The sequence below is a fragment of the Citrobacter freundii complex sp. 2024EL-00216 genome (assembly GCF_043945515.1).
Lineage (GTDB): Bacteria > Pseudomonadota > Gammaproteobacteria > Enterobacterales > Enterobacteriaceae > Citrobacter > Citrobacter portucalensis.
Window position 1 is genome coordinate 230,686 of sequence record NZ_JBIMRA010000004.1, and the last position, 57,671, is coordinate 288,356.

Here is a 57,671-nt window from a genome sequence, read left to right on the forward strand (position 1 = left end):
GCTTTCAGGATTTCGTCCTGCGCCGCTTGCGCACAACCTACCGCCCACCTGTCCAGCACCACCATCTCTTCCGGTTTCACCATGTCTTTAACCGGATCGAACCCGTTCAGGTTCGCCAGCAGGAAGCGCGCGGTGTTACGGATACGACGATAGCTGTCGGCAGCACGTTTCAGAATTTCGTCAGAAACGGCCATTTCACCGGTATAGTCGGTTGAAGCCACCCACAGACGCAGAATATCCGCGCCCAGTTTGTTCATCACATCCTGCGGAGAAACGGTGTTACCGATAGACTTGGACATCTTACGGCCCTGACCATCAACGGTGAAACCGTGAGTCAGTACCTGGCGATAAGGTGCTTTGCCTTTCATGGCGGTGGAGATCATCAGAGATGACATGAACCAGCCACGGTGCTGGTCAGAGCCTTCCAGATACATATCTGCCGCATGGCCTGCAAACTCAGGACGTACGTCCACGACGGAGGAGTGGGTTGAACCAGAGTCGAACCACACGTCCAGCGTATCCGGGACTTTGACATACTGGTCAGCTTCGTCACCGAGGATATCTTTCGGATCGAGATCCCACCACGCCTGGATGCCGTCAACTTCAACGCGTTTAGCCACTTCTTCCATCAGTTCGATAGCGCGCGGATGCAGCTCTTCGGTGTCTTTGTGAACAAACAGAGACATCGGCACACCCCACGTACGCTGACGGGAGATACACCAGTCAGGACGGTTGGCAACCATTGATTCAATACGCGCCTGGCCCCAGTCCGGGATCCACTGCACGCCTTTGATCTCTTTCAGGGACTGCGCGCGCAGGCCTTTCTGATCCATGCTGACGAACCACTGCGGCGTCGCACGGAAGATGATCGGTGACTTGTGACGCCAGCAGCATGGGTAGCTGTGCTGCATCTTCTCAACGTGCAGCAGCGCACCTTTTTCGCTCAGCAGCGCAACGATTTTGTCGTTGGCTTTAAAGACGTTCACGCCGTCCAGATCCGGATAAGTACCCGCCAGGTATGCGCCGTCCGGGCCAACCGGGTTAGCGATTTCCAGACCGTATTTCTGGCTGATGACGTAGTCATCCGGACCGTGACCGCCAGCGGTATGAACCGCACCGGTACCCGCATCCAGCGTAACGTGATCGCCAAGGATAGCCGGCACATCAAAGCCCATAAACGGATGGGTAAAGCGCAGCAGTTCCAGCTCAGCGCCTTTAACGGTGCCGAGAATGGTGTATTCAGCCGCGCCAATACGCTGCATAACGCTTTCAACCAGATCTTTCGCCAGAATCACAGCCTGGCCGTCAATCTGCACCAGCGCATAGTCAAAATCAGGTGCCAGAGAGATTGCGCGGTTCGCCGGTAACGTCCACGGGGTAGTGGTCCAGATAACCAGAGAGATCGGGCCGTTGACGTCAGAAACGCCAAATTTCGCTTTCACCGCATCCTGATCGGCGGCGTGGAACGCCACGTCGATGGACGGGGAGGTTTTGTCATAATACTCAACTTCCGCTTCCGCCAGCGCGGAACGGCAGTCAACGCACCAGTGCACCGGCTTCGCACCTTTGTGCAGGTGACCGTTACCGATGATTTTACCCAGCGCACGAATGATGTTGGCTTCGGTTTTGAAGTCCATGGTCAGGTACGGATGCGACCAGTCGCCCAGTACGCCAAGACGGATAAAGTCTTTACGCTGACCGTCAACCTGGGTCGCTGCGTATTCGCGGCACTTGGCACGGAACTCAGCGGCGGTAAACTTCTCGCCCGGTTTGCCGTATTCCTGCTCTACTTTCAGCTCGATCGGCAGACCGTGGCAGTCCCAGCCCGGAACGTAAGGCGAGTCATAACCCGTGAGTCCTTTGGACTTCACGATAATGTCTTTCAGAATCTTGTTAACCGAGTGACCAATATGAATGCTGCCATTCGCATAAGGAGGGCCATCATGCAGAATGAAGGTTTTTTTGCCTTTTTTGGCCGCACGAATGATGCCGTACAGGTCATCATCAGTCCAACGCGCCAGCATTCCCGGTTCGCGCTTGGCGAGATCGCCGCGCATCGGGAACCCTGTTTCCGGCAAATTCAGGGTTGATTTATAGTCACTCATCAGATTCTCGGTTCCGTATTTAAAACTCGTATAGGCATTAAGCCGGTTTTGTTAGCCCAAAAAATTCACGGGCAGTCAACTCATCACGCGCAATCTGCGCTTTTAGTTCATCCAGCGAGGCAAATCGCTGTTCGCTGCGTATTTTTTTACGCAGTACTACATCTATATGGCGACCATACAGGTCCATTACAACGTCCAATAGATGCACTTCCAACTGTTGGCGTACGCCTGCTACCGTCGGGCGGGTGCCGATGTTGGCGACGCCGGGCAACGGTTTATCGCCCAGTCCCATCACTTCAACCGCATAAACCCCTTTCACCGGAGAAACCTGGCGACGCAGCGGTAAGTTTGCTGTCGGAAAACCGATGGTGCGCCCTAATTCATCACCGTGAACGACACGTCCTGAGATAGTAAAAGGATGCCCAAGCAGGCTTTCGGCCAGTTGCAGGTTATCTTCTGCCAGCGCCTGACGTACCGCGGTGCTGCTAATGCGCACACCGCCTTCGCAGAAGGTTTGGGTGCTGGTGATATCAAAACCATACTCAGCGCCCGCTTCCTGTAATAACAAGAAATCGCCCGCACGGCTAGCGCCAAAGCGGAAATCATCACCAACGGCAAGAAATTGTACACCAAGGCGCTTAACCAGCAGATCGCTGATGAAGGTCTGCGCTGTTAATGCCGCAAAGCGCCTGTCAAAACGCACGCACAGCACGTAGTCCACGCCGCATTCCGCCAGATAACGCAGTTTTTCGCGCAGGCGAGTGAGGCGCGCAGGTGACTTGTCGGTCGCAAACAGCTCCAGCGGCTGCGGCTCGAAAATCATCACCATCACCGGTAAATTGCGTTTGCGCCCTTCTTCCCGTAAACCCTGCAGCAACGCACGGTGGCCACGGTGCACGCCGTCGAAATTACCAATAGTCAGCACACACCCATGCGGGGCCTGACTGAGATTATGTATGCCTCGTATCAGCTTCATGTCTGGCTCAAAACAGTGAAAATCGTGAAAGTATACCCTGTACCGCGGTCAACGTTAACCGGCGATTGTTTCTACGAAACAGAAAGAGGATTGTTTTCATTGTTATGAAACAAATTGCAGACCTTCACGGGCACGCCAATGCAATTTTTCTCGTGGAAAAGCTGTATTCACGCCACGCAAGCTGGTAGAATCCTGCGCCATCACTACGCAACGAGTGCTGCAATTTAAACGGCGCTTATTTGCACAAATCCATTGACAAAAGAAGGCTAAAAGGGCATATTCCTCGGCCTTTGAATTGTCCATATAGAACACATTTGGGAGTTGGACCTTGGCTAATATCAAATCAGCTAAGAAGCGCGCCGTTCAGTCTGAAAAGGCCCGCAAGCACAACGCTAGCCGTCGCTCTATGATGCGTACTTTCATCAAGAAAGTATACGCAGCTATCGAAGCTGGCGACAAAGCTACTGCACTGAAAGCATTTAACGAAATGCAACCAATCGTGGACCGTCAGGCTGCTAAAGGTCTGATCCACAAAAACAAAGCTGCACGTCATAAAGCAAACCTGACTGCACAGATCAACAAACTGGCTTAATCGCCTGCTTGTTGTCGCTTTGTGAAAAAACCCGCGCAAGCGGGTTTTTTTATGCCTGCTATCTGACGTTTTTCTCTTTAGCCACTGATGTTGTTCTCGCTCGTTCACACTCTTCCTGACCAGCCTGTTTTTTCAGCTATTCCTTCCTCAGTCGCGTCGCGTAATACTTGAAAGTTATTTTCTTTCACTGTTTTCCTTTTTTTATTTCATTATTAAAAAAACTGTGACCACCTTAGCAAATAGAAACATCGTTCATTCAAAAACGAATAAACGCAATCCTGATGTAAGATTTGATAATTGATTGCTTCGGTAGGGTTAACTACTTTTCATGTACACCTTACTCACTCATTTTAATCTGAGGTTAAATTCAGTAACGACATAAAAAATAATATTTAAAACTTGCTTGGAAAGTAGAAGATGTTTTTCTGGGCGTATCGTTCCAGTATCGGAGTTATTATTATGAGTTCTGTTATTGAGGATACCCAGTCATGCGGGTCAACATCATTATCTTTACTACAGCGTATTAGCTACGGCTCTTTGGATGTGGCGGGTAATCTGCTGTATTGTTTCGGTTCAACTTACATTTTATATTTCTACACAGACGTTGCAGGTATTAGCCTCGCCGTAGCAGGCGTCATCCTGCTGCTGGCGCGTATTGTCGATGGCATAGACGCCCCTATATGGGGGATCATCATCGATAAAACGCGTTCGCGTTACGGTAAATGCCGCCCCTGGTTTTTATGGTTGCCATTACCTTTTGCCGTATTCAGCGCCCTGTCATTTTGGTCTCCTGATATCAGTATGACCGGAAAAGCTATCTATGCAGCAATATCTTATATGATTGCCAGCATTCTATTTACCGGACTTAATACACCGCTCAGTGCAATATTACCCCTGATGACCTTATCTCCTAAGGAAAGACTAGTTTTAAATTCCTGGAGAATGACCGGTGGGCAAATTGGGGTTTTATTAATGAATGCGACCGCACTGCCGTTAGTTGCTTTTTTAGGTAACGGAAATGATCATGCGGGTTTTATTTATACGGCGATTATATTTTCCGTAATATCCTGTTCGTTAACGCTTTTCGCCTTTAAAAATATCCGAGAAATGAATACGGATAAAATTCAACAAGAACCTAAATTGCCGATGAAAAAGAGTTTTGCGGCAATGAAAGGCAACTGGCCATGGATCCTGATGGTGCTGGCAAACCTGATCTTCTGGATTGCCCTACAACAACGCTCCACAACGATTGTCTACTATCTGACCTACAACCTCGACCGCAAAGATCTGGTTCCGCTGATTAACAGCCTGGCGACAATTCAGATCCTGTTTATCATCGCTATCCCCTTCTTTAGCAAATACCTGGCTAAAACGTGGATATGGGTAGGCGGTCTGCTGGTCGCCACGCTTGGCGGCATCATGATGTGGCTGGCAGCGGACAACATTCCTTTTCTCATCGCCGCCTGGGTACTCGGCAATATCGGCAGCGGTATCGCCTGCTCAATGCCGTTTGCCATGCTGGGCTTCGCCGTCGATTTCGGTGCCTGGAAGACGGGTATTAAGGCCACCGGCATTCTTATCGCCTTCGGCAGCACCTTCTGCATCAAGATGGGTAGTGGCCTCGGTACCGCTTTCGCTGCCTGGATCATGAACAGTTTTGGCTATGTCCCCAACCATGCCCAGAGCGCTGCGGGTCTGGAGGGAATTACCTGGGCCTTTATCTGGGCACCCGCCCTACTCTTCGCGCTCGCAGCGATCCCACTACTTTTCTTTCGTAAATACGAAGCGATGGAAGAGAAGATTCGCCACGATCTGGAAACCATCAACTAAAAACGATCTTTACCTTCACCCTCGAAATATGGGAGGCACCACCATGCCATTTATGCAACATGACCCGCGTCGCCTGGTCTGGCAGCAAAACGATCGCTATTTATGGATTGAACCCTGGGGCGAGAACAGCCTGCGCGTACGCAGTGGCCGTCATCTGCCGGTAATGAGAAATGAAGACTGGGCATTGACTGAGCCAGTCGCAGAAAGCCACTGCCACATTGATTATGAGCACCACCAGGCGACGCTGACCAACGGCAAAATTATCGCTATCGTCAATCAAAAAGGACAAGTTACCTTTTACCGCCATCCACACAAACCTCTGTTGCAGGAGTTCTGGCGCCTGCGGGGCGAAATTGGCGAGGATGAATCTTCTCACGGCCAGTACGTCAGCGCACTCAACCTTGAAGGGCGCGAATTCCGACCTATTCAGGGTGGGAAATATTCACTTAAAGCCCGCTTCGAAGCCACCGAAGGGGAAAAAATTTATGGTATGGGGCAGTATCAACAGGCTAACCTGGATCTCAAAGGATGCGTTCTTGAGCTGGCGCAACGTAACTCCCAGGCCTCAGTACCGTTTATGCTCTCCAGTCTGGGCTACGGATTTTTATGGAACAACCCGGCAGTCGGGCGCGTAACCTTTGCCCACAACGTTACCGAATGGGAAGCACAGGTCAGCGAACAGCTGGACTACTGGATCACGGCTGGCGATACCCCAGCAGAAATTAGCCGGGCATATGCGCTGGCTACCGGCACACCGCCGATGATGCCGGACTACGCCATGGGCTTCTGGCAGTGCAAACTCCGCTATCGTACGCAGGCAGAGCTGCTGGAGGTTGCCCGCGAATATAAGCGCCGCAATCTGCCTATCTCGGTGATCGTTATCGACTTCTTTCACTGGCCGAATCAGGGTGACTGGATGTTCGATGCACGAGACTGGCCCGATCCTGATGCCATGATTGCCGAGCTGAAATCGCTGGGAATCGAGCTGATGGTCTCCGTCTGGCCGACGGTGGATAACCGCACTGAAAGCTATCGGGAGATGCGCGAAAACGGCTGGCTGGTACAAACGGAACGTGGCTTGCCGATCAATATGGATTTCCTCGGCAACACCACTTTCTTTGATGCTACCCATCCGGGTGCGCGGGACTACGTCTGGGGCAAAGCCAAACGCAACTATTATGATAAAGGCGTGAAGCTATTCTGGTTAGACGAAGCCGAACCTGAGTTCAGCGTTTATGACTATGACAACTATCGCTACCATGCCGGGCCGGTACTGGAAGTGGGCAATATCTACCCGCGAATGTACGCCAAAACCTTTTTTGATGGCATGAAAGCCGATGGTGAAGATAAGGTTATCAACCTGCTACGTTGCGCCTGGGCCGGCAGTCAAAAGTACGGCGCACTGGTCTGGTCAGGTGATATTCACTCCTCGTTTAGATCGCTACGCAACCAGTTTGCCGCCGGACTCAATATGGGAATCGCGGGTATCCCGTGGTGGACGACGGATATCGGTGGTTTTCATGGCGGTAATATTCACGACCCACATTTCCATGAACTGCTGATCCGCTGGTTCCAGTGGGGCGTATTTAGCCCGGTGATGCGTCTGCACGGCAACCGCGATCCGCAGATTTTACCGGAACAACCGTACCGGGATGGTATCGCCCAGTGTCCTACCGGTGCACCGAACGAAGTCTGGAGCTACGGTGAGGACGTGTGCGACGTACTGACGGGTTGCCTGGCGTTGCGAGAGAAACTGAAGCCCTATATCAAAGCGCTGATGGAGGAAACCCATAAGCACAATACGCCAGTGATGCGCCCCCTGTTTTTTGATTTCCCCGAACAGGAAACAAGTTGGGCAATCACTGACCAGTACTGTTTTGGTCCTGACCTGCTGATTGCCCCCCTAATGCATGAAGGTATGCGCGAACGTGATATCTGGCTACCTGAAGGGGAAACATGGACGGATCTTACGACCGGCGAGAGTTATTCGGGAGGGCAAACGTTGCACTATGCCGCGCCATTGAACAGAATTCCGGTATTTATCCGCGAAGGTGGGCAGTATCGTAGCTTATTGAGGCTATAGCATGAAACCGGCTGCGGGTGAGTACCGCAGCCGGAAGTATTACGGTAAGTATGTCTACTGTGGCTTGAACAATGCCGAGTAGTCCGCATTGCAAATACGCTGCACCGCCGGATGCTGGATCATTCTTTCCGCAAATATGGCGTGATACTCTTCCATCACATTTTCTACGCGTCCAATTTCAACAATAGAATCATCAGCATAGAAATTGTGCGAATACAGAGTAGGTGCAACAAAAATAGCATTATGCGTTGCCCCAAACGCTTTCATCAGCGCAGCGTCATCAAATTCGCCGAGGATTTCGACATTCAATCCTTGTGAGTTGATCCAGTTCAGCAGCTTACGTCCGAGCATCGAACGACGTCCAGGGATCAGCAACCGACGTTCCTCAAGGCAGGCCGGGAATGGTTTTTCAGGCAGCGGTTTGGTGCACCAAAAACTCACGCTGCACTCGCCTATCCGCACTGAGAACAACCCTTCCTGCTGCGTAGAATCAATCGGACAGTCGGAGATAATCATATCCAGCTTATGCTGGCTGAGTTGATCCAACAGCATCTCGTGCGTTGACTCAAAACAACGCAGATGGATTTGTTCATCTTCAACCACAGCGGCATCCAGTACGCTGCTGACCAACTGCTTCGATAGCGCATCCGCCACGCCGACATCGAACAGCAAATTAGACTCTTTGCGGTAGTTCACGATATCCAGCATTTCCTGGCTTAAGGTGAACATCTTATCCGCGTAACGAAAAACCAATTCGCCTAACTCACTGGGCTCCAGCCCACGCCCCTTCCGCTTAAACAATTTTCCCTGTAAGCGTTCCTCAAGCGCTTTAATCTGCCCGGTAATGGTCTGCGGTGTCAGATAAAGCGCTTCTGCTGCACCAACCACTGACCCTTCTTTATAGACATGCCAAAAGTAGTACAGATGGTTGTAATTTATATGAGACATACTCTCTCCCTGAAAATTGTCACGAAAGGGTTATCCCGTCAGGCTGATGCGTTCAACCGGGCACGTAACCAGCAGTAACCTATCACTGCCGACAACAAGGAGCCGATCAGGATCCCCAGTTTTGCCCAGTTAATCAGCTCAGGATCGACGTTGCCAAACGCCAGGCTGGCAATAAAAATCGACATCGTAAAGCCAATACCGCAAAGAATACCGACCGCCATAATCTGCTGGAAATTCGTTCCTTCCGGCAATTGCGCCACCTTGAGGCGTAACGCCAGCCAGCAAAACAGACTGATACCCAACGGCTTACCGATCAACAAACCTGCAATGATCCCCAGCGGTAATATCGAGGTCAGTCCATCAATAGTGACGCCCTGCAGTGAAACGCCCGCGTTGGCGAAAGCAAACAGTGGCAGGATCAGGTATGCCACCCATGGATGCAGAACATGCTCCAGTCGCTTCGCCGGTGAACGCCCGTGTTTTTCCTTCAATGGAATGAAGAAGCCCACGATCACGCCCGCCAGCGTTGCATGCACGCCAGACTTCAGTACGGCAGTCCACAGCACTACGCCGACCAGAATATAAATACCGGTGCGTCTCACTCCGCACAGATTCAATCCTGCCAAAACAAGGATTGCGCACGCGGCAACGCCCAGCGACAGCAGCGAGAGGTCGCTGGTATAGAACAGTGCGATGATTACGATAGCGCCGAGGTCATCAATAATCGCCAGCGCCATCAGGAAGATTTTCAACGCCAGTGGTACACGACTGCCCAACAACGCCAGCACACCTAACGCAAAAGCAATATCCGTTGCCGCCGGGATCGCCCACCCTTCACGGGTGATGGGATCGGCATAGTTGAATGCCAGGTACAGCAGCGCCGGGACAATCATGCCCCCGATAGCAGCAATGATCGGGAACGCCGCCTGACGCAGACTGGCCAGCGAACCTTGCATTAACTCGCGCTTTACTTCCAGACCAATCAACAGGAAGAACACCGCCATCAACGCGTCGTTGATCCACAACAGCATATTTTTGTTGATCTCAAGCGCGCCAACCCGCAGTTGAACGGGCGTTTCCAAAAAGGCGTGGTACCATCCACTGGTAACCCCGATATTTGCCATCAGCATAGCGACCACGGCTGCGATGATCAGAATGATGCCCCCCGAGGCGTCACTACTAAAAAAACGATGCAGATGTTTCACTTTTATTCTCTCTATTGGGTGAATACTTCGTAAATACTATCTTACACCCTCAAAAAGCTCGTTAAAATTAGATTATTCATGATGGATAAATCGGTTTTTACGATCTATACAGAGTAAGTCGATAAAGATTTTCCGAGCGGAAAACAGAAATAAAAAAGCCTGAGACTTTTCAGTCCCAGGCTTTTTATTCGAGATAAAACTGCGAATTAGCGAGTCAGATCGTCAAAGAACTTCTTCACACCGTCGAAGAAACTTTTGGAGCGCGGACTGTTTTGTTCGCCGGTCGGGCCGCCAAAGCTGTCCTGCAGATCTTTGAGCAGTTGCTTCTGCTTGTCGTTCAGGCCCACTGGGGTTTCAACCACCACGCGGCACAGCAGGTCGCCCTGAGCGCCACCGCGTACAGACTTGACGCCCTTTCCACGCATGCGGAAAAGTTTGCCAGTTTGCGTTTCGCCCGGAATTTTTAGCTTCACGCGACCGTCCAGCGTTGGGACTTCAATCTCGCCGCCCAGCGCAGCCATCGCAAAGTTAATCGGTACTTCGCAGTACAGGTTATTGCCTTCACGTTCGAAAATTGGGTGCTGTTTTACCTGCACCTGAACGTACAAATCACCTGCTGGCGCACCATGTTCACCGGCTTCACCTTCGCCCGCTAAACGAATGCGGTCGCCGGTATCAACCCCTGCCGGGATCTTAACGGACAGCGTTTTGCTTTTCTCAACGCGACCATGACCGTGGCATTTGTTGCACGGATCTTTGATCAGCGTACCGCGGCCCTGGCAGTGTGGACAGGTCTGCTGTACGGCAAAAAAGCCCTGACGCATCTGTACCTGACCAGAACCGTGACAGGTTGGACAGGTCTGTGGCTGAGTACCTGCCTTCGCACCGCTACCGTGGCAGACGTCACACTCTTCCAAAGTCGGAATACGGATCTCTTTGGTGACGCCACGCACGGCTTCTTCCAGAGTGAGATCCATGTTGTAACGTAAATCAGCACCACGTGAGGCGCGCTGACGACCACGACCGCCGCCAAAGATATCGCCAAACACGTCACCAAAGATATCGCTGAAGTCAGCCCCGCCGCCAAAACCGCCGCCGCCGCCCATGCCGCCTTGCTCAAACGCAGCATGACCGTACTGATCGTAAGCCGCACGTTTTTGCGCATCGGTCAGGATTTCGTACGCTTCTTTGATCTCTTTAAACTTGGCTTCGGCCTCTTTATCACCCTGGTTGCGGTCCGGGTGAAATTTCATGGCCAGGCGCTTGTAGGCCTTTTTGATTTCACGCTCTTCCGCTGATTTGGAAACGCCTAAAATCTCGTAATAGTCTTGCTTAGCCATCTCTTTTTATCTGCCCCTAACATGCGTGCACGGGCGGAGAGGAAACCTCTTCGCCCGTGCCAGTAATTACCCGTTCAAAGGGCGATTATTTTTTGTCTTTCACTTCTTCAAACTCGGCATCGACAACGTCGTCATCTTTCGCGTTGTTTGCAGAAGCATCAGCGCCTGCTGCACCAGCCTGCTGCTGTGCGTGCTGCTGCTGAGCGATTTCCATCAGTTTCTGGGAAACCTGTGCCAGCGCCTGCATTTTCGCTTCGATATCCGCTTTGTCTTCGCCTTTCAGAGAAGTTTCCAGCGCTGTCAGTGCAGACTCGATGGCAGTTTTGTCGTCAGCTGGCAGTTTGTCGCCTGCTTCTTCAACCTGCTTACGAGTGCTGTGCAGCAGATGGTCACCCTGGTTACGAGTCTGAACCAGCTCTTCAAACTTACGGTCAGATTCTGCGTTCGCTTCTGCTTCGCGAACCATTTTCTGAATTTCTTCTTCGTTCAGACCAGAAGAAGCCTTGATGGTGATCTTCTGCTCTTTACCGCTGTTTTTGTCTTTCGCGGAAACGTGCAGGATACCGTCGGCATCGATGTCAAAAGTAACTTCGATCTGCGGCATACCGCGCGGAGCCGGGCTGATACCATCCAGGTTAAACTGACCCAGATCTTTGTTATCAGCGGCGCGTTTACGTTCACCCTGCAGCACGTGGATAGTTACCGCAGACTGGTTGTCTTCAGCGGTAGAGAACACCTGGCTGTGCTTGGTCGGGATAGTGGTGTTTTTCGCGATCAGTGGAGTCATCACGCCACCCATGGTTTCGATACCCAGAGACAGCGGGGTAACGTCCAGCAGCAGCACGTCTTTCACATCACCGGTCAATACACCACCCTGAACGGCAGCACCGATTGCCACTGCTTCGTCCGGGTTAACGTCTTTACGCGGCTCTTTACCGAAGAACTCAGCAACTTTCTTCTGTACCATCGGCATACGAGTCTGACCACCGACCAGGATAACGTCCTGAACGTCGGAAACAGACAGACCAGCATCCTGCAGAGCAACTTTCAGCGGCTCGATAGAACGGTTAACCAGGTCTTCAACCAGGCTTTCCAGTTTCGCACGGGTCACTTTGATGTTCATGTGTTTCGGACCAGTCGCGTCTGCAGTAATGTACGGCAGGTTCACGTCGGTCTGCTGAGCGGAAGACAGTTCGATCTTCGCTTTCTCAGCGGCTTCTTTAAGACGCTGCATCGCCAGCGGGTCATTACGCAGATCGATACCCTGATCTTTCTTAAATTCGTCAACCAGGTAGTTGATCATACGGCTGTCAAAGTCTTCACCACCCAGGTGGGTATCACCGTTGGTTGCCAGAACTTCGAAGGTTTTTTCGCCGTCAACTTCGTCGATTTCGATAATAGAGATATCGAAAGTACCACCACCGAGGTCATAAACCGCGATAGTACGGTTGCCGACTTCTTTATCCAGACCGTAAGCCAGTGCCGCTGCGGTCGGTTCGTTGATGATACGTTTTACTTCCAGACCTGCGATACGGCCAGCATCTTTGGTTGCCTGACGCTGAGCATCGTTGAAGTATGCAGGTACGGTGATAACCGCTTCAGTTACCGGTTCGCCCAGGTAATCTTCAGCCGTTTTCTTCATTTTTTTCAGCACTTCAGCAGAAATCTGCGGCGGTGCCATTTTCTGACCTTTTACGTCAATCCATGCATCACCGTTGTCAGCACCGATGATTTTGTACGGCATGATGGCTTCATCACGCTGTACTTCTTCGTCCTGGAAGCGGCGGCCAATCAGGCGTTTAATCGCAAACAGGGTGTTTTGCGGGTTTGTCACTGCCTGACGTTTAGCCGGCTGACCAACCAGAGTTTCACCATCCTGGGTATAAGCAATGATAGAAGGCGTGGTGCGATCGCCCTCGGCGTTCTCCAGCACACGTGCAGTAGTGCCATCCATAATCGCTACACAAGAGTTGGTAGTACCCAGGTCGATACCAATAATTTTACCCATCTAAACGTCTCCACTAAAAATTCGGTCATCATGTGGTTGTGAATCTGTAATAAGGGCGAAACGTGCGGTTTCAACTACCCTGAATCGTTTTTTTTCAGACTCACCACTGCGGTTGTCTACAAGATGGGGTCGTAACCCACGTCATCAAGGGGGGCATGAAAATTTTTTTTAGCACAGTGGCGATAAAATTAAGGTAAAAAGGCAGAAAGGCAAAAAAACGAATAGTTTCCAATCAAAATCAATTCACAAAACAAATCAAAACCAGCACGGTCATTCATGTGAAAATTGTAATAAAAAGAAAAGATTACGACCATGAAACGGTTTCCCGTCGGCGGTAAGATGGTCTGATGTCACACCCTTTTACAGCCGTCAAAGAGAAATTCCATGAAATCCGCGTTAACCCTTTCCACCAGCCTGCTTATGGGCCTGCTGCTGAGCAGCGCCGCGCACGCTAACGATCATAAAGTTCTGGGTATGATTGCGATGCCCCGCAATGCAACCAACGACCTTACGCTGAGAATTCCCGTTTGCCGGGTGGTGAAGCGCATTCAGCTCACCGCCGATCGCGGCGATATTAAACTTAACGGCGCATCCGTCTACTTCAAAGCAGTACGCACTTCCAGCCAAAGCCTGAACGTCCCGTCATCCATTAAAGAGGGACAAACGACCAACTGGATCACTATTAATAGCGATAATGACAATAAACGTTGCGTGTCTAAAATCACCTTCTCAGGCCAGTCAGTAAACTCCTCTGACATGGCAACGCTGAAAGTTATTGGCGACGACTAATTCCGCACATTTTGATTCAGAAGCCATAGAAAACATGCGGGGCCGACACGCGGTTGATGCGAAAGCCTTTGAACTAGAATAACCACTGCCGCGCCCATGACGCAGCGCCATCTGGCGATGGGTATTTCTCACCAGATCGTCCACCAAATCCCTCAGATCCCGGCGGTACTTCAAATCGTCTGTCTTAGCAAAATGATCAACCACGCGTAAGCGTGATGCCCATCACAGGGAAAATAATTCATTTTCCCTTCGTTAGATCATAGACAGTGCCCTCTCCCCTGATTATCATGCCGCGCCCCGAAGACAGTGATCGTTATTTGGGGAAACTATTTCACCATTCAATCAATGATGATTTTGAGGAATTATGGGCAACACTAAGTTGGCTAATCCGGCACCGCTGGGCCTGATGGGCTTTGGCATGACCACCATTCTGCTTAACCTGCACAACGCGGGTTTCTTCGCCTTTGACGTTATTATTCTGGCGATGGGCATTTTCTACGGCGGTATCGCGCAAATATTTGCCGGTCTGCTGGAATATAAAAAAGGCAACACCTTCGGTTTAACCGCCTTTACCTCCTACGGTTCGTTCTGGCTGACGCTGGTTGCAATCCTGATCATGCCGAAAATGGGCCTGGCGGATGCAACCAATGGTCAGTTCCTGGGCGTATACCTGGGTCTGTGGGGCGTGTTTACACTGTTCATGTTCTTCGGCACGCTGAAAGCTAACCGCGCGTTGCAGTTTGTCTTCCTGAGCCTGACAGTGCTGTTCGCACTGCTGGCGGTCGGCAACATTGCAGGTAACGAAGCGATCATTCACGTTGCTGGCAGGATTGGCTTAGTGTGTGGCGCAAGCGCCATTTACCTGGCGATGGGTGAAGTGCTGAACGAACAGTTTGGCCGTACCATCCTGCCGATCGGTGAAGCGCACTAATCTGACGCTATCCCCCCGAACGGGGGGATATTCCTTACAAGCGCTGTAACTCTCCCTGCACGCTCGTATCGCGATGATAAATATCCTGTCGCAGCCAAATCCCCAGACCTAATCCCACCAGCGATAACGCCAGCACATACCAGGCCGGAGCCATTGGCGACACGCTCATTAACATCGTCACGGCGATTGGCGTCAGACCACCAAAAATGGCGTACGACACGTTGTAAGAAAAGGAGATTCCGGTAAAGCGGACCTCCGCCGGAAACGCCCGCACCATCACATAAGGCACAGCCCCCACCACGCCAACGCACAACCCTACCAGCCCGTATAGCAAGAACAAGTGCTGAGGATGGCTGCCGGTCAGATGATAGAAAAACCAGCTTGAACAGGCCAGCAGCAGGCTGCCGACAATAAAGGTTTTGCTGGCGCCGACCCGGTCGACAATAAACCCGGCCAGCAGACAGCCGACGCACAGCATAATGGTCGCGACACTGTTGGCTTGTAACGTCAACGCCGGTGCAAAACCATACTGCTTCTGCAACCAGACTGGCGACATCAGGATCACCACCACAATCCCGGCCGATAACAGCCAGGTCAGCAGCATGGAAATGACCACCGCTTTTTTATGTTTGCTCACCACCGACTTCACCGGTAGCTCTTGCGCCAGCGCTTTACGCTGCTGCATTTCGAGGAAGATGGGCGTTTCCTGCAACCAGCGACGCAGGTACATCGCCACCAGCCCAAACACGCCACCCAACAAGAACGGGATACGCCAGCCATAGTCATGCACAGCCTGTTGCGTCAGGCTGGTATTCACCAGCGTCGCAACCACCGATCCCAGCAGAATCCCCACCGTCAGCCCGGCGGTCAGCGTGCCACAGGCAATGCCGATGCGGCGCTCCGGTACGTGCTCTGCCACGAACACCCACGCGCCGGGCACTTCTCCGCCGATGGCAGCGCCTTGCAAAATACGCATCAGCAGTAACAGCAGCGGCGCGAGGATCCCCATTGAGGCGTAGGTAGGCAAAAGACCAATCGCCAGCGTCGGTATCGCCATCAGCAAAATGCTCAGGGTGAACATTTTCTTGCGCCCGACCAGATCGCCAAAGTGCGCCATGATGATGCCACCCAGTGGACGCGCCAGATATCCGGCGGCAAAAATGCCGAAGGTTTGCACCTGACGTAGCCATTCAGGAATGTCTGCCGGGAAGAAGAGTTCGCCAACAACAGCGGCAAAGAAGACGAAGATAATGAAATCATAAAACTCAAGCGCACCGCCGAGGGCAGCAAGCGTAAGAGTTTTATAATCCTGGCGATTCAGCGGTCGAGTGTGTTGTGACATAGCAAACCATGAGTCAGTGGAGTTATTGAATCTGTCTGTCGATATATGTAAAGCAAAAATTACTATATCGTAAACAATTCAATACTCCACTGTCATTGGCACTTATGTCACGATCGGGCTACTTTCAGGCGTTTGTATCGCGGATTGCGCTTTTAGGACGAAAAGATGCTACAACAGCCGGTGCAGTTTCCACATACGGCCCATCCAGCAACTGTATACAATACGGTACACTTGCAAAAATACCCGGCACGATAACCTTACCGTCGGCATCTTTCACGCCTTCCAGCGTTTCTTTGATCGATTTCGGCTGCCCTGGCAGATTCAGAATCAACGCCTGTTTGCGAATCACACCAACCTGGCGGGAGAGAATAGCCGTTGGCACAAAGTGCAGGCTTATCTGGCGCATCTGCTCGCCAAAGCCCGGCATCTGGCGGTCGGCTACGGCCAGCGTGGCATCAGGCGTTACATCGCGGCGGGCCGGACCCGTTCCGCCGGTAGTCAGCACCAGATGACAGCTCATTTCATCCACCAGCTCACATAAGGTCTGTTCGATGATCGCCTGTTCATCCGGGATCAGTCGCGTTTGCAGCTCAAAAGGGGTGGTAAGGGCAGATGCCAGCCACTCTTCAAGGGCCGGGATACCTTTATCCTGGTAAACGCCGCTGGAAGCACGGTCAGAAATGGAAACCAGGCCAATGCGTAAAGTATTCATGATTATTCCGTTTAAACAGTCTCGTTAAACAGAATGATACACTGCGAAGGGAAGGACAGACAGGTTTCAGAAGAGGTAGCGTGACCCATATCAGGGCCACGCATTAATGATTACAGCAGATCGCCGATCATTTTTTCCAGTTTACCCTGGTCTACAGCAAACTTACGGATACCGTCCGCCAGTTTGTCTACAGCCATCGGATCCTGGTTGTGCTGCCACAGGAACTCAGCTTCGGTGATGCGTGCAGGACGCGCTTTCACTTCACCAGAGAAGGACAGTTTACGTTCGATAGTGCCTTCGCTTTCCGCCAGTTCTTTCAGCAGTGCCGGAGCAATAGTCAGACGATCGCAGCCTGCCAGCTCAATGATTTCGCCGACGTTACGGAAGCTCGCACCCATCACCACGGTTTCGTAACCGTGCTGTTTGTAGTACTCATAGATTTCCGTTACGGAAACCACACCCGGATCTTCTGCCGGTGCATACTCTTTCTTGTCAGTGTTGGCTTTGTACCAGTCCAGAATACGACCAACAAACGGAGAAATCAGGTATACGCCAGCTTCTGCACATGCGCGCGCCTGCGCGAAGGAGAACAACAGAGTCAGGTTACAGTTGATACCTTCTTTTTCCAGCTGCTCAGCGGCACGGATGCCCTGCCAGGTTGAAGCCAGTTTGATCAGAATGCGATCGTTGCTGATGCCAGCATCGTTGTACATTTTGATCAGACGTTTTGCTTTCGCGATGGACGCGTCGGTGTCGTAGGACAGACGAGCGTCAACTTCAGTAGAAATACGACCCGGAACCAGTTTCAGGATCTCCAGACCGATATTTACTGCCAGTTTGTCGGTCGCGTCGACGATCTGCTGTGCGCGGTCGTTGCTCTGCTGCTTAGCCCAGGCTACAGCGTCATCAATCAGCTTGCGGTATTCTGGGATCTGCGCTGCGTTAAGAATGAGAGAAGGGTTAGTTGTGGCATCCTGAGGCTGATACAGCTTCATTGCCGCGATGTCTCCGGTGTCGGCCACTACTGTGGTGAACTGACGAAGGGAGGTCAATTTGTCCGTCATGATAGCGATTCTCTTTAAACAGCTTGTTAGGGGGATGTAACCGATCTTCCCTGATGATAGCACGACGCACTCTCAGCGCAACCGCCTGGATTGTCCGACCCGCCGCTCAGCCCTGATTACGCATCTCACAGCTCGTGATGCGCAATTAAGGATATACCTATTGTTATGGTAAACTCCCGCAATCAATCACCTTATAAGGTATATACTGGTCGATAATTGGTAGCGCTTACACGGGATTATTCGCGCTTACCGGCATCAACAAGAGGGATGTTAATGCCTGATTTTTTCTCATTTATTAATGAAATACTCTGGGGATCGGTGATGATCTACCTCCTGCTTGGCGCAGGATGTTGGTTCACCTGGCGTACAGGGTTTGTGCAGTTCCGCTATATTCGCCAGTTTGGCAAAAGTCTTAAAAACAGCATCAGCCCGCAGCCGGGCGGTTTAACTTCTTTTCAGGCTCTGTGCACCAGTCTTGCCGCGCGCGTCGGTAGCGGAAATCTGGCGGGTGTGGCGTTGGCGATCGCCGCCGGCGGCGCGGGAGCCATTTTCTGGATGTGGGTCTCGGCGGTCATTGGTATGGCAACCTCATTCGCCGAATGTTCCCTTGCCCAGCTGTATAAAGAGCGCGACAGCAAGGGACAGTTTCGCGGCGGTCCTGCATGGTATATGGCCCGTGGATTGGGCATGCGCTGGATGGGCGTGCTGTTTGCCATCTTTTTACTCATTGCCTATGGCCTGATTTTTAACAGCGTGCAGGCAAACTCAGTCTCTCGTGCGTTGACCTTTGCTTTTGACATTCCTCCCCTCTTCTCCGGTATCGCACTGGCGATAGTGTCATTACTGGTCATTGTCGGCGGCATTAAAGGCGTTGCCCGCCTGATGCAATGGTTTGTTCCGATGATGGCGCTGCTGTGGATCGGTTGTAGCCTCGTCATCTGCCTTTGGCATTTCGGACAGCTCCCCGGCATTATCATGACCATCATAAAAAGCGCCTTTGGCTGGCAGGAAGCCGCGGCCGGTGCAGCCGGGTATACGCTAAGCCAGGCCATTGCCAGCGGTTTTCAGCGCGGTATGTTCTCTAATGAAGCCGGAATGGGCTCAACTCCGAACGCAGCCGCCTCGGCAGCATCCTGGCCGCCACACCCTGCAGCACAAGGCATTGTGCAAATGATTGGTGTATTGGGCGATACGCTAATTCTTTGTACGGCCAGCGCAATGATCATTTTACTGGCGGGTAATGGCACCACTTATGTGCCAATGGAAGGCATCCAGTTGCTGCAACGAGCCATGGTCTCGCTGACGGGTGAATGGGGGGCCGGATTCGTTGCCTTAATAGTGATTCTGTTTGCCTTTAGCTCTATCGTCGCCAACTACATTTATGCGGAAAACAACCTCATATTCCTGAAACTGGACAACATCCGGGTTATCTGGCTATTACGAATCGCCACCGTTTGCACCGTCATTGGTGGTACGTTAATCAGTTTTCCGCTGGTCTGGCAACTTGCCGACATCATCATGGCCTGTATGGCCATTACTAACCTGACGGCGATTCTGCTGCTTTCTCCGGTTGTCCATACCATCGCCAGCGATTATCTGCGCCAGCGAAAACTCGGGGTGCGCCCGGAATTCGATCCGCGCCGTTATCCTGATATCAGACAACAGCTTGCGCCCGATAGCTGGGATGAAACGCCGCGCGAATAGCGCGGCAATCGCAACCATCGATCAATTCAGTCGTTTTTTTTGCTAAAGTCGCAGTAAATTTCCTGCAAGGACTGGATATGCTGATTCTGATTTCACCTGCAAAAACGCTCGACTACCAAAGCCCGCTGGCAACGACACGTCATACGCTGCCCGAGTTGCTGGATCACTCTCAGCAGCTTATTCACGTGGCACGCCAGCTCTCTGCACCGCAGATTGGCAAGCTGATGGGGATTAGCGACAAGCTGGCGGATCTGAACGCCACCCGTTTCCATGACTGGCAGCCTGACTTCACGCCGGACAATGCACGTCAGGCCATTCTGGCGTTTAAAGGCGACGTCTATACAGGGTTGCAGGCTGAAACCTTCAGCGAGGCGGATTTCGACTTCGCTCAACAGCATTTACGGATGCTGTCCGGGTTGTACGGCGTTTTGCGTCCGCTGGATTTGATGCAGCCATACCGTCTGGAGATGGGCATTCGTCTGGCCAATGCGAAGGGTAAAGATCTCTACCAGTTCTGGGGAGATACCATCACCGATAAACTTAACGAAGCGCTGGAAGCGCAAGGCGACAGCGTGGTGATCAACCTCGCCTCGGATGAGTATTTTAAATCCGTGAAGCCGAAAAAACTCAACGCTGAGCTTATCAAACCGGTCTTCCTCGACGAGAAGAACGGTAAGTTTAAAGTCATCAGCTTCTATGCCAAAAAAGCGCGCGGCCTGATGAGTCGCTACATTATTGAGAACCGCTTAACGCAACCGGAGCAGCTGACCGCATTTAACAGCGAAGGCTACTTCTTTGATGAAGAAGCATCAGGAAACGGCGAACTGGTGTTTAAACGCCACGAGCAATAGTAAAAAGGCCGGATGACGGCTAACGCCTTATCCGGCCTACAGGTTTTGTCGGCCCGCTATGCAAAGCGCCAGCGGGCACAACCGTTAACCGCGGGTCATCATCAGCTTGCGCAGTTCAGCAAAATCAGCTGGCAGGTGATGAGAAAGCAGCGGCAGGTCCGCACGTTCCGCCAGTTCTTTTGGCAACGCCAGCGTCAGGTCAAGAATCTCTTCAACGCTTTCTTTAAACTTCGCCGGATGCGCAGTACCAAGGAACAGGCCGTACTCGCCAGGATTCAGTTGGTCACGCAGCGCTCGGTAAGCCACCGCCGCATGCGGTTCTGAGGTGTAGCCTATCTCATGTAACTCACGCATCGTGTCCTGAGTCGTCGCATCGTCAACAGCGGCATAACCCAGCTCATTCAGACGCCAGATTTTACGGCGGAACAGTTCTTCCACGCGCGGCCAGTTGTTCGGCTGGCTGACATCCATCGCATTCGACAACGTTGCCTGGGTCGCTTTCGGCGCCCACTCACCTTCTGCAAGGAAACGCGGAACCGTATCGTTAACGTTCGTCGCCGCGATAAAACGCTTCACCGGCAAGCCCAGTGATTTCGCCAGCAATCCGGCAGTCAGATCGCCAAAGTTACCGCTGGGAACGGAAATCACCAGTTGATTACGCGCCTCTTGCGGCAGTTGGGCCACAGCCTCAAAGTAGTAACAGATTTGCGCCAACAGACGGCTGATGTTAATTGAGTTAGCCGAGTTCAGTCCCAGAGCCACCTTCAGCTCTTCGTCATCAAACGCCTGTTTCACCAGCACCTGGCAGGCATCAAAATCGCCATCAATCGCCACAGTTTCAATGTTACCGCCCAGCGTACAGAACAGTTTTTCCTGTAATGGGCTGATCTTGCCGTTCGGATAGAGGATCACCACGCGCACATTTTTCAGGCCATAAAAGGCATGCGCAACCGCCGCCCCGGTGTCTCCGGAAGTCGCCGTCAGAATCGTTACCGGTTTGTCGCCACTGATGTGCGTCAGCATCTGCGCCATAAAGCGCCCGCCAAAGTCTTTAAATGCAAGCGTAGGGCCGTGGAACAGTTCCAGACAGCCGACATCCGCGGCAACCTGGGCAACCGGAGCCGGAAAGGCAAATGCCGCACGCACGCGCTCTTCCAGAATTTCCTGAGGGATCTCATCACCAATAAATGCGGACAGGATCTTCGCGCTGCGGCTAACGAAGTCCTGGTTCAGCATCTCATCCACTTCTGTCAGATTGAATTCCGGTAGATCGTGCGGAAAAAACAATCCCTGATTCTTGCCTAGTCCTTGCGTAACAGCCTGTGCAAAGCTGACCTGTTCGTTGTGATCTTTCAGATTATACAGTTTCATTGATTATCCCAGTACCCGTGCGCCCGCCGTGTCCAGCCGGCAAATATGAACAAAGCCTTCCTGATTTTGCAGGTAATTTTTACCCAGCCAATCTGCTACGCGCTGTGCCGTATCCGGCTTATCGCACAAAGCGAACAGCGTCGGCCCAGACCCAGATATACCGCTGGCCAGTGCGCCAATTTCTGCGACCGCCTGACGCGCCTGGCTAAAGCCTGGCAGCAAGCGGGTACGATACGGCTCAGCAATGACATCTTTCATCAGCTTCGCGGCCAGAAGAGGCTGACGGGAATAGCAGGCATGGATGAATCCCGCCAGATGCCGCCCGTGAGCGATACAGTCCTGACGGCGATACTGCGCTGGGAGAATCGCCCGCGCTTCAGCCGTCGACACTTTAATCCCTGGATACGCCAGTACCCACAGCCACTCATCAAAGCCTGGCACCTGCTGGCTAATAATGCCGTTTTCTTCAATCATTAACTGCATACCGCCCAAAAAGCACGGAGCGACGTTATCGTAATGAATGCTGCCGGAGATACGCCCTTCAAGTTCGCCCATTATCGCTAACAGGCGCGTATCGTTGAGCGGCTTACCGCAATGTTCGTTCATAGCGACTAACGCCGCCACGACGGAACAGGCGCTGGAGCCTAACCCGGAGCCAATCGGCATATTTTTTTCCAGCGTCATCGCCACCGGAACGGTTTTACCCAGCTCCTGGCAGAATCGCTCCCAACACTGGTAGACAATATTTTCACGTGGCTCGGACGGCAGTTTGTTGGCAAAGCGCCCAAGGTTGTTCAGGCTGAACTGGTCAGCCGCCTCAACGGACACCACATCACCCAACAGCGAACCGTCCACCGGAGTTACCGCCGCACCGAGTACATCAAACCCGACGCTCATATTGGCACTGGAAGCCGGGGCATAAACTCTCACCATGTCAGACTCCTAACTTCCATGAAAGGGTGCGTAGCAGGTCGGCAAAGACGCCCGCCGCCGTCACATCGTTACCCGCGCCATATCCGCGCAGAACCAACGGTAACGGCTGATAATAGTGGCTATAGAACGCCAGCGCGTTTTCACCGTTTTTCACTTTAAACAGCGGATCGTTGCCGTCTACTGCATCAATTTTCACGCGACAAACACCGTCCTCTTCGATATTGCCAACATAGCGCAATACTTTTCCCTCATCACAGGCTTTCGCCACGCGCGCGGCAAAGACGTCATCCAGCTGCGACAATTTCGCCATAAACGCGGAAACATCACCGGAGTCATCAAACTCTTTTGGCAGGACCGGCTCAATGACAATGTCAGAAAGCTCCAGCTCACGACCAGTTTCACGGGCCAGGATCAGCAGCTTACGCGCCACGTCCGTACCGGAAAGATCGTCACGCGGATCGGGTTCGGTATAGCCCATCTCACGCGCCAGGGTGGTGGCCTGCGAGAAGCTCATGCCTTCATCCAGCTTGCCGAAAATAAACGACAGTGAGCCAGAAAGGATGCCTGAAAAACGTTGCAGTTCATCACCTGCGCTGAGCAGATTTTGCAGGTTTTCAATAACCGGCAAGCCCGCGCCCACGTTGGTGTCGTACAGGAATTTACGACGAGACTTCGCGGCGGCAAAACGCAGCTGATGATAGTAATCCATCGACGACGTGTTGGCCTTTTTGTTCGGCGTAACCACGTGGAAGCCTTCACGCAAGAAGTCGGCATATTGATCCGCTACTGCCTGGCTTGACGTACAGTCGACAATCACCGGATTGAGCAGATGGTATTCTTTCACCAGACGAATTAAGCGCCCAAGGTTGAAAGGCTCTTTCGCGCTCTCCAGCTCCGACTGCCAGTTTTCCAGATTCAGACCGTGGACGTTGGTCAGCAGGGCCTTCGAGTTCGCCACGCCGCACACGCGCAGATCGATATGCTTCTTTTTGAGCCAGGTTTGCTGACGTTTAAGCTGCTCCAGCAGCGCACCGCCCACGCCGCCTACGCCAATCACAAACACTTCAATCACCTGGTCGGTGTTGAACAGCATCTGATGGGTCACGCGTACGCCGGTGGTCGCGTCATCGTTATTCACCACCACCGAAATAGAACGCTCAGACGAGCCCTGGGCGATCGCTACAATATTGATGTTCGCCCGAGCCAGCGCGGCAAAGAACTTCGCCGAGATGCCGCGCAGGGTGCGCATACCATCGCCAACAACAGAGATGATGGCCAGACGCTCAGTCACCGCCAGCGGCTCCAGCAGGCCTTCTTTCAGCTCGAGGTAGAATTCATCCTGCATAGCACGTTGCGCACGCGCGCAGTCGCCCTGCGGGACGCAGAAACTGATGCTGTATTCAGAAGAGGATTGGGTGATCAGCACTACCGAGATGCCCGCACGCGACATTGCGGCAAAAACGCGCGCCGCCATGCCCACCATGCCTTTCATTCCAGGGCCGGAAACGCTAAACATCGCCATGTTATTGAGGTTAGAAATACCTTTTACCGGCAAATCATCGTCATCACTGCTGGCACCGATCAGCGTACCGGGCGCTTGCGGATTGCCGGTATTTTTAATCAGGCACGGGATCTGGAACTGGGCAATAGGGGTAATTGTGCGCGGGTGCAGCACTTTAGCGCCGAAGTAAGAAAGCTCCATCGCTTCCTGATAAGACATCGACTTAAGCAGTCGGGCGTCGGGTACCTGACGCGGATCGCAAGTATATACACCGTCGACATCGGTCCAGATTTCACAACAATCGGCACGCAAACAGGCGGCCAGTACGGCGGCAGAGTAGTCAGAGCCATTACGCCCCAACACCACTAACTCACCTTTTTCATTTCCAGCGGTAAACCCTGCCATCAGAATCATGTGGTCCGCAGGAATACGGCTGGCGGCGATGCGGCGCGTAGATTCGGCGATATCAACGGTAGATTCGAGGTAATGGCCGACAGCCAGCAATTTCTCCACCGGGTCGATGACCGTTACGTTATGCCCGCGTGCTTCCAGCAGGCCGGCCATGATAGCAATCGACATTTTTTCACCACGGCAGATAAGCGCGGCATTGATACTGTCCGGGCACTGTCCCAGCAGGCTGATGCCGTGCAGGACGTGCTTAATCTGGGCAAATTCTTGTTCAACAAAGGCTTTGAGCTGCGCCAGCGGAAAACCTGGTTGCTCGGCGGCAAGACCCACCAGCAGCTCGGAGAAAATGCGTTCGGCGTCGCTGATATTAGCTAAAGCATCCTGACCACCGATGGTCTTCTCAATCATTGCCACCAGATGGTTGGTAATTTTTGCGGGGGCAGAGAGAACGGTCGCGACCTGCCCCTGTCTGGCATTGCTTTCCAGAATATCGGCAACCCGCAGAAAGCGCTCTGCATTTGCCACTGATGTACCGCCGAACTTCAACACTCGCATGGTTTACCTCATTGCCTTTGGTCGAAAAAAAAGCCCGCACTGTTTAGGTGCGGGCTTTTTCTTGTGTTTCCTGTACGCGTCAGCCCGCACCGTTACCTGTGGTAATGGTGATGGTTGTAGTAATGGTGATGCTGATGCGTTTCATGATGTTGTGTGCTCTGTAATTATTTATTATCTGTCCTGTATTCTTTTAGGGTTAAAGTATCTGCTGACCTAAGTCAATAAATTTTTAAATTGATCACATTCCGAAACTTGTTCATGAGCGACTGCTTGCCCTTTTACTTTCAACCAATACAGCATGTCGAGCCCACTTGAACCAAGAACAAAACACTACACAACAAAAATTGTTCGACATTTTATTTTGTGATGTTTTTTTCAATATCATGTAAAAAACGGTGCAACATTGCCGTGTCTCGCTGCCCCAACAGACCCATTCGCTGTTGCAACCAGTCCGTCAGCTTGATGTCGTCAGAAACGTTCAGCGTGGCTAATAAACGCAAAACGCGTGCGCGCAATGCCTGCAGCTGAAGCTCATCCGTCACCTCAACGTTTTTGGCCGGTTGTTGTATTAAACCTGCTAATTGATAGCAATACACCATCACCGCCTGCCCCAAATTGAGTGAAGGATAGTCAGCGACCATCGGTACACCAGTGAGTACATCTGCCAGCGCTAATTCTTCATTGGTCAGCCCCGAATCTTCACGACCAAACACCAGCGCTGCATGTTCCATCCACGTGGATTTCTCCTGTAACAGGGGAACCAGTTCGACCGGGGTGGCGTAATAATGGAACTTCGCCCGGCTACGCGCGGTGGTCGCAACGGTAAAATCAACGTCGTGAAGCGCATCGGCTAACGTTGGAAAAACATTAATATTATCAATAATGTCGCCCGATCCATGCGCGACCCATCGCGTGGCGGGTTCCAAGTGCGCCTCGCTGTCAACGATACGTAATTGAGTGAATCCCATGGTCTTCATCGCACGGGCAGCCGCGCCAATATTTTCCGCTCTGGCAGGGGCAACCAGAATAATTGTTAAACGCATTTCGATACTCTTTTTGGTCAGTCTGCAAGTAATAATGTGATGCACGTCAACATATTACGCAGCGCAAATTTACATTTTTTTAACAGAAGTCACTGAAAAAGGATTTCGCATCCGGTAAAAAATGCTAAACTATTTCCAAACTGTACTATTGCTTTTTATGTTAACAAAAGTTGTATATCCCTCTGTTTATCCATGATAATTTATTTTAAAATGGATCGCATTGGTTGGATTCATTACATTTATTAATTAGCTCGTGCAACTAGTTGTAATATTGCAATTTTGTGATGAAAGCAAACATTTGGATACGTTGATTTCATCAAACTGTTAACGTGCTACAATTGAACTTGATATATGTCAACGAAGCGTAGTTTTATTGGGTGTCCGGCATGTCTTAGCCTGTTATGTTGCTGTTAAAATGGTTAGGATGACAGCCGTTTTTGACACTGTCGGGTCCAGAGGGAAACTACCCACGACCAAGCTAATGATGTTGTTGACGTTGATGGAAAGTGCATCAAGAACGCAATTACGTACTTTAGTCATGTTACGCCGATCATGTTAATTTACGGCATGCATCAGGCAGGTCAGGGACTTTTGTACTTCCTGTTTCGATTTAGTTGGCAATTTAGGTAGCAAACATGCAGACCCCGCACATTCTTATCGTTGAAGACGAGTTAGTAACACGCAACACGTTGAAAAGCATTTTCGAAGCAGAAGGCTATGATGTATTCGAAGCGACAGATGGCGCGGAAATGCATCAGATTCTCTCTGAATATGACATCAACCTTGTGATTATGGATATCAATCTGCCTGGGAAAAATGGCCTACTGTTAGCGCGCGAACTTCGCGAACAAGCTAACGTTGCGCTGATGTTCCTGACGGGCCGTGATAACGAAGTCGATAAAATTCTCGGCCTCGAAATCGGCGCAGACGATTACATCACCAAGCCGTTTAACCCGCGCGAACTGACTATCCGTGCTCGTAACCTGCTGTCCCGTACCATGAACCTGGGTACTGTCAGCGAAGAACGCCGTAGCGTCGAAAGCTACAAGTTCAACGGCTGGGAGCTGGACATCAACAGCCGCTCTCTGATTGGTCCTGACGGCGAGCAGTATAAACTGCCACGCAGCGAATTCCGTGCAATGCTTCACTTCTGTGAGAATCCGGGCAAAATCCAGTCTCGCGCAGAACTGCTGAAAAAAATGACCGGTCGCGAACTGAAGCCGCATGACCGTACCGTTGACGTGACTATCCGCCGCATTCGTAAACATTTCGAATCTACGCCGGATACGCCAGAAATCATCGCCACCATTCACGGTGAAGGCTACCGTTTCTGCGGCGACCTGCAGGATTAATTCAATCCTCACAGGTAAAAAAACGGCGCATTATGCGCCGTTTTTCATTTCCCCTCCGCCCTATTTCCATAAGCGAAACTCGTCACTCTGCGCAGGCAGAGGCTCCGGAATTTCTGTCGGTTTTGGTTTTGGCTGTGCCAGCGAGTGCCAGTCAAGATGACGCGTCAGGAACATCACGCCACACAACGCGACCAACAGCACGCCGGTTCCCAGCAGTAAAGAGCTGTCCTGTGAACGTAGTAGCACCCACATCACCCCATCCAACCCCAGCAGCGCCACGGTGAATAAAATACTGTTCCGCCAACTCTGTAATATCGCCTGCAGATACACCCCGTTCATTAACGCGCCTACCAGGCTTGCTGTAATCCACGCCGCCGTAAACCCAATGTGCTCAGACAATGCCAGCAGCAGCAGATAAAACATCACCAGCGATAGCCCCACCAGCAGATACTGCATCGGGTGCAGACGCAGGCTGGTCATACTTTCAAGCACGAAGAAAGACATAAAGGTCAGTACAATCAGCAGGATGGCATACTTGGTAGCCCTGTCCGTTAACTGATACTGATCCGCTGGCGTGGCGACGGCAACGCTAAATGCAGGCATTCCCTTCCAGCCAATCTTTTCGCCATCAAAGCGTTCGCCGAGGTTATTCGCGAACCAGCTGCTTTGCCACTGGGCCTTAAATCCTGACTCGCTGATTTCGCGCTTCGCCGGGAGGAAATCCCCCAGAAAGTTGGGATGCGGCCAGTTGCTGGTTAAAGTCATTTCACTGTTACGGCCAACCGGAACAACGGAGAAATCTCCGGTTCCGCTCAAATTCAACGACAGCACCATGCTCAGGTTTTGCTCCGCCCAGCTCGCGTCAGGTAGCGGTATGTGGATCCCTTGAGCTCCCCCATCCAGCCCCGTCCCTGGCTCAACGGCCAGCGATTCCCCATTGACCTGCGGCGCTTGCACCACACCAATCCCGCGCGCATCCCCCACGCCAACCACGATAAACGGTTTGCCGACGCTGACATTGGGATGGTTTAAATCGCGCAAGCGTTCGGCGTTAAACTCAGCCTTCACCGAGAGGTCATTGTGCCAGACCTGGCCCTCATAAATACCAATTTTACGTGCTTCAACGTTCTGATTCCCCTCAACCACCAACGACTCCGGCAGCCAGAAATGGATATAGCTGCGCTTACGCTGGATCTCTTTGCCATCCTCCAGCGAGGTGTAAAGCTCTGTCACCGGAATGGCTATCAGCGGCCCGACCATCTTTTGCGGCCCGCTGGTGCTCTGACGAATAGCATCTTCGACTTCATCACGATAATCCGATCGCTCAACGATTATCTGCCTGACCATCGTCAGTGGAATTAACAGCAGTAATATTGCGCCGCCTAAGGTGACGATTTTCCAAAACAGGGGTGATTTAAACATAGCGTTCTCCTTTGCAATATCAGCAAGGTAGAACAGCTATGTGCGGAGAATTTGAAGTTATGTGAAGTGACGGTGAAGCGTAAACGAGGCCTGTGCACCGCCCTCTGGTCGGTTAGATAATGTCACCGTACCTTCATGCAGTCGTGCAACTTCACTGACAAACGCCAGCCCCAAACCGCTGCTCTTGTGTCCATTCTCGCGGGGCAGCGAGTAGAAGCGCTCAAAAATACGCGGCAACGCAAAATCAGGGATCCCGCTACCGCTGTCGGTAACCTGCAATGTGACCAGCTCCTCCTGCTGATGCGCGCTCAACGTAATCGTCCCGCCCTGTGGCGTGAAGTCGATAGCGTTGTCGAGCAAGTTCCCCAATGCCTGCTCCAGTAACGCGGGATCGGCAGCGACGCTAAGCGATGAAGGCAGAATGGTCAGCGTAATGTTTTTTGCCGCCAGCTGCACGCTACGCGCCTCTTTGAGCTGAGCAAAAAGCGTATCTACCTCCACCGCCGTCAACGTAATGTCCTGTCGATTCTCCAGTCGCGCCTGGCGCAGCAAAGTTTCGACCAGCGCCTGCATGCGCGCATTTTGCGTCAGAATATTATCGGTAAAACGCGCTACCACGTTTGGCGGCGGGCCTTCGCGCAATATCTCTGCCGCGCCACGAATGGCCGCCAGCGGACTTTTCAGCTCATGCGTTAACGCGTAGACATACTGCTCAATGTAGTTCTTGCCTTCGAGCTTCAGACGCATACTTTCCAGCGCCTGCGCCAGTTTGCGTAACTCGCTGCTGCCTAAATCAGGCAGTGGGACGGGGCGATTCTCGGTAACGGAGTCGGCATAACGCGCCAGCCGGGCAATGGATCGGTTTATCCACCATACCATCCCGAAGCCAATCACCAGGGCAATGCCCAGCAATACGGCGCTGGCCCACAGCATTCGCCGTTCACTGCGTTTAATCACCGGTGCCATCGCCGCATTTGGTTTGCCGACACTGAGCACGCCGATAATACGCCCACCGTCTACGATCGGCGCGGCAACGTACATCACCGAGCTTTCCGGATCGTTCGGGTTTTGCGGCGTGCTGCGGGCGCCATACTGCCCACGCAGCGTTAACCACACATCGTTCCAGCGGGAGTAGTCCTGACCGACGGCCTGGTTAGCTGAATCAAACAACACCTTGCCCTGCGCGTCCGTCATGTAGACATGGTATTCATTACGCACTTTGTTAATGCCGCTGATGTTGGCGTTAAATGGGCGGTTATGCAGCTGCGCAAATGCCTGCGCCAGCTTGCCGTTAGCCGGTGAGTCAGAGAGCACGTCATCACGCGCCAGTGCAGCCAGCAGCGTGGCGGTATCAATTAGAGTACCTTCGGTCGCCCGACGAACGCCTGGCTTAATTTCCTGCACAAAGATCGACAGAACAAACCAGGCGGCGACCGCGACAATCAGAAAATAGCCGAGCAGCAAACGCATGCCAATGCGCATCAGCAATTCCTCAGGCTGTATCCCATACCGCGATGTGTATTGATGGGGGAAAGCTCCGGATTGATAGCCCGCAGCTTGGCGCGCAGCGTTTTGATGTGAGTATCAACCGTTCTGTCAAAGGTATCCTGCGCGTCTGCCCAGACTAAATCCATCAGCTGCTGGCGAGAGTAAATACGTCCCGGCGACATCAGCAATGTTTTCAGCAGCAGGAATTCATAACGCGTCAGGTTCAACGGCATGCTGAACCAGGTAATCTGCGCGGCCAGCTCATTAAGTTCAAAATCCCCACAGCGTGTCGTCGATGAAGGCGTGGAGAATTTTTGCACCCGCCGCAGCAGCGTACGCACACGAGCGCACACCTCACGCGGCGAGAAAGGCTTGGCAACATAGTCATCTGCGCCAATTTCCAGCCCCAACAGGCGATCCACTTCATCGCTGCGCGCGGTCAGAAATAGGATCGGCAACGCCGGGTGGCGTTCCAGTAAACGTCGGCACAGTTCAAAACCGCTGATATCCGGTAGCCCGACATCCAGAATGATGGCATCAGGGCATTGCTGGCGAGATTTCTCCAGCACGGGAAATCCGCGCTCAAACGCCTCTACGCTAAACCCTTCCTGTTGCAGCATGTAGATAAGCGTATCAGCGATTCCCTGCTCATCCTCAACCAACCAGATCAACGGCTGTTGCATTGTGCTTCCTTGTTATTGCCGCCACGGCATGATGGGTACCGCGCTGATGGCATTTTTGGGCGATCCATCGACCACTTTATCTGAATAGGCCAGATAGGCCAGCGCATTACGTTTCGCATCGTAAAAACGCACGACCTGTAAAGATTTAAACACCAGCGAGGTACGTTTCTTAAATACCACTTCGCCCTGAGCTTTACCGTTCTTGATTCTGTCGCTCAGTTCTACCGGCCCAACCTGCTGGCAAGAGATGGCGGCATCGGAGGTATCTTCCGCCAGCCCCAGTCCACCTTTGATGCCGCCGGTCTTCGCACGACTCACGTAACAGGTCACATTGGTAACATCCGGATCGTCAAACGCTTCGACCACAATTTTATGATCCGGCCCAAACATTTTGAACACCGTATCGACAGATCCAATCTGCTCCGCATGGGCGACCTGCGCCAACATCAGCAGAATTGAGGAAATGACTAAGCTCTTATATTTCATATTGTTACCATTCTTAAAAGTTGTTCTGCGTAATTATTAAACATTCTAAGATAAAATGTATACAGATCACAGGATTACAATAATCACGCTTTCGTATGTCCGAAAAAAGCACTTATGAGCAAAAAAAACACTGAATGCTAAAACAGCAAAAAATGCTATTATCCTCATACCTGACGTCAGGTACTCGTTGTTGAAAGGATGAGGATATTTTATGGATCAGGCTGGCATTATTCGCGACCTATTAATCTGGCTGGAAGGTCATCTGGATCAGCCTTTGTCGCTTGACAATGTGGCGGCAAAAGCGGGCTATTCCAAGTGGCACCTGCAGAGAATGTTTAAGGACGTGACGGGCCATGCTATTGGCGCCTATATCCGCGCCCGTCGTTTATCGAAATCCGCAGTGGCGCTGCGCCTGACTGCGCGTCCAATTTTGGATATTGCGCTGCAATATCGCTTCGACTCTCAACAAACTTTTACTCGCGCATTCAAGAAACAATTTTCGCAGACACCAGCGCTGTATCGCCGTTCACCGGAATGGAGTGCATTCGGTATTCGCCCGCCAATGCGACTGGGTGAATTTGCGATGCCTGCGCACGAGTTTGTCACCCTGGAAGATACGCAACTGCTCGGCACCACGCAAAGCTATTCCTGCTCGCTGGAACAGATTTCAGATTTCCGTCATGAAATGCGTATTCAGTTCTGGCGCGACTTCCTTGCTCAGGCTCCGGCGATCCCGCCAGTGCTGTACGGGCTTAACGAAACGCGTCCGAGCATTGAAAAAGACGACGAACAGGAAGTGTTTTACACCACAGCACTGACGCCGGAACAGGCCAATGGCTATGTGCCGTCGGCGCAGCCTATCCTGTTACAGGGTGGCGAGTACGTGATGTTTACCTACGAAGGGCTGGGAACCGGCGTGCAAGAGTTTATCCTGACGGTTTACGGCACATGCATGCCGATGCTGAACCTGACGCGCCGTAAAGGACAGGATATCGAGCGATACTACCCGGCAGAAGATGCCAAAGCGGGAGATCGCCCGATCAACCTGCGCTGCGAATTCCTGATTCCGATTCGCCGCTAGCGCTGTAGTTCATCCAACGCAGGGGCGTCCAGATGTGAGATGTCCCCTGCCGTTTCAACGACCCATCCCGGTGCCAGCCATAAGCTTTCCTGGTAATCAACGCGAGAAATTGAACAGTTGCGCAGACGCAAGCGACGTTCAGCCCATGCCGGTAATCCCAGAATTGTGCTCACCAGGCAACCCAGCGCGATACCGTGGCTGACCAGCAGTGGACGACTTCCCGGCGGCAGCTCCAGACAGGATGCCAGCGCCGCGTTGACGCGATCGCTCAGCTCCTGCATCGATTCCCCTTCCGGAATACGACCATCCACCGTGCCGTTCACCAACTGGCGACGCCAGCCCTCTTCCTCTGGCGTCAGCGTATCGATGTGACGTTTTTCCAGCACCCCCATATTCAGCTCACGCAGACGAGAATCATAGGTGATATCACAGCCGCAGGCCTGGGCGATGATTTCTGCGGTGCGTCGTGTACGACCAAGATCGCTACTGATGACATGCGTAATACCAAACGAGCGGGCGCGTTCTCCCACCTGCATGGCTTGTTGTTCACCTTTAGCGGTTAGTGGGCTGTCTGACTGGCCTTGAATACGTCGCTCGGCGTTCCACTGCGTTTCGCCATGGCGAACAAGGTATACCTGTAACATGCTTTTTTTCCGTTATATACTCGTCATACGTTGAGTAGACTCTGCGATGAATTTTCAAACTGAGCTTAATTATGCACAAGGTTATCTCTGCGACCACCAATCCTGCCAAAATTCAGGCAATTCTGCGGGCATTTGAAGAGATTTTCGGGGAAGGATCCTGCCATATTGAACCCGTCGCCGTCGAGAGTGGCGTGCCGGAACAACCTTTCGGAAACCAGGAAACGCGCACTGGCGCACGAAATCGCGTTGATAACGCTCGCCGCCTGCACCCGCAGGCTGATTTCTGGGTCGCCATTGAAGCAGGAATTGACGACGATGCCACCTTTAGTTGGGTGGTGATTGATAACGGCATTCAGCGCGGTGAAGCCCGTTCAGCCACGCTGCCATTGCCGACTGTCATTCTCGACAGAGTCCGCAAAGGTGAAGCACTCGGCCCGGTGATGTCGGACTATACGGGTATTGATGAAATTGGCCGTAAAGAAGGCGCAATCGGCGTTTTTACCGCGGGCAAGCTGACGCGCTCAAGCGTCTATCACCAGGCGGTGATTCTGGCGCTCAGCCCGTTTCATAACGCGATATACGATGAGTCATTGTAATTTGTAGGCCTGATAAGCGTAGCGCCATCAGGCAAGCAGCGCGCACCATTGCCGGATGGCGGCTTCGCCTTATCCGGCCTACGAGAAAATCAGACACTTTTCAGCAACACCTGCTCCAGCCACTGACGCAAATCCACCGGTGCGGATTTGAGGCTGTTCGACCCTCGCGTAATAGTGGCAATCCCCGCCCCGAGCTCGTTTTTAAGCTCACGCTGGCTCATCTCGCCGCGCAGCAGCTCTTCAATGATACGCACACGCGTGCCCAACGCTTCACGCTCATCCGGCGTTAACATCAAATTGAGCAGTGGCAGGTGTAAATCTTGTTCGTAGGCGTGTTTAAGCAGATCGACAAAACGTAACCACTCCTGGTGACGTTGTTCTGCCATCTCTGCTGAATAGGGTGATTGCTGAGTCATAAGATATCGCCATCGTTGCGGGGGAAGCGTGCTTGCTTCCCCCTTTTGTACTCTTTAACGAGTACGATAGCATAACACAATCGACACGATCAGTAACGACGTTGCCATTCTGCGTCGCTCATCAACTCCGGTTTATCGCCGAGGAAATAGCGATAGTACGCATCATAAGCCAGCACATTCTTCACGTAACCACGCGTCTCTGAGAATGGAATACTTTCGACAAACGCCACAGCATCAATGCGGCCAGCGCTATTGCCAAGCCAGGTGCGAACGCGTCCCGGACCGGCGTTATAGGCTGCCGACGCAAAGATGCGGTTATTGCCGAATTGCTGATATACGTACTGCAAATAGCTGGTACCAATGTTGATGTTGGTATCAGGATCCAGTAGCTGGCTCGGACTGCTGTAACCTGGAATCGAGAACATTTTCACCGTATGCGTCGCCGTGCCCGGCATAATCTGCATCAGCCCGCTGGCGCCGACCGGTGATTTCACTTTCGGGTTCCAGGCGCTTTCCTGACGCGCTATCGCCATCGCATAACTTGGTTGAATATCCTTGCCGCTGGTGTAACGGGTAAACAGGTCTTTATAGGCCAATGGGAAGCGCTCTTCCAGATGATCCCACAGCTTACCGGCGATCGTCGCCTGAACGCTCAGATCCCACCAGTGATTGTTGAACGCGTAACGTGCCAACTGAGCCTGCTCGGACTTGGTACGGCTGGTAACCAGATTCGCCCATTCACTGCGCGCGGTATTATCCATGTTCCAGTACATTAGCTCGCGTACGCGTGCCATTTCTGGCCCCTGAGTCAGCGCAGAATCAACGTTCGCTGGCGCTTTATCCACTTTCAGCTCGTACTCTTCGCCCAGCCGCTGTGCCGCCACCATCGGATAGAAACCACGCTGCTGCATGAGCTGGTGCAGTATCTCTTTGGCTTCCGCATCACGTCCGCGCTCCAGCAGCAGATCAGCCTGCCAGTAGCGCCACTCGTCTTTTTCTTTTGCTTCCATTGGCAGACGCGCCAGCCACGTATTCAGGCCACGACGATCGCCGGTTCCCAGCGCCATGCGCACGCGACGCTCCACAAGCGAGGTGGAATTGGAGCGCATAATCGCATCATCACGCCATTTGGCCTGCTCGTCGGTGACGTCATTGCCCATCAGACGCCAGGCAACAATATCGCGTAGCTCCTGGGTTTGCTCGTCATTAAGCTGTTGCGCCTGTACCAGGGACGGGATCATCAGGCGGGCGTTTTCCACATCCTGACGCGCCACGCTGGCAAAGGCGACCGCCGCCATCTGTCGGGTGAAATCCGTGGCACCAGTGGTGCGAGCAAAAGTCATCACCGAATTCGGATCGTTGGCCAGCGAGATGATCGCAGAGGCAATGGTTTGGTATTGTGCGGGCATCTGTCCGGCCAGCGCCGTCACCAGACCGGTATTCCCGGCTTTCATCGCCAGACGAATACGCTCCAGATACGCCAGCGGATCCTGAGTGCCTGAGGCGCGCCATACGCCAAATAATTTGTCACAGGCATTCGGCTGACTTTTCCCGGTCAACCACAGCTCTTTCGCGCCCTGCCAGGCTTCTTCGGTTTGCCCGGTACTCCATTTCGCGAAGTAATAGTTACATTGCGCTTCCGTGGTACCCGGTTTTTCCGGGCTAAACGCCAGCAGTCCACGCCAGTCTTCGCGGCGCGCCAGTTCATTCACAAAACGCGATTGCAGAGTACGCGCCGGGGGCAGCGTCGGGTTGGCGCGCACAAAATTGGTGACGGTAATGGTCGGCTGATTCATCAGGTCGTCAGTGATCTGACGATATTCCAGATAGGGATACAGAGGATAGTTCTTCAGGCCGGGCATCATCTGCTCTACGACATCCATCTGTCGGTTATCCCAGGCCTGCTTAATTTGCGCATAGCGATTGCGCTGCTCATCCAGGGAGTCGGCTCGCGCCACCTGACTGACCGTCAGCAGACATACGCTGGCTGCCAGCAGGCGCCAGGTAAATTGATTGGCTTTGTCCACAAGCTCTTCCTCTTCTCATGTTACGTCTGTGCAGCATCATGCCGCTTAATTAATTCATGCTAACCAGACATTGCAGAATGCGCCACGTCACGGACACTTTTTTACTTTTGTTGCGAGTGGGATCTGCTGGCTGGGATTGAGCAATGAAAAAGGCTACACTTCGCCTTTGAAAACTCTATTCATCACTATAAAAGAGGCGAAGTCCACGTGGCTCAATTCGTTTATACCATGCATCGTGTCGGCAAAGTCGTTCCGCCGAAACGTCATATTCTTAAAAACATCTCACTGAGCTTCTTCCCTGGCGCCAAAATCGGTGTACTCGGTCTGAACGGCGCGGGTAAATCTACCCTGCTGCGCATCATGGCCGGCATTGATACCGATATCGAAGGTGAAGCTCGCCCACAGCCAGGCATTAAAATCGGTTACCTGCCGCAGGAACCAAAACTGAACCCGGAACATACCGTTCGTGAATCCGTTGAAGAAGCGGTTGCCGAAGTGGTTAGTGCACTGAAAGGTCTGGATGAAGTTTACGCTAAGTACGCCGAGCCGGACGCTGACTTCGATAAACTGGCCGCACAACAGGGCAAGTTTGAAGAAATTATCCAGGCGCACGACGGCCATAACCTGAACGTGCAGCTTGAGCGTGCCGCTGACGCCCTGCGTCTGCCGGACTGGGACGCTAAAATTGAGAATCTCTCCGGTGGTGAACGCCGCCGCGTTGCGCTATGTCGCCTGCTGCTGGAAAAACCAGACATGCTGCTGCTCGACGAACCGACCAACCACCTGGATGCGGAATCCGTCGCGTGGCTGGAACGCTTCCTGCACGACTTCGAAGGCACCGTAGTGGCGATTACCCACGACCGTTACTTCCTCGACAACGTTGCGGGCTGGATCCTGGAGCTGGACCGTGGTGAAGGTATTCCGTGGGAAGGTAACTACTCTTCCTGGCTGGAGCAGAAAGATCAGCGTCTGGCCCAAGAAGCCTCTCAGGAAGCGGCTCGCCGTAAATCCATTGAGAAAGAGCTGGAGTGGGTGCGTCAGGGCGCTAAAGGTCGTCAGTCTAAGGGTAAAGCCCGTCTGGCACGCTTTGAAGAGCTGAACAACACCGAATACCAGAAACGTAACGAAACCAACGAACTGTTTATTCCACCTGGAGCACGTCTGGGCGATAAAGTCGTTGAAGTCACCAATCTGCGTAAATCCTACGGCGATCGCGTTTTGATCGACGATCTGAGTTTCTCCGTACCGAAAGGCGCAATTGTCGGCATCATCGGTCCGAACGGCGCGGGTAAATCTACCCTGTTCCGTATGATGTCCGGTCAGGAACAGCCTGACAGCGGCACCATCACGCTGGGTGAAACCGTCAAACTGGCCTCCGTTGACCAGTTCCGTGACGCCATGGACAACAGCAAAACCGTGTGGGAAGAAGTTTCCGGCGGGCTGGATATCATGCGAATCGGCAACACCGAGATGCCAAGCCGTGCCTACGTGGGCCGCTTCAACTTCAAAGGTGTGGATCAGGGCAAACGCGTCGGCGAGCTGTCCGGTGGTGAGCGTGGTCGTCTGCACCTGGCGAAGCTGCTGCAGGTTGGCGGCAACATGCTGCTGCTCGATGAACCAACCAACGACCTGGATATCGAAACCCTGCGCGCGCTGGAAAACGCCCTGCTGGAATTCCCGGGCTGCGCGATGGTTATCTCGCACGACCGTTGGTTCCTCGACCGTATCGCCACCCACATTCTGGATTACCAGGATGAAGGTAAGGTTGAGTTCTTCGAAGGTAACTTTACCGAATACGAAGAGTACAAGAAACGTACGCTGGGCGCCGATGCGCTGGAGCCGAAACGTATTAAGTACAAGCGTATTTCTAAGTAATTAGCGTTAAGTGCCGGATGGCGGCGTTACGCCTTATCCAGCCTACGAGGTTAGTGCGACTTGTAGGTCGGATAAGCGCAGCGCCATCCTGTCTATGAGGTTAGTGCGACTTGTAGGCCGGACAAGCGCAGCGCCATCCTGTCTACGAGGTTAGTGCGACTTGTAGGCCGGATAAGCGCAGCGCATCCGGCATTAAAACCTAACGCTGCTCGCCCATCAACTCTTTCACCAGCTCCACGCAGCGCAGGAAGCGACCGTCGTAGTCAGGCTCCTGTACGTGCACGAAATTGATATTGTTTTCCTGCAGCATCTCGACCAGCAGCGTCTGAAACGCTTTTCTGTCAACTGAGCTTCCAAGGCTGCGTAAGCCATCCGCCACCCACGGGGTGTTGTTTTCCAACAGGATCACCAGGTCAAAGCGATACTCATCAATAAGCGCTTGCACAAACGGGTGTTCACGCCCTTCATACTTTTTACAGAAGGCCTGAGTGGTCACGAAATCGGTGTCGATGAACGCCACTTTATTGGCGTACTTAACAGCAAAGTCAATGTATTGCGCTTGTCCTAAGGCGATTTTATCGTAGTCAGAATACTGCAACGCCATCTCATCGCCGCCCAAATGGGAGAAGACATAATCACGCCCGTATTCCCACGCACTGGTGGTATTAAAAATATTGGCGAGCTTGTTCACCAGCGTCGATTTACCGCTCGACTCCCCGCCGAGGATCGCCACGGTGCGCACGAAAAACGGCTTCACTTCGGTCGGAATATACTCCCAGTAGCGAAACGGGTTTTCACGGATTTGCCCGCCGCTGATGCTCATGAACGTCCGCTTAGGATCCACCAGCACGGTTTCGATCCCCAAATGTTCGAGATACTGCGGGGCATCTGATTCTTCAGAGGTGTAGATCCAGTTTGGCTGGATCCCTTTCTCCTGCATAAACCTTTTGATCCCGTTGCTCCACACGTCCCAGCCGTGCGGATACGGCTCCATGCCTTCTTCGTTGAAGGCATGAATACGGATATTTTTCTGATACTTAAAGGTTTGCAGCAGCCAGCGTAAACGATCGGGCACCGTAGGCTGTTGCGACATGGCACTGTCTTCAAACAGGCTGCGATCGCGCGTGTCGTCATAGCCCATGATGATATGCAGTTCATCGACCTGGCTACAGGCGCGCTGGATAAGATAGATATGGCCGGTGTGCAGCGGATAAAACTTGCCGAATACCACACCGATATTTTTCTGCTGGCGCGGAAACTCCAGACCGAGAAAGCGGTGCAACGCCTCCAGCTTCTGCGCGCTGGGGCTTTTGATTTTGGCATTCAGCAGTTGGCTTAGGTATCCCTTGGTCATGCCACTGGCATCCGCCACCTGTTGCAGGGTACAGCCCTTTTGCTTTATGGCGGTTTTCAGATATTCAAATGACACAAGAGCCTCCTGCTGGAAAAATCGCGTAACACTGCCTGATGGCGCTTCGCTTATCAGGCCTACAAAATCAGTATGTACGGGTATTTGATTATAGGTCGTCAAACACGCTTAACGCATCCGCAAGCTTCTTAACGCCAAAGACCTGCATGCCTTCCGGTACTTTTTTCGGTACGTTAGCGGCAGGGACAATCGCCCGGCGAAAGCCGTGCTTCGCCGCTTCCGAAATACGCTCCTGCCCGCTGGGTACCGGACGGATTTCGCCCGCCAACCCCACTTCGCCAAAGACCACTAAATCCTGTGGCAGCGGTCTGTCACGCAGGCTGGAGACCATTGCCAGCAGCAACGCCAGGTCGGCGCTGGTTTCGGTGACTTTTACGCCGCCGACTACGTTAACAAACACGTCCTGATCCGCCATCTGCAAGCCACCGTGACGATGCAGCACCGCCAGCAGAATCGCCAGACGGTTCTGTTCCAGACCGACCGCCACGCGACGCGGGTTCGCCATCATTGAGTGATCGACCAGCGCCTGAATCTCTACCAGCAGCGGGCGCGTACCTTCCCAGACCACCATCACCGAACTGCCGGAGGTGACCTCATCGCCACGGCTTAAGAAGATAGCGGAAGGGTTGCTGACTTCACGCAGGCCCTGTTCGGTCATGGCAAAGACGCCCAGCTCATTCACCGCGCCAAAGCGGTTTTTATGGCTACGCAGAGTACGGAAACGGGAATCGGCGTCACCATCGAGCAGTACCGAACAGTCAATACAGTGTTCGAGCACCTTCGGCCCGGCCAGCGAGCCGTCTTTGGTGACGTGGCCGACCATGACAATCGCCACGCCGCGCGTTTTGGCAAAGCGCGTCAGATAAGCCGCCGTTTCACGCACCTGCGCCACGCTGCCCGGCGAAGACTGAATATCCGCCATGTGCATTACCTGAATGGAGTCGATCACCATCAGCTTCGGCTGTTCTTCTTCGGCAATCAGGCAAATTTGTTCGATACTGGTTTCCGACAGCATATTCAGATTCGCTGTCGGCAAACCGAGCCGGTGCGCACGCATCGCCACCTGCTGCAGTGACTCTTCACCGGTGACGTACAGAGTTTTCATCTGCTCAGCAAGCTTGCACAGCGTTTGCAGCAGCAGCGTTGATTTCCCCGCGCCGGGGTTACCGCCAATCAGAATAGCGCTGCCGGGTACCACACCACCGCCCAGCACGCGGTCAAACTCTTTAAATCCAGTGGAAAAACGCGGCAGTTCTTCAAGGCTGATGTCAGACAGCTTCTGCACTTTTGCCACGCCCGCATTCCCGGCATAGCCACTGAGCCGCTCGTTACGCGCCACCGTTGGCGATGCGGCAAGGCGCACCTCGGTAATGGTATTCCAGGCCTGACAGGCGCTGCATTGCCCCTGCCAGCGCGGGTAATCGGCCCCGCATTCATTACAAACAAAGGCGCGTTTTGGAGCTTTGGCCACGTTTTACCTCTTTCGTTAACGCTTTTGCCGGATGGCGCAGGCGCTTATCCGGCCTACGGACACCTTGCCATCGGGCAATTTAATCATTTCTGGTTCATGCTGCCGGAGAGAATGCAGAACACGCCCATCAGGTCAGCGTGGCGGATAGTAATCTCCGTCTTTTCATTCACTTTCGGTTTAGCATGATACGCAATACCCAGCCCAGCCGTTTTGATCATCGGCAGATCGTTAGCACCGTCGCCGATCGCCACCGTCTGCGCCATCGGGATCTCATACTCTTGCGCCAGGCGGGTCAGGGTATTGGCTTTGTACTGGGCATCGACGATATCGCCGATCACGTTGCCGGTAAATTTACCGTCCATGATCTCCAGCTCGTTTGCTACAGCCGCCGTCAGACGCAGTTTATTACGCAGGTAATCGGCAAAGAAGGTAAAGCCGCCAGAGGCAATAGCCACTTTCCAGCCGAGCGTCTCCAGTTTTAACACCAGCTGTGTCAGGCCTGGCATCAGCGGTAGCGTTTCGCGCACCTGGTGCAGAATATTGGCATCAGCACCCTTCAGCGTCGCCACGCGACTACGCAGGCTGGCGGTAAAGTCCAGTTCGCCGCGCATTGCGCGTTCCGTGACTTCCGCAACCATCTCACCGGTTCCAGCCAGTTTAGCAATTTCATCAATGCATTCGATCTGGATTGCCGTTGAGTCCATGTCCATCACCAGTAAACCCGGTGTGCGCAGATGCGGAATTTTGCCTAACGGGGCAACATCCAGTTTGGCATCATGCGCCAGTTTTGCCGCGCGCGGCGTTAACGAACCCGCCAGGCGAATCACCTGATAATCCTCGACGCACCAGGCAGCAACAATCACCATCGCTGCACCCAGTTTGCTCTGGTATTGCGTTAAACGTTGTTTATCCAGCCCACGACCGTACAGCAGCCAGCCACTGCGGCCCGCGTGGTAGTCCAGCGGCATGACTTCATCGCCACTTAAAGAGAGAGGCAGACCTGGCCACAGAGAAACATCTTCAGGTAGATCGCACCAGGTTATGTTAGGCATTAAAGCTCCTGTAAAATCGTTCGGGTCGGAATCATCAGGGGAAAATAACGCATGAGGCTACCCTGTAACCAGCGCTTCTGGCAACATTAAGTCTCAAATTTTCAGCAGGTGGAATATGGCTCGCGCAAAACTGAAATTCCGACTTCATCGTGCAGTGATTGTATTGTTCTGTCTTGCGCTGCTCGTCGCCCTGATGCAGGGCGCATCCTGGTTTAGTCAAAGTCACCAGCAGCAGCGTAATCCGCAGCTCGAAGAGCTGGCCCGTACGCTGGCCCGCCAGGTGGCGCTAAATGTTGCTCCGCTAATGCGTACCGAAACGCCGGATGAAAAACGCATCAAAGCGGTACTCACACAGTTGACGGAAAGTAGCCGTATTCTGGACGCTGGCGTATACGATGAACAGGGAGACCTGATTACGCGCACCGGCGAGAGCGTCAACGTTCGTGACCGACTGGCGCTCGACGGCAAAAAAGCCGGGGGTTATTTTAACCAGCAGATTGTCGAACCCATTCAGGGGAAAAATGGTCCGCTGGGCTATTTGCGTCTGACGCTGGATACCCACACCCTCGCCACCGAGGCGAAGCAGGTAGATAACACCACCAATATCTTACGCCTGATGCTGCTGCTGGCGCTGGCGATTGGCGTCGTGCTCACCCGTACCTTATTGCAAGGCAAGCGTACCCGCTGGCAGCAATCCCCTTTCCTGTTGACCGCCAACAAACCGGTGCAGGAAGAAGACAACGAGAAAAAAGAGTAAAAGCAGTAAAAACTGTAAAACAGAAGGGAAATCAACCATGACTACACTACGCCTGCTTATCTCAGACTCTTACGATCCGTGGTTTAACCTCGCGGTCGAAGAGTGCATTTTTCGCCAGATGCCCGCCACGCAGCGCGTCCTGTTCTTGTGGCGTAACGCCGATACGGTGGTGATTGGCCGGGCGCAAAACCCGTGGAAAGAGTGTAATACCCGCCGTATGGAGGAAGACAACGTGCGGCTCGCCCGCCGTAGCAGCGGCGGCGGCGCGGTGTTCCATGACTTAGGTAATACCTGCTTTACCTTTATGGCCGGTAAACCGGAGTACGACAAAACCATTTCCACCGCGATTGTCCTCAACGCATTGAATTCTCTGGGAGTGACGGCGGACGCCTCCGGGCGTAACGATCTGGTTGTGAAAACGCCAGACGGCGATCGCAAGGTTTCAGGCTCTGCTTATCGGGAAACGAAAGATCGCGGCTTCCACCACGGCACGCTGCTGCTAAATGCCGATCTCAGCCGCCTAGCAAATTATCTCAATCCCGACAAAAAGAAACTCGCGGCAAAGGGGATCACCTCTGTCCGCTCACGGGTGGCGAATTTGACGGAGCTGTTACCGGGCATCACCCATGAACAGGTCTGTCAGGCCATCACGGAAGCCTTTTTTGCTCATTATGGCGAACGCGTTGAAGCGGAAGTGATCTCACCAGATAAAACGCCGGACCTGCCAAATTTTGCCGAAACCTTTGCCCGCCAGAGCAGTTGGGAATGGAATTTTGGTCAGGCACCTGCTTTCTCGCATCTGCTGGACGAGCGTTTCACCTGGGGTGGCGTTGAGCTGCATTTCGACGTCGAAAAAGGTCATATCACGCGCACACAGGTGTTTACCGACAGTCTCAATCCCGCGCCGTTAGAAGCGCTGGCGGAGCGGCTACAGGGCTGCCAGTATCGCGCCGATGTTTTACAGCAGACTTGCGAAGCGCTGGTTACGGAATATGCGGATCAGGAAAACGAGCTGCGTGAACTGGCGGCGTGGGTGGCGAAGGCCGTGCGTTAAGCGATTAGTGGCGAATTGCCGGATGGCGGCTGCGCCTTATCCGGCCTACAAGACCGCTCCTGTACGCCTGATAAGCGAAGCGCCATCAGGCATTAATAGCGGCATTCCCGTAGGCCCGGTAAGCGAAGCGCCACCGGGCCATAACAACCCTTACTCTTTATCGCCCAGCAGAACGGATTCCAGCGCGATTTTGATCATGTCGTTGAAGGTCGTCTGACGTTCAGCGGCAGTGGTCTGCTCGTGAGTACGGATATGGTCGGAAACGGTGCAGATGGTCAGCGCTTTTGCACCAAATTCCGCAGCAACACCGTAGATGCCCGCCGCTTCCATTTCCACGCCCAGCACGCCGTATTTTTCCATCACGTCGAACATTTCACCGTCCGGAGAGTAGAACAGGTCAGCAGAGAACAGGTTGCCCACGCGCGCGTCTACACCCAGTGCTTTTGCCGCATCAACCGCGTTACGCACCATGTCGAAGTCAGCAATAGCAGCGAAGTCATGATCTTTAAAACGGATACGGTTAACTTTGGAGTCGGTGCAAGCGCCCATACCGATAACCACGTCACGCAGTTTAACGTCCATACGCACAGCGCCGCAGGAGCCTACGCGAATGATTTTCTTCACGCCGAAATCGGTGATCAGCTCTTTGGTGTAGATGGAGCAGGACGGGATACCCATACCGTGACCCATAACGGAGATCTTACGGCCTTTGTAAGTACCGGTAAAACCTAACATGCCGCGAACGTTGTTCACTTCACGAACATCTTCGAGGAAAGTTTCAGCAATATGCTTTGCACGCAGCGGGTCGCCCGGCATCAATACGACGTCAGCGAAATCACCCATTTCTGCATTAATATGTGGAGTTGCCATTTTTTGTCCTTATTTCGTTGTTATTGCCTGATGGCGGCTACGCCTTATCAGGCCTACAAAACGTATGCAAAACAGTGAAATACCCTAAGGATTTCGCGTTGTAGGAAGGCGACGAATTCGTGAATCCCCGGGAGCATAGATTCACTATGTGACCGGGGTGAGCGAATGAAGTCAACGCATCTACAGCGCGAAAGACAACGGGTATTACAGCATGTTTTTACCGTAGTCCATCGGTGACGTACCAAAGTAGCTCGCCAGCGTCTGACCGATATCCGCGAAGGTTTCACGGTGACCTAAAGAACCTGGTTTCACTTTCGGGCCGTAGACCAGTACCGGGATGTGTTCACGGGTGTGGTCAGTGCCGGTCCAGCTTGGGTCGCAGCCGTGGTCAGCGGTCAGGATCAGAATGTCATCTTCACCCACCAGCTCCATCAGCTCAGGCAGACGGCGGTCGAACAGTTCCAGGCCCGCAGCATAACCGGCGATATCGCGACGATGTCCCCAGGAAGAGTCGAAATCAACGAAGTTGGTGAAGACGATGGTCTTATCACCTGCTTCTTTCATCTCTTTGATGGTGGCGTCGAACAGCGCGTCCAGACCGGTGGCTTTCACTTTTTTGGTGATGCCGCAGTTAGCGTAGATATCCGCAATTTTACCGACGGAAACCACGTGACCGTCTTTTTCGTCGACCAGTTTCTGCAGCACGGTCGGTGCTGGCGGCTCAACGGCCAGGTCGTGACGGTTACCGGTACGCTGGAAGTTACCGGCTTTATCACCGATAAACGGACGTGCGATAACACGACCGATGTTGTAACCACCTTCGGTCAGCTCTTCACGTGCGGTTTCGCACAGCTCGTAGAGTTTATCCAGGCCAAACGTCTCTTCGTGGCAGGCAATCTGGAACACGGAGTCAGCGGAGGTATAGAAAATCGGCTTGCCGGTTTTCATATGCTCTTCACCCAGCTGATCCAGGATCACGGTACCGGAAGAGTGGCAGTTGCCGAGGTAGCCTGGCAGGTTGGCACGTTTTACCAGTTTATCCAGCAGTTCCTGCGGGAAGCTGTTTTCATGATCGGAGAAATAACCCCAATCAAACAGAACCGGGACACCCGCGATTTCCCAGTGGCCAGACGGCGTGTCTTTCCCGGAAGAAAGTTCATGCGCCCATGCGTAGGCACCAATCACTTCCGCGTTACCGTCCATACCAGCAGCAATTTTACCGGTAGAACCTTCGTGAGCTTTCACCAGGCCCAGACGGGTCAGGTTAGGCAGATTCAGTGGACCTTTGCGACCATTGTCAGCCTCACCTTTCGCACAGGCTTCTGCAATGTGTCCCATAGTGTCTGAACCTACGTCGCCAAAGCGATCCGCATCTTCAGTCGCACCAATACCAAAGGAGTCCAGCACCATAATAAATGCACGTTTCATCTTGTTCTCCATACATCTGCGCCGCAAAAAAGCGATCAGATCAGTATACAGTTATTCGGTAATACGACGATAGACTGTCGGTGTAATTTCTGGCGCTTTATCGTCAAGGCTAATTGCCGCTTTGACCGCTTTCGCCGCTTCCTGCCAGCTGGCTTCGTCTTTCGCGTGGATCACCGCCAGCGGGCGTTGTCCGTCTACGCTGTCGCCCAGACGCGCCATATCGCTAAAGCCAACGCTGTAATCAATGGTGTCCGAAGCCTGACGACGACCGCCGCCCATGGAAACGACCGCCATCCCCAGCGCGCGGGTATCCATCGCGCTGACAAAGCCTTCGGTATCAGCATATACCGCTTTGCTGAGCATTGCCGTCGGCAGGTACTTCGCATAATTTTCGACGAAATCGGTCGGGCCTTTTTGCGCCGCAACCATGCGACCAAAAATCTCTGCCGCTTTACCGTTGTCCAGCACGGTCTGCAATTTCGCACGGGCTTCGGCGTCATCTTTCGCCAGATTACCGGAGATCAGCATTTCCACGCACAGCGCCATGGTGACGTCTAACAGACGTGGATTGCGGTATTCACCGGTCAGGAACTGCACCGCTTCGCGAACTTCGACCGCGTTACCTGCGCTGGAGGCCAGCACCTGGTTCATATCGGTTAACAGCGCGGTGGTACGTACACCCGCACCGTTTGCCACACCGACAATCGCTTCAGCAAGAGCTTCAGAAAGCTCGTAGGTCGGCATAAAGGCGCCGCTGCCCACTTTCACATCCATCACTAGCGCATCCAGCCCTTCCGCCAGTTTTTTCGCCAGAATGGAACCGGTAATCAGCGGGATGGAATCCACCGTCGCGGTAATATCGCGGGTGGCATAAAAACGTTTATCCGCCGGTGCGAGCGAGCTGGTTTGCCCAATAATCGCCACACCCACGTCTTTAATAATTTCACGGAAGCGCGCGTCGTCCGGGAAGATGTCAAATCCAGGAATCGCTTCCAGTTTATCGAGTGTACCGCCGGTATGCCCCAGGCCACGCCCGGAGATCATCGGAATATAGCCGCCGCACGCTGCGACCATCGGGCCTAACATCAGTGACGTTACGTCACCTACACCGCCGGTAGAGTGTTTATCCACAATCGGGCCGTTCAGCTGCAGGCTTTTCCAGTCCAGCACGGTTCCTGAATCACGCATTGCCATGGTCAGCGAAACTCGCTCAGGCATTGTCATATCGTGGAAGAAAATGGTCATCGCCAGGGCGGCGATTTGCCCTTCAGAGATGGTGTTGTCGCGAATACCATTGATAAAGAAACGAATTTCTTCATCGCTCAGCGCATGACCATCACGTTTTTTACGAATAATTTCTTGTGCGAGAAACACGGTAACCCCCAGGGGAAAAGAGTAGAAGGCCGTTGTAGGCCGGGCAAGCAACGCGCCACCCGGCAGTCGTCTTAATGCCGGATGGCGGCTACGCCTTATCCGGCCTACGTCGCTACAGCTCCGGCAATATAAGGCTTAGTAGCTGCTTGCGCTCTTGCCGTCGCCGTGACCCAGCGCTTTCAGCAGGCTCGCCAGCAGGCTGGATGCGCCAAAACGGTAGTGACGAGAATCAGCCCAGTCAGCGCCAAACAGTTCATCGGCAATCGCCAGGAACTGCTGTGCATCTTCTGCAGTGCGCACGCCACCAGCCGGTTTGAAACCTACAGTTTTAGAAACACCCATGTCGCGGATCACTTCCATCATGATGCGTGCGCTTTCCGGCGTCGCATTGACCGGCACTTTACCGGTAGAGGTTTTGATGAAATCAGCACCAGCTTTGATGGAGATTTCAGACGCTTTGCGAATCAGAGCTTCTTCTTTCAACTCACCGGTTTCGATGATGACTTTCAGCAGCACGTTTGCCGCCGCACACGCGTCTTTGCAGGCTTTAACCAGATCGAAACCAATCTGCTCGTTACCGGCGATCAGCGCACGGTACGGGAACACCACGTCAACTTCATCTGCGCCGTAAGCAATCGCCGCGCGGGTTTCAGCCAGCGCAATCTCGATGTCGTCGTTGCCATGCGGGAAGTTGGTTACGGTTGCAATGCGGATGTCCGGCGTGCCCTGCTCTTTCAGGGTCTTACGCGCAATAGGGATGAAACGCGGATAGATACAGATTGCGGCAGTGTTGCCAACCGGGGTCTTCGCCTGATGACACAGCGCGATCACTTTTTCATTGGTGTCGTCGTCATTCAGGGTGGTCAGGTCCATCAGTTTCAGTGCACGCAGGCTGCTTGCTGTTAAATCGGTCATAACATTCTCCAACGGCATCGCCGTATAAAATTTCACCTTGCGAGTTTGTTAGTATTCTAACATCCGCTCGCTATTACACTTCGATATACATCACAGTTAATGAAAACCACATACAGATTTGCATTACTCTAATGAGATCTACTTCAAATAAATCACCTTTTATAAAGGGATGCGGTGGCATCAGGCGCATCCGGATCAAAGGTTGTGGCGGCGTTGCTTTCTACAATGGCGTTACACCTTCGGGATAAAAAGGAATCAACGATGCCCACTTCAAGCGAACTCGCGCTGCAACAGCGTTGCCAACAAATCGTGACCAGCCCAGTGCTCAGCCCTGAGCAGAAACGCCACTTTCTGGCGCTGGAAGCTGAAAACGCGCTGCCTTACCCGCAACTGCCTGCACAGGCACGTCAGGCGCTGGATGATGGGGTAATCTGCGATATGTACGAAGGTCATGCCCCGTTCAAACCGCGCTATGTTTTACCCGATTACGCGCGTTTTCTGGCCAATGGCTCATCGTGGCTGGAGCTGGAAGGCGCCAAGGATCTTGATGACGCGTTGTCCTTACTCACTATTCTTTACCACCATGTTCCGTCAGTGACGTCGATGCCGGTTTATCTCGGCCAGCTCGATGCCTTGCTGCAACCGCATGTTAGAATTCTAACACAAGACGAGATCGATATTCGAATAAAACGTTTCTGGCGTTATCTCGACAGAACCCTGCCAGACGCGTTTATGCATGCCAATATCGGCCCCGCCGATACACCAGTCACCCGTGCAATTTTACGCGCAGATGCAGAGTTAAAGCAGGTTTCTCCTAATCTTACATTCATTTATGACCCGCAAATCACACCTGACGATCTGCTGCTCAACGTGGCGCAAAATATCTGCGAGTGCAGTAAGCCGCATATTTCCAACGGCCCTGAAAATGATAAAATTTTCACAAAAGGTCAGTATGGCGTCGTCAGTTGTTACAACTCTTTGCCGCTCGCCGGGGGGGGAAGCACGCTGGTCAGGCTTAATCTGAAAGCCATCGCAGAGCGCAGCGCCTCTGTCGATGACTTCTTTACGCGCACCCTACCGCACTACTGCCAGCAGCAAATCGCCATCATTGATTCACGATGTGAATTCCTCTATGAGAAATCACATTTCTTTGAGAATAGCTTCCTCGTGCAGGAAGGGTTGATTGATCCCGAACGTTTTGTGCCTATGTTCGGGATGTATGGTCTGGCGGAGGCGGTTAACCTGCTGTGCGATAAGGCGGGACAGAATGCGCGCTATGGGAAAGATGAGTTCGCCAATCAGCTCGGCTATCGTATTAGCGCCTACCTGGCGGAGTTTGTCGAAAACACCCCGGTGAAATATGGCTGGAAGCAGCGCGCGATGCTGCATGCACAGTCGGGCATCAGTTCTGACATCGGCACCACGCCAGGGGCACGCCTGCCTTACGGCGATGAGCCGGACCCGATCACCCATCTGCAAACCGTCGCGCCACATCACGCGTTTTATCACGCCGGGATCAGCGACATTCTCACTCTGGATGAAACCATCAAGCGTAATCCTCAGGCGCTGGTGCAGTTGTGCCTCGGGGCGTTTAAAGCCGGAATGCGCGAGTTTACCACCAACGTGAGCGGCAACGATCTGGTTCGCGTTACGGGTTACATGGTGCGCCTGTCAGATCTGGAAAAGTATCGCGCCGAAGGGTCACGAACCAACACCACCTGGCTTGGCGAAGAAGCCGCGCGCAATACGCGCATTCTGGAACGACAACCTCGCGTGATTAGCCATGAACAGCAGATGCGCTTTAGTCAGTAGGCTGATTCCTTTCTCCTGCGTCGATGGGCCGGGCAGTCGCCTGGCTCTGTTTCTGCAAGGATGTAATCTGCGCTGTAAAAATTGCCACAATCCGTGGACGATGGGACGCTGCAACGACTGCGGGGAGTGTGTGCTGCATTGCCCGCATGAGGCGCTGAGCCTGAGCGCAGGGAAAGTGTGGTGGCAGTCCGATGTGTGTCAGCAGTGTGACACCTGCCTGCATATGTGCCCCCAGCAGGCCACGCCGATGGCGCAGAGTATGAGCGTTGATGAAGTGCTGCAACATATTCGTAAAGCGTCACTGTTTATCGAAGGGATAACCGTTAGTGGCGGTGAAGCGACTACCCAGCTCCCCTTTATTGTGGCGCTATTTACCGCGATAAAAACCGATCCGCAGTTGCAACACCTGACCTGCATGGTCGACAGCAACGGCATGCTGAGCGAAACCGGCTGGCAGAAGCTGCTACCGGTGTGCGACGGCGTAATGCTGGATTTAAAAGCCTGGGACAGCACGTGTCATCGGCAGCTTACCGGCCGCGATAACACGCTGATTAAACAAAGCATTACCTTTTTGTCCGGGCAGAGAAAACTGGCGGAACTCCGCCTGCTGGTTATTCCTGGTCAGGAAGATTATCTACAGCATATCGATGCGCTGGCGGCGTTTATCAAACGCACCGGCGACGTACCGGTACGGTTGAATGCCTTTCATGCGCACGGGGTGTATGGCGAAGCGAAGGACTGGCCGAGCGCCACGCCGAAGGATGTGGAACACCTGGCGCAAAGATTGCGCGAGCGCAGGGTGGATAATTTGATCTTCCCGGCGCTGTACCTGTGATTGCCGGATGCGGCTACATCATTTGCAGGCCGGAAAAAACACAGCCACCATCCGGCAAAGTTATACCTGATGCGCTTTGCTTATCAGGCCTACGGAGCGCCTACTTTTGTAGGCCGGATAAGGCGCAGCCGCCATCCGGCGAAGTTATGCCTGATGCGCTTTGCTTATCAGGCCTACGAAGCGCATACTTTTGTAGGCCGGATAAGACGCAGCCGCCATCCGGCGAAGTTATGCCTGATGCGCTTCGCTTATCAGGCCTACGAAGCGGACACTTTTGTCGGCTGGCTACGCCACCCAATCACACGTTAAACAGCGCCGTGGTATTACGATACAGCGCGTCAGCGATCACGTCCGCAGGTTCCGGGCGCAGTTCGCATAAGACGTCGAAGACTCTGACTACCTGCTCCGGGCGGTTAGGCTGCCCCTGAAAGCCGTTGAGCGGCATATCCGGCGCGTCGGTTTCCAGCAACAGCGATTCCAGCGGCAGTTGCGCTATTACCTCGCGGGTTTTACTGGCGCGCGGATAGGTAATGGTGCCTCCCACGCCAATTTTGTATCCCAGTTGCACAAAGCGCTCTGCCTGCTGCACGCTCCCGGAAAAACCATGCACCACGCCCGTTCGCGGCAAAGCATGACGTTTCAAGTGCATCGCCAGCTTGTCATGGGTGCGCCGCGAATGCAGGATCACCGGCAATTCATACCGCTTCGCCAGCTTTAGCTGCGCTTCCAGCACCCGCTCTTGCTTATCGAATTGCGGATCGTCCCGATACAGATCCAATCCAATCTCGCCTACCGCCACCAGCTTTTGTGGGCGCTTATCCAGCTCCTGTTGCAACTGGTCCAGGCAGTCATCGCTATGTTGTTCAATAACAATGGGATGCAGACCAAGCGCGGCAAACAATGGAGGATAATTTTCCGCTAACGCCAGTACGCGGGGAAAATTCGCCGCCTGGGTGGCCGGAACGATAATGCTCTGTACACCAACCTCCACCGCGCGCTGAATGCTGGCAGATTCATCTCCGGTAAACGGCGGGAAATCAAAGTGACAATGCGTATCGATAAAACGATAACTCACGCCAAATCCTCATTATCAAACGTCGTGTCGTTCGCCTGAGGCGCATCGGTCACCACTGGCACATGGGCATCGTTGGCCACCGGTGCGGGAGGAACTACCACCGGTCCCGGCACTACAATCTTCGGCGTCTGACGAGGCAGCGGCGCATTTTTCGCCAACAGTTTGCCAACTGTCGCCAAAAAGTAACGACCGCACAGGCGTCCGGTTTTGTAATCTTCCCGCAGTGCCGGAATACGGCTGCCCAACGCCATGCTATGGAGTGGTTTTGGCGGATAGATCTCAAAAATACGCAGCTTGCCCGGCGGCTTCTCAATAAAGCTCTGGATAGCACGATAGCTGGTCTCATGATGCTGCACCAGATTCAGAAACGGTTGCAGGCTACTTTCACCCAACCAGCGCTCCATACGTTTGAACCACTGCGGGGTGTAGTACATTTGCGAAGGCACAGTGCGAATCACTACCAACGTTTTTGCCCCCTGCTTCGCTGCCTCCTGCACAGGTATGGCATCACTAACTCCTCCATCCAGATAGTTCACGCCGTCCAATACAACCCCTGTGCGGTAGAACCCGGGAATCGCGCTGGAGGCTCGAATGAGGTCGAGCCAGTTTTGCCGGTTCGGCGAAAAATAGCCGGGCGTGTAATCATCGCCCCGACAGGCGCACATATAAAACGCTTTCCCTGCGGCAAACAGACGCTCGGCGTTATCCATTGCCAGCGGCATCTGGGACGCAGTCGAATCCACCAGCCAGTCGAGATCGATTAAGTTTCCCCCGCGCACAAAGCGCACCGGGTCAAAAAATTCGCGTCGGGTAGTGTATCGCATAATAACTTTGCGGCCGTAACCGGGCTGGTTACAGAGATAGGCTGAAAGGTTTTGCGCGCCAGCGGACGTCCCGTAGAAGAGCTCAAAAGGATTAAACTGCGCGCGCATGAATTCATCCAGTACGCCAGCGGTAAAGATACCTCTTTGTCCCCCACCCTCGCACACCAGCGCCATATTGCCTGGTTGAAACGGACGTAACGATAACGGCGCAATATTACCGAGCGTGACGGGTATTCTCTGCCCCACCTCTGCCTTCCTGTTGTTTTTGTAATAGAGCAACAAAGTAACGCAAATTGCCTGACGCTAAAACCGTAAAAGCCAGTCCAATGGACTGGCTTAGTAGCAATTTTTCTTTACGGCTATGGGCTAGGGTCGTTTACGCCCGGTAAACAGGCTGACCAAAAACAGAATGATCCCCACCACAAACACAATTTTCGCAGCGCCGGCTGCGGTACCCGCCAGTCCACCAAAACCCAGTGCAGCGGCAATTAACGCGATAACCAGAAATATGATGCCCCATCGAAACATATGCTTCTCCTTTACCATAGTTAATTTCACCGCTTGATATGAGCGCTCAGGCTGCCCATCGGCGATATTTTCAGTGTGGTGCACAACACGCCTCCCGACAAACGTCAGGAGGACGAATTAAGTCTAATTACTGAGTTTTGAGATCGTTTTTGACGCTTTTCACGCCATCAATCGCTTTGGCGATGCTCTCAGCACGATCGCTTTGAGCCTGTGAATCGACGGTGCCTGAAAGTTGCACTACGCCCTCGGTGGTCTCAACTTTCACCTTGCGGGAAGGGACGATATCATCGGCCAGCAGCTTGGCTTTTACCTCACTGGTGATTGCCGTATCGCCCGCATAGCCTTTAACGGAGGTTTCTTTACTATCACGCACGTGCAGTTTGTCGCTAACGGAGGTCACACCCTCAACGCCTTTCGCCACTTTCACCGCTTCTTCGGCCTGTGCCTGGCTTTCAACAAACCCGCTTAGTGTCACCACCTTTTGATCTGTTTTGACGGAAATATCGGTGCTCTTAATGCTTTCGTGGTCCACCAGCGCGGCTTTTACTTTCGCGGTGATGGTGCTGTCATCCATGAAATTACCGACTTTGTTCATAGAGCTATCGACTTTCTGCCCCGCACTTTCGACGCCGGATTGCGCTTTATCCATCGTGGCGTTTTCTGCATAAGCAGAACCCGTTGCAACAGCGGAGGTCAGCATCACGGCCAGCAGCGTTTTAGAAATCTTAAGTCCTGTCATTGTCATCGATGTATTCCTGTATGTTTTGCTAAAAGCTATGCTCTGCCGTTACACGGCCTGAACCAGCAACTAATCTTGTAAGTGGAATAAATATCAGCAATAGACGCTGCAACAGGCAGCCTAAAAAGCATTTAACGCCGATATTTATGTCATCACATTGTTAAATATAGTTCACGATTTCGTGATCGCAGTCAGAATTGATTAAAAAACAGGCAAACAAAAGAAAAACGCGAGGTTTTAAGAACATTCCGCAAGGGATTTAAAAGACAGGAAAAGTTGCAGGACACGGCGGATACCGTGCCCTGGAAGGTCGATTAGTGTTCGCGTGTTTTACGGAACTGAACGTCCGGGTAACGTTCCTGGGTGAGATTTAGGTTAACCATGGTTGGTGCGATATAGGTGAGGTTATCGCCGCCATCCAGCGCCAGCTGAATTTCGTTCTTACGCTTAAATTCTTCGAATTTCTTCACGTCAGAACATTCTACCCAGCGCGCAGTCGCCACGTTGACAGATTCATAAATCGCTTCAACGTTGTACTCGCTCTTCAGACGTGAAACCACCACGTCAAACTGCAGCACACCCACCGCGCCCACGATCAAATCGTTATTGGCGATCGGACGGAATACCTGCACAGCGCCCTCTTCTGACAGCTGAACCAGCCCTTTCAGCAGCTGTTTCTGCTTCAATGGATCCTTCAGGCGAATACGACGGAACAGCTCCGGTGCGAAGTTCGGAATACCGGTGAACTTCATCATTTCGCCCTGGGTAAAGGTATCACCGATCTGGATAGTGCCGTGGTTATGCAGACCGAGAATATCGCCCGGATACGCTTCTTCCACATGAGAACGGTCACCGGCCATAAAGGTGAGTGCGTCGGAGATCACCACGTCTTTACCAATGCGCACCTGGCGCATTTTCATGCCTTTCTCATACTTGCCGGATACCACACGCATGAACGCCACGCGGTCACGGTGTTTCGGGTCCATGTTGGCCTGAATTTTAAACACGAAACCGGTGAACTTCTCTTCTGAGGCTTCGACGACGCGGGTGTCGGTTTTACGCGGCATCGGCGCAGGCGCCCACTCCACTAAGCCGTCCAGCATATGGTCAACGCCGAAGTTACCCAGCGCGGTACCGAAGAAGACCGGGGTGATTTCGCCCGCGAGGAACAGCTCATGGTCGAACTCATTGGACGCGCCCTGCACCAGCTCCAGCTCGTCACGCAGCTGCTGCGCCAGGTCTTCACCCACGGCAGCATCAAGTTCCGGGTTGTTAAGACCTTTAACAACACGCACTTCCTGAATGGTGTGGCCTTTACCGGTCTGATACAGGTAAGTTTCATCTTTATAAATGTGATAGACACCTTTGAACAACTTACCGCAGCCAATCGGCCAGGTGATTGGCGCACAGCCGATTTTCAGTTCGTTCTCGACTTCATCCAGCAGCTCCATCGGATCGCGGATGTCACGGTCGAGTTTGTTCATAAAGGTCAGGATCGGCGTATCGCGCAGACGGGTAACTTCCATCAGCTTACGGGTACGATCCTCGACGCCTTTTGCGGCATCGATAACCATCAGGCAGCAGTCCACCGCCGTCAGAGTACGATAGGTATCTTCGGAGAAGTCTTCGTGCCCCGGGGTGTCCAGCAGGTTCACCAGGCAGTCATGATACGGAAACTGCATCACAGAGGTGGTAATGGAGATACCACGCTGCTTTTCCATTTCCATCCAGTCAGATTTTGCATGCTGGCTGGAGCCACGGCCTTTTACCGTACCGGCGGTCTGAATGGCCTGTCCGAATAACAGTACCTTTTCAGTAATTGTCGTTTTACCGGCATCCGGGTGAGAAATAATGGCAAAAGTGCGGCGTTTGGCCACCTCTTGCAAATAAGGAGACAACGTCATAGTCAAATCTTCTTAGGTAAGCACGGCAACGGGCCGGGCAAGTTGAATACGAAAAATTGCGGCTATTTTACCCATCAACGGGGGGGAGGCAATCAGTGTTTACACAGGAGCTGCTCCAGTTCGCTTAATGACGCTACGGTCCAGGTCGGCTGAATGCCCGCTGGCTGCTCGCGGTGGTGCGTATTTAGCCAGCAGGTGGATAGCCCGGCGTTAATGCCGCCAAGAATATCGGACTCTGCGGTGTCACCCACCATCAGCACGCGAGAACGGTCAGGATTACCCGCCTGCTCCAGCGCATGGTCAAAAATACGGGGGTCGGGTTTTGCCACCCCAACCTGCTCAGAAATCACCAGCAGGTCGAAATAGTCGCGCAGCCCCGTCCGCTCAAGGCGGATTTGCTGCAACGCGGTAAAGCCGTTAGTAATGATGCCGATTTTCGTTTTATCGCGAATCGCATTGAGCAGAGAAACTGCCCCCGGCAACGGTGAGCAGATCTCCGCCATCGCATTGATGAATGCGTCATTAAGCTGGCCCGGTTCAACCTTCAGGCGTTCGGCCCAGCTCTGAAAACGGGCATGCTGCAGTTGTAATGAGGTAATCGCGCCGTTTTGGTAATCCACCCACAGCGGTTTATTCACGGCCTGGTAGTCCTGAAAATCTTCAGCGGTAAAGGTAATGCTATAGTCGAGAAACATCCGCTGTAAGCCGGTAAACGAGTCAAACGTAAACAGCGTTTCGTCGGCATCAAAGAAAATCCAGTCCCACTTCTTCATCATTACACCTTGTCTTACATGCTGATTGGCAACGCCATGATGATGGCGTCTTCGTGACCATCGGCCGTTGGATAGTAGTTGCGACGGATCGTCGCCTCGTTAAAGCCTAAGCTTTCGTACAGCGCGATAGCGGCCGCATTCGAGGCGCGCACTTCAAGCCACAGGGTCAAAATGCCACGCTTTTCCAGCTCATCGATCAGGTGCTCCAGCAGCTCACGCCCCAGGCCCCGGCGCTGAAAGTCAGGATCGACGGCGATATTGAACAACGTCGCTTCATCCAGTACGACCTGCGTAATTGCAAAGGCGGCCATCACGTCGTCAACCCTCAACTGAAAATTGAGGTAGCGATCGCCCTGGTTGCTGGCAAATGTTTTTTCACTCCACGGAAAAGCGTGGGCGCGTTTTTCAATCTGAAATGCTGCGGGTAAATCAGTCGGCTCGAGGGAAGAAATCGTGTTCATATGCGCAGA

At 53.0% G+C, this 57,671-nt stretch carries 53 protein-coding genes, 1 pseudogene and 1 other annotated feature (2 of these 55 only partly in view); of the genes and pseudogenes, 16 read left to right on the forward strand and 38 right to left on the reverse strand.

The annotated features are described in order from the left end of the window. From ileS to ACHHZ7_RS07110, 3 genes and pseudogenes are all read right to left on the reverse strand, one after another. Window positions 1-2,105: the 5' portion of an isoleucine--tRNA ligase gene (gene ileS / locus ACHHZ7_RS07100; RefSeq protein WP_003829724.1), read on the reverse strand. Its footprint begins 712 nt before the window's first position; the window shows 2,105 of its 2,817 coding nt (coding positions 1-2,105); the start codon lies at window positions 2,103-2,105; its stop codon lies beyond the left edge, outside the window. Window positions 2,106-2,142: 37 nt separating this feature from the next. After that, on the reverse strand, window positions 2,143-3,081 hold the full coding sequence (ribF, locus tag ACHHZ7_RS07105) for a bifunctional riboflavin kinase/FAD synthetase (RefSeq protein WP_003829725.1): 939 nt from the start codon (window positions 3,079-3,081) through the stop codon (window positions 2,143-2,145). A 7-nt stretch (window positions 3,082-3,088) separates the two neighbouring features. Further along, window positions 3,089-3,304, reverse strand: a pseudogene (locus tag ACHHZ7_RS07110) (DUF2575 domain-containing protein). A gap of 105 nt (window positions 3,305-3,409) precedes the next feature. On the opposite strand from ACHHZ7_RS07110, the gene rpsT reads away from it, so the two are divergent. The 3 genes from rpsT to ACHHZ7_RS07125 all read left to right on the forward strand — a co-directional run bounded on the left by rpsT (window position 3,410) and on the right by ACHHZ7_RS07125 (window position 7,586). Continuing rightward, window positions 3,410-3,673 carry a 30S ribosomal protein S20 gene (gene rpsT / locus ACHHZ7_RS07115; RefSeq protein WP_003018940.1) on the forward strand — a complete coding sequence of 88 codons (264 nt, stop codon included), beginning with the start codon at window positions 3,410-3,412 and terminating at the stop codon, window positions 3,671-3,673. A gap of 459 nt (window positions 3,674-4,132) precedes the next feature. Continuing rightward, a complete protein-coding gene (locus tag ACHHZ7_RS07120) occupies window positions 4,133-5,503 on the forward strand; it encodes an MFS transporter (protein ID WP_060683756.1) in 1,371 nt (456 codons plus the stop codon). Between the two features lie 43 nt (window positions 5,504-5,546). Continuing rightward, on the forward strand, window positions 5,547-7,586 hold the full coding sequence (locus ACHHZ7_RS07125) for a TIM-barrel domain-containing protein (RefSeq protein ID WP_060682775.1): 2,040 nt from the start codon (window positions 5,547-5,549) through the stop codon (window positions 7,584-7,586). A gap of 54 nt (window positions 7,587-7,640) precedes the next feature. Here the strand turns inward: ACHHZ7_RS07125 and nhaR are convergent, their stop codons facing one another. The 4 genes from nhaR to dnaK form a co-directional block, all read right to left on the reverse strand. Then, window positions 7,641-8,534, reverse strand: a complete 894-nt coding sequence (gene nhaR / locus ACHHZ7_RS07130) for a transcriptional activator NhaR (protein ID WP_032942332.1) — start codon at window positions 8,532-8,534, stop codon at window positions 7,641-7,643. Window positions 8,535-8,572: 38 nt separating this feature from the next. Beyond that, the gene (nhaA, locus tag ACHHZ7_RS07135) at window positions 8,573-9,739 is read right to left on the reverse strand and encodes a Na+/H+ antiporter NhaA (RefSeq protein ID WP_008786152.1); all 1,167 of its coding nucleotides are present in this window, start codon (window positions 9,737-9,739) and stop codon (window positions 8,573-8,575) included. Between the two features lie 206 nt (window positions 9,740-9,945). Beyond that, window positions 9,946-11,079, reverse strand: a complete 1,134-nt coding sequence (dnaJ, locus tag ACHHZ7_RS07140; protein ID WP_003829737.1) for a molecular chaperone DnaJ — start codon at window positions 11,077-11,079, stop codon at window positions 9,946-9,948. An 85-nt stretch (window positions 11,080-11,164) separates the two neighbouring features. Then, window positions 11,165-13,087 (reverse strand): molecular chaperone DnaK, encoded by a 1,923-nt coding sequence (gene dnaK / locus ACHHZ7_RS07145; RefSeq protein WP_003829739.1) that lies wholly within the window; start codon window positions 13,085-13,087, stop codon window positions 11,165-11,167. Window positions 13,088-13,471: 384 nt separating this feature from the next. Here dnaK and ACHHZ7_RS07150 point away from each other — a divergent pair, with 384 nt between their 5' ends. Next, complete coding sequence (locus ACHHZ7_RS07150; protein WP_060682776.1) at window positions 13,472-13,876, forward strand: DUF2541 family protein; 405 nt, start codon at window positions 13,472-13,474, stop codon at window positions 13,874-13,876. 364 nt (window positions 13,877-14,240) lie between these two features. After that, complete coding sequence (gene satP, locus ACHHZ7_RS07155; protein WP_060682777.1) at window positions 14,241-14,807, forward strand: acetate uptake transporter; 567 nt, start codon at window positions 14,241-14,243, stop codon at window positions 14,805-14,807. Between the two features lie 34 nt (window positions 14,808-14,841). On the opposite strand, the gene ACHHZ7_RS07160 is transcribed toward satP, so the two are convergent. From ACHHZ7_RS07160 to tal, 3 genes are all read right to left on the reverse strand, one after another. After that, window positions 14,842-16,149, reverse strand: coding sequence for an MFS transporter (locus ACHHZ7_RS07160; protein WP_003829746.1), 1,308 nt, complete (start codon window positions 16,147-16,149; stop codon window positions 14,842-14,844). 124 nt (window positions 16,150-16,273) lie between these two features. Then, a complete protein-coding gene (gene mog, locus ACHHZ7_RS07165; RefSeq protein ID WP_003018973.1) occupies window positions 16,274-16,861 on the reverse strand; it encodes a molybdopterin adenylyltransferase in 588 nt (195 codons plus the stop codon). Between the two features lie 110 nt (window positions 16,862-16,971). Then, window positions 16,972-17,925, reverse strand: a complete 954-nt coding sequence (tal, locus tag ACHHZ7_RS07170; protein WP_003829752.1) for a transaldolase — start codon at window positions 17,923-17,925, stop codon at window positions 16,972-16,974. A 273-nt stretch (window positions 17,926-18,198) separates the two neighbouring features. On the opposite strand from tal, the gene ACHHZ7_RS07175 reads away from it, so the two are divergent. Further along, the gene (locus ACHHZ7_RS07175) at window positions 18,199-19,629 is read left to right on the forward strand and encodes a sodium:alanine symporter family protein (RefSeq protein ID WP_020996236.1); all 1,431 of its coding nucleotides are present in this window, start codon (window positions 18,199-18,201) and stop codon (window positions 19,627-19,629) included. 77 nt (window positions 19,630-19,706) lie between these two features. Beyond that, a complete protein-coding gene (yaaA, locus tag ACHHZ7_RS07180; protein WP_032942329.1) occupies window positions 19,707-20,480 on the forward strand; it encodes a peroxide stress protein YaaA in 774 nt (257 codons plus the stop codon). An 84-nt stretch (window positions 20,481-20,564) separates the two neighbouring features. Here the strand turns inward: yaaA and thrC are convergent, their stop codons facing one another. The 6 genes from thrC to yjjY form a co-directional block, all read right to left on the reverse strand. Further along, window positions 20,565-21,851: a threonine synthase gene (gene thrC / locus ACHHZ7_RS07185; RefSeq protein ID WP_060682778.1), complete on the reverse strand. Its 1,287-nt coding sequence runs from the start codon at window positions 21,849-21,851 to the stop codon at window positions 20,565-20,567. Window positions 21,852-21,854: 3 nt separating this feature from the next. Continuing rightward, entirely contained in the window at window positions 21,855-22,784 is a 930-nt protein-coding gene (gene thrB, locus ACHHZ7_RS07190; protein ID WP_008786144.1) for a homoserine kinase, read from the reverse strand. Between the two features lies 1 nt (window position 22,785). Further along, window positions 22,786-25,248: a bifunctional aspartate kinase/homoserine dehydrogenase I gene (gene thrA, locus ACHHZ7_RS07195; RefSeq protein WP_395148859.1), complete on the reverse strand. Its 2,463-nt coding sequence runs from the start codon at window positions 25,246-25,248 to the stop codon at window positions 22,786-22,788. 23 nt (window positions 25,249-25,271) lie between these two features. Beyond that, window positions 25,272-25,398: a sequence feature (Thr leader region), on the reverse strand. Next, a complete protein-coding gene (thrL, locus tag ACHHZ7_RS07200; RefSeq protein WP_032337689.1) occupies window positions 25,328-25,393 on the reverse strand; it encodes a thr operon leader peptide in 66 nt (21 codons plus the stop codon). (Overlaps the previous feature by 66 nt.) 206 nt (window positions 25,399-25,604) lie before the next feature. Then, a complete protein-coding gene (locus ACHHZ7_RS07205; RefSeq protein ID WP_003829762.1) occupies window positions 25,605-26,291 on the reverse strand; it encodes a tRNA/rRNA methyltransferase in 687 nt (228 codons plus the stop codon). A gap of 399 nt (window positions 26,292-26,690) precedes the next feature. After that, window positions 26,691-26,831, reverse strand: coding sequence for a protein YjjY (gene yjjY, locus ACHHZ7_RS07210; RefSeq protein WP_042998021.1), 141 nt, complete (start codon window positions 26,829-26,831; stop codon window positions 26,691-26,693). Between the two features lie 95 nt (window positions 26,832-26,926). Here yjjY and arcA point away from each other — a divergent pair, with 95 nt between their 5' ends. Beyond that, window positions 26,927-27,643, forward strand: coding sequence for a two-component system response regulator ArcA (arcA, locus tag ACHHZ7_RS07215; protein ID WP_001194359.1), 717 nt, complete (start codon window positions 26,927-26,929; stop codon window positions 27,641-27,643). 60 nt (window positions 27,644-27,703) lie between these two features. Here arcA and creD read toward each other — a convergent pair whose 3' ends face one another. From creD to creA, 4 genes are read right to left on the reverse strand one after another with little or no spacing between them, the layout of a single operon-like run. Continuing rightward, window positions 27,704-29,065: a cell envelope integrity protein CreD gene (creD, locus tag ACHHZ7_RS07220; RefSeq protein ID WP_060682779.1), complete on the reverse strand. Its 1,362-nt coding sequence runs from the start codon at window positions 29,063-29,065 to the stop codon at window positions 27,704-27,706. A gap of 57 nt (window positions 29,066-29,122) precedes the next feature. Then, window positions 29,123-30,547 carry a two-component system sensor histidine kinase CreC gene (creC, locus tag ACHHZ7_RS07225; RefSeq protein WP_048214983.1) on the reverse strand — a complete coding sequence of 475 codons (1,425 nt, stop codon included), beginning with the start codon at window positions 30,545-30,547 and terminating at the stop codon, window positions 29,123-29,125. Next, on the reverse strand, window positions 30,547-31,236 hold the full coding sequence (gene creB / locus ACHHZ7_RS07230) for a two-component system response regulator CreB (protein ID WP_048214984.1): 690 nt from the start codon (window positions 31,234-31,236) through the stop codon (window positions 30,547-30,549). Before creB ends, creC begins: the two co-directional genes overlap by 1 nt. Before the next feature lie 12 nt (window positions 31,237-31,248). Then, window positions 31,249-31,722 carry a protein CreA gene (gene creA, locus ACHHZ7_RS07235; RefSeq protein ID WP_003018998.1) on the reverse strand — a complete coding sequence of 158 codons (474 nt, stop codon included), beginning with the start codon at window positions 31,720-31,722 and terminating at the stop codon, window positions 31,249-31,251. A 211-nt stretch (window positions 31,723-31,933) separates the two neighbouring features. Here creA and robA point away from each other — a divergent pair, with 211 nt between their 5' ends. Further along, window positions 31,934-32,803, forward strand: coding sequence for an MDR efflux pump AcrAB transcriptional activator RobA (gene robA / locus ACHHZ7_RS07240; protein ID WP_048214985.1), 870 nt, complete (start codon window positions 31,934-31,936; stop codon window positions 32,801-32,803). Here the strand turns inward: robA and gpmB are convergent. Further along, window positions 32,800-33,447: a 2,3-diphosphoglycerate-dependent phosphoglycerate mutase GpmB gene (gpmB, locus tag ACHHZ7_RS07245; protein ID WP_003019006.1), complete on the reverse strand. Its 648-nt coding sequence runs from the start codon at window positions 33,445-33,447 to the stop codon at window positions 32,800-32,802. The two genes, robA and gpmB, sit on opposite strands and share 4 nt — an antisense overlap. Before the next feature lie 71 nt (window positions 33,448-33,518). Between gpmB and yjjX the strand changes: the two genes are divergently transcribed. Continuing rightward, window positions 33,519-34,043 carry an inosine/xanthosine triphosphatase gene (gene yjjX, locus ACHHZ7_RS07250; protein ID WP_057067005.1) on the forward strand — a complete coding sequence of 175 codons (525 nt, stop codon included), beginning with the start codon at window positions 33,519-33,521 and terminating at the stop codon, window positions 34,041-34,043. Between the two features lie 89 nt (window positions 34,044-34,132). Here yjjX and trpR read toward each other — a convergent pair whose 3' ends face one another. After that, complete coding sequence (trpR, locus tag ACHHZ7_RS07255; protein ID WP_032934222.1) at window positions 34,133-34,459, reverse strand: trp operon repressor; 327 nt, start codon at window positions 34,457-34,459, stop codon at window positions 34,133-34,135. Between the two features lie 89 nt (window positions 34,460-34,548). Beyond that, window positions 34,549-36,486: a murein transglycosylase gene (sltY, locus tag ACHHZ7_RS07260; RefSeq protein ID WP_057067007.1), complete on the reverse strand. Its 1,938-nt coding sequence runs from the start codon at window positions 36,484-36,486 to the stop codon at window positions 34,549-34,551. Window positions 36,487-36,693: 207 nt separating this feature from the next. On the opposite strand from sltY, the gene ettA reads away from it, so the two are divergent. Further along, window positions 36,694-38,361, forward strand: a complete 1,668-nt coding sequence (ettA, locus tag ACHHZ7_RS07265) for an energy-dependent translational throttle protein EttA (RefSeq protein ID WP_003829940.1) — start codon at window positions 36,694-36,696, stop codon at window positions 38,359-38,361. Window positions 38,362-38,560: 199 nt separating this feature from the next. Here the strand turns inward: ettA and nadR are convergent, their stop codons facing one another. The 3 genes from nadR to serB form a co-directional block, all read right to left on the reverse strand. Beyond that, window positions 38,561-39,790: a multifunctional transcriptional regulator/nicotinamide-nucleotide adenylyltransferase/ribosylnicotinamide kinase NadR gene (gene nadR / locus ACHHZ7_RS07270; protein WP_032942319.1), complete on the reverse strand. Its 1,230-nt coding sequence runs from the start codon at window positions 39,788-39,790 to the stop codon at window positions 38,561-38,563. A gap of 88 nt (window positions 39,791-39,878) precedes the next feature. Next, window positions 39,879-41,261, reverse strand: a complete 1,383-nt coding sequence (radA, locus tag ACHHZ7_RS07275; protein ID WP_003829944.1) for a DNA repair protein RadA — start codon at window positions 41,259-41,261, stop codon at window positions 39,879-39,881. 83 nt (window positions 41,262-41,344) lie between these two features. Continuing rightward, the gene (gene serB / locus ACHHZ7_RS07280) at window positions 41,345-42,313 is read right to left on the reverse strand and encodes a phosphoserine phosphatase (protein WP_003829946.1); all 969 of its coding nucleotides are present in this window, start codon (window positions 42,311-42,313) and stop codon (window positions 41,345-41,347) included. Window positions 42,314-42,428: 115 nt separating this feature from the next. Between serB and ACHHZ7_RS07285 the strand changes: the two genes are divergently transcribed. After that, window positions 42,429-43,070, forward strand: coding sequence for a YtjB family periplasmic protein (locus ACHHZ7_RS07285; RefSeq protein ID WP_003829948.1), 642 nt, complete (start codon window positions 42,429-42,431; stop codon window positions 43,068-43,070). A gap of 37 nt (window positions 43,071-43,107) precedes the next feature. Then, window positions 43,108-44,124: a lipoate--protein ligase LplA gene (gene lplA / locus ACHHZ7_RS07290; RefSeq protein ID WP_008786135.1), complete on the forward strand. Its 1,017-nt coding sequence runs from the start codon at window positions 43,108-43,110 to the stop codon at window positions 44,122-44,124. Window positions 44,125-44,274: 150 nt separating this feature from the next. Here lplA and deoD read toward each other — a convergent pair whose 3' ends face one another. The 4 genes from deoD to deoC form a co-directional block, all read right to left on the reverse strand. Then, window positions 44,275-44,994: a purine-nucleoside phosphorylase gene (gene deoD, locus ACHHZ7_RS07295; RefSeq protein WP_000224864.1), complete on the reverse strand. Its 720-nt coding sequence runs from the start codon at window positions 44,992-44,994 to the stop codon at window positions 44,275-44,277. A gap of 204 nt (window positions 44,995-45,198) precedes the next feature. Further along, complete coding sequence (deoB, locus tag ACHHZ7_RS07300; protein ID WP_060682780.1) at window positions 45,199-46,422, reverse strand: phosphopentomutase; 1,224 nt, start codon at window positions 46,420-46,422, stop codon at window positions 45,199-45,201. A 51-nt stretch (window positions 46,423-46,473) separates the two neighbouring features. Further along, window positions 46,474-47,796: a thymidine phosphorylase gene (gene deoA, locus ACHHZ7_RS07305; RefSeq protein WP_003845626.1), complete on the reverse strand. Its 1,323-nt coding sequence runs from the start codon at window positions 47,794-47,796 to the stop codon at window positions 46,474-46,476. A gap of 135 nt (window positions 47,797-47,931) precedes the next feature. Then, a complete protein-coding gene (gene deoC / locus ACHHZ7_RS07310) occupies window positions 47,932-48,711 on the reverse strand; it encodes a deoxyribose-phosphate aldolase (RefSeq protein ID WP_003019042.1) in 780 nt (259 codons plus the stop codon). A gap of 261 nt (window positions 48,712-48,972) precedes the next feature. On the opposite strand from deoC, the gene ACHHZ7_RS07315 reads away from it, so the two are divergent. From ACHHZ7_RS07315 to ACHHZ7_RS07325, 3 genes are all read left to right on the forward strand, one after another. Next, window positions 48,973-50,523: a YjjI family glycine radical enzyme gene (locus ACHHZ7_RS07315; RefSeq protein ID WP_060682781.1), complete on the forward strand. Its 1,551-nt coding sequence runs from the start codon at window positions 48,973-48,975 to the stop codon at window positions 50,521-50,523. Next, window positions 50,495-51,358: a YjjW family glycine radical enzyme activase gene (locus ACHHZ7_RS07320; protein WP_071446020.1), complete on the forward strand. Its 864-nt coding sequence runs from the start codon at window positions 50,495-50,497 to the stop codon at window positions 51,356-51,358. The genes ACHHZ7_RS07315 and ACHHZ7_RS07320 overlap by 29 nt, the downstream gene beginning before the upstream one ends. 153 nt (window positions 51,359-51,511) lie before the next feature. After that, window positions 51,512-51,667, forward strand: a complete 156-nt coding sequence (locus ACHHZ7_RS07325) for a hypothetical protein (protein WP_192466934.1) — start codon at window positions 51,512-51,514, stop codon at window positions 51,665-51,667. Here the strand turns inward: ACHHZ7_RS07325 and ACHHZ7_RS07330 are convergent. The 8 genes from ACHHZ7_RS07330 to holD form a co-directional block, all read right to left on the reverse strand. Further along, window positions 51,657-52,433 (reverse strand): metal-dependent hydrolase, encoded by a 777-nt coding sequence (locus ACHHZ7_RS07330; protein ID WP_060682783.1) that lies wholly within the window; start codon window positions 52,431-52,433, stop codon window positions 51,657-51,659. The two genes, ACHHZ7_RS07325 and ACHHZ7_RS07330, sit on opposite strands and share 11 nt — an antisense overlap. Continuing rightward, window positions 52,430-53,503: a patatin family protein gene (locus ACHHZ7_RS07335; RefSeq protein ID WP_008786128.1), complete on the reverse strand. Its 1,074-nt coding sequence runs from the start codon at window positions 53,501-53,503 to the stop codon at window positions 52,430-52,432. The genes ACHHZ7_RS07330 and ACHHZ7_RS07335 overlap by 4 nt, the downstream gene beginning before the upstream one ends. 120 nt (window positions 53,504-53,623) lie before the next feature. Next, the gene (locus tag ACHHZ7_RS07340; protein WP_003019081.1) at window positions 53,624-53,785 is read right to left on the reverse strand and encodes a DUF1328 domain-containing protein; all 162 of its coding nucleotides are present in this window, start codon (window positions 53,783-53,785) and stop codon (window positions 53,624-53,626) included. A 127-nt stretch (window positions 53,786-53,912) separates the two neighbouring features. Then, window positions 53,913-54,530, reverse strand: coding sequence for a molecular chaperone OsmY (osmY, locus tag ACHHZ7_RS07345; RefSeq protein WP_048214994.1), 618 nt, complete (start codon window positions 54,528-54,530; stop codon window positions 53,913-53,915). A 308-nt stretch (window positions 54,531-54,838) separates the two neighbouring features. Next, window positions 54,839-56,428, reverse strand: coding sequence for a peptide chain release factor 3 (prfC, locus tag ACHHZ7_RS07350; RefSeq protein ID WP_060682784.1), 1,590 nt, complete (start codon window positions 56,426-56,428; stop codon window positions 54,839-54,841). A 92-nt stretch (window positions 56,429-56,520) separates the two neighbouring features. After that, a complete protein-coding gene (gene yjjG / locus ACHHZ7_RS07355; RefSeq protein ID WP_008786125.1) occupies window positions 56,521-57,201 on the reverse strand; it encodes a pyrimidine 5'-nucleotidase in 681 nt (226 codons plus the stop codon). 14 nt (window positions 57,202-57,215) lie between these two features. Then, window positions 57,216-57,662 (reverse strand): ribosomal protein S18-alanine N-acetyltransferase, encoded by a 447-nt coding sequence (gene rimI / locus ACHHZ7_RS07360; RefSeq protein ID WP_003829985.1) that lies wholly within the window; start codon window positions 57,660-57,662, stop codon window positions 57,216-57,218. Further along, window positions 57,631-57,671: the end of a DNA polymerase III subunit psi gene (gene holD, locus ACHHZ7_RS07365; RefSeq protein WP_003829988.1), read on the reverse strand. Its footprint extends 373 nt past the window's final position; only the last 41 of its 414 coding nucleotides appear in the window; its start codon lies beyond the right edge, outside the window — the gene reads right to left on this strand; its stop codon occupies window positions 57,631-57,633. Before holD ends, rimI begins: the two co-directional genes overlap by 32 nt.

Excerpts from the sequence above, each read along its gene's own strand:
- dnaJ (WP_003829737.1), bottom strand. The coding sequence starts at position 11,079 with ATGGCTAAGCAAGACTATTACGAGATTTTAGGCGTTTCCAAATCAGCG.
- ribF (WP_003829725.1), bottom strand. The coding sequence starts at position 3,081 with ATGAAGCTGATACGAGGCATACATAATCTCAGTCAGGCCCCGCATGGG.
- trpR (WP_032934222.1), bottom strand. The coding sequence starts at position 34,459 with ATGACTCAGCAATCACCCTATTCAGCAGAGATGGCAGAACAACGTCAC.
- robA (WP_048214985.1), top strand. The coding sequence starts at position 31,934 with ATGGATCAGGCTGGCATTATTCGCGACCTATTAATCTGGCTGGAAGGT.
- prfC (WP_060682784.1), bottom strand. The coding sequence starts at position 56,428 with ATGACGTTGTCTCCTTATTTGCAAGAGGTGGCCAAACGCCGCACTTTT.
- deoB (WP_060682780.1), bottom strand. The coding sequence starts at position 46,422 with ATGAAACGTGCATTTATTATGGTGCTGGACTCCTTTGGTATTGGTGCG.
- gpmB (WP_003019006.1), bottom strand. The coding sequence starts at position 33,447 with ATGTTACAGGTATACCTTGTTCGCCATGGCGAAACGCAGTGGAACGCC.
- ACHHZ7_RS07175 (WP_020996236.1), top strand. The coding sequence starts at position 18,199 with ATGCCTGATTTTTTCTCATTTATTAATGAAATACTCTGGGGATCGGTG.
- arcA (WP_001194359.1), top strand. The coding sequence starts at position 26,927 with ATGCAGACCCCGCACATTCTTATCGTTGAAGACGAGTTAGTAACACGC.
- satP (WP_060682777.1), top strand. The coding sequence starts at position 14,241 with ATGGGCAACACTAAGTTGGCTAATCCGGCACCGCTGGGCCTGATGGGC.
- ACHHZ7_RS07205 (WP_003829762.1), bottom strand. The coding sequence starts at position 26,291 with ATGCGTTTAACAATTATTCTGGTTGCCCCTGCCAGAGCGGAAAATATT.
- deoC (WP_003019042.1), bottom strand. The coding sequence starts at position 48,711 with ATGACCGATTTAACAGCAAGCAGCCTGCGTGCACTGAAACTGATGGAC.
- creD (WP_060682779.1), bottom strand. The coding sequence starts at position 29,065 with ATGTTTAAATCACCCCTGTTTTGGAAAATCGTCACCTTAGGCGGCGCA.
- thrA (WP_395148859.1), bottom strand. The coding sequence starts at position 25,248 with ATGCGAGTGTTGAAGTTCGGCGGTACATCAGTGGCAAATGCAGAGCGC.
- dnaK (WP_003829739.1), bottom strand. The coding sequence starts at position 13,087 with ATGGGTAAAATTATTGGTATCGACCTGGGTACTACCAACTCTTGTGTA.
- rimI (WP_003829985.1), bottom strand. The coding sequence starts at position 57,662 with ATGAACACGATTTCTTCCCTCGAGCCGACTGATTTACCCGCAGCATTT.
- ACHHZ7_RS07285 (WP_003829948.1), top strand. The coding sequence starts at position 42,429 with ATGGCTCGCGCAAAACTGAAATTCCGACTTCATCGTGCAGTGATTGTA.
- deoD (WP_000224864.1), bottom strand. The coding sequence starts at position 44,994 with ATGGCAACTCCACATATTAATGCAGAAATGGGTGATTTCGCTGACGTC.
- ACHHZ7_RS07340 (WP_003019081.1), bottom strand. The coding sequence starts at position 53,785 with ATGTTTCGATGGGGCATCATATTTCTGGTTATCGCGTTAATTGCCGCT.
- yjjY (WP_042998021.1), bottom strand. The coding sequence starts at position 26,831 with ATGACTAAAGTACGTAATTGCGTTCTTGATGCACTTTCCATCAACGTC.
- ACHHZ7_RS07120 (WP_060683756.1), top strand. The coding sequence starts at position 4,133 with ATGAGTTCTGTTATTGAGGATACCCAGTCATGCGGGTCAACATCATTA.
- thrB (WP_008786144.1), bottom strand. The coding sequence starts at position 22,784 with ATGGTGAGAGTTTATGCCCCGGCTTCCAGTGCCAATATGAGCGTCGGG.
- nhaR (WP_032942332.1), bottom strand. The coding sequence starts at position 8,534 with ATGTCTCATATAAATTACAACCATCTGTACTACTTTTGGCATGTCTAT.
- osmY (WP_048214994.1), bottom strand. The coding sequence starts at position 54,530 with ATGACAATGACAGGACTTAAGATTTCTAAAACGCTGCTGGCCGTGATG.
- ACHHZ7_RS07325 (WP_192466934.1), top strand. The coding sequence starts at position 51,512 with ATGCGCTTTGCTTATCAGGCCTACGAAGCGCATACTTTTGTAGGCCGG.
- ACHHZ7_RS07320 (WP_071446020.1), top strand. The coding sequence starts at position 50,495 with ATGAACAGCAGATGCGCTTTAGTCAGTAGGCTGATTCCTTTCTCCTGC.
- mog (WP_003018973.1), bottom strand. The coding sequence starts at position 16,861 with ATGAATACTTTACGCATTGGCCTGGTTTCCATTTCTGACCGTGCTTCC.
- lplA (WP_008786135.1), top strand. The coding sequence starts at position 43,108 with ATGACTACACTACGCCTGCTTATCTCAGACTCTTACGATCCGTGGTTT.
- ACHHZ7_RS07160 (WP_003829746.1), bottom strand. The coding sequence starts at position 16,149 with ATGTCACAACACACTCGACCGCTGAATCGCCAGGATTATAAAACTCTT.
- ACHHZ7_RS07150 (WP_060682776.1), top strand. The coding sequence starts at position 13,472 with ATGAAATCCGCGTTAACCCTTTCCACCAGCCTGCTTATGGGCCTGCTG.
- yaaA (WP_032942329.1), top strand. The coding sequence starts at position 19,707 with ATGCTGATTCTGATTTCACCTGCAAAAACGCTCGACTACCAAAGCCCG.
- thrC (WP_060682778.1), bottom strand. The coding sequence starts at position 21,851 with ATGAAACTGTATAATCTGAAAGATCACAACGAACAGGTCAGCTTTGCA.
- tal (WP_003829752.1), bottom strand. The coding sequence starts at position 17,925 with ATGACGGACAAATTGACCTCCCTTCGTCAGTTCACCACAGTAGTGGCC.
- creC (WP_048214983.1), bottom strand. The coding sequence starts at position 30,547 with ATGCGCATTGGCATGCGTTTGCTGCTCGGCTATTTTCTGATTGTCGCG.
- yjjG (WP_008786125.1), bottom strand. The coding sequence starts at position 57,201 with ATGAAGAAGTGGGACTGGATTTTCTTTGATGCCGACGAAACGCTGTTT.
- serB (WP_003829946.1), bottom strand. The coding sequence starts at position 42,313 with ATGCCTAACATAACCTGGTGCGATCTACCTGAAGATGTTTCTCTGTGG.
- creA (WP_003018998.1), bottom strand. The coding sequence starts at position 31,722 with ATGAAATATAAGAGCTTAGTCATTTCCTCAATTCTGCTGATGTTGGCG.
- yjjX (WP_057067005.1), top strand. The coding sequence starts at position 33,519 with ATGCACAAGGTTATCTCTGCGACCACCAATCCTGCCAAAATTCAGGCA.
- ACHHZ7_RS07125 (WP_060682775.1), top strand. The coding sequence starts at position 5,547 with ATGCCATTTATGCAACATGACCCGCGTCGCCTGGTCTGGCAGCAAAAC.
- ACHHZ7_RS07315 (WP_060682781.1), top strand. The coding sequence starts at position 48,973 with ATGCCCACTTCAAGCGAACTCGCGCTGCAACAGCGTTGCCAACAAATC.
- creB (WP_048214984.1), bottom strand. The coding sequence starts at position 31,236 with ATGCAACAGCCGTTGATCTGGTTGGTTGAGGATGAGCAGGGAATCGCT.